The sequence below is a fragment of the Zhongshania aquatica genome (genome assembly GCF_027257955.1).
In the GTDB taxonomy this organism is placed as follows: Bacteria; Pseudomonadota; Gammaproteobacteria; order Pseudomonadales; family Spongiibacteraceae; genus Spongiibacter; species Spongiibacter aquatica.
The window spans coordinates 173,014-215,422 of record NZ_JANZNQ010000008.1 but is presented as its reverse complement, the minus strand read 5'-3'; the positions used below and the strand labels follow the sequence as shown (position 1 = coordinate 215,422).

35 protein-coding genes and 1 pseudogene (1 of these 36 cut by a window edge) are annotated in these 42,409 nt (G+C 46.7%); 13 read left to right on the top strand and 23 right to left on the bottom strand.

Annotated elements, in window-relative coordinates:
- The coding region (locus tag O9X78_RS10570; RefSeq protein WP_269619644.1) for an IS481 family transposase at positions 1–662 on the top strand (662 nt) is incomplete at its 5' end.
- Between the two features lie 63 nt (positions 663–725).
- Here the strand turns inward: O9X78_RS10570 and O9X78_RS10565 are convergent.
- Together O9X78_RS10565 and O9X78_RS10560 are read right to left on the bottom strand one after the other, a co-directional pair.
- Entirely contained in the window at positions 726–6,158 is a 5,433-nt protein-coding gene (locus tag O9X78_RS10565; protein WP_269619643.1) for a site-specific integrase, read from the bottom strand.
- Between the two features lie 463 nt (positions 6,159–6,621).
- Positions 6,622–6,807: a hypothetical protein gene (locus O9X78_RS10560; protein WP_269619642.1), complete on the bottom strand. Its 186-nt coding sequence runs from the start codon at positions 6,805–6,807 to the stop codon at positions 6,622–6,624.
- A gap of 155 nt (positions 6,808–6,962) precedes the next feature.
- Here O9X78_RS10560 and O9X78_RS10555 point away from each other — a divergent pair.
- Positions 6,963–7,121 (top strand): annotated as a pseudogene (locus O9X78_RS10555) (transposase); the annotation flags it as partial.
- Between the two features lie 560 nt (positions 7,122–7,681).
- Here the strand turns inward: O9X78_RS10555 and O9X78_RS10550 are convergent.
- The 14 genes from O9X78_RS10550 to O9X78_RS10490 all read right to left on the bottom strand — a co-directional run bounded on the left by O9X78_RS10550 (position 7,682) and on the right by O9X78_RS10490 (position 23,638).
- Complete coding sequence (locus O9X78_RS10550) at positions 7,682–9,895, bottom strand: TonB-dependent receptor (RefSeq protein WP_269619641.1); 2,214 nt, start codon at positions 9,893–9,895, stop codon at positions 7,682–7,684.
- A gap of 56 nt (positions 9,896–9,951) precedes the next feature.
- Positions 9,952–11,340 (bottom strand): sulfatase family protein, encoded by a 1,389-nt coding sequence (locus O9X78_RS10545; RefSeq protein ID WP_269619640.1) that lies wholly within the window; start codon positions 11,338–11,340, stop codon positions 9,952–9,954.
- Positions 11,341–11,546: 206 nt separating this feature from the next.
- Entirely contained in the window at positions 11,547–12,482 is a 936-nt protein-coding gene (locus O9X78_RS10540) for a helix-turn-helix domain-containing protein (protein ID WP_269619639.1), read from the bottom strand.
- A gap of 452 nt (positions 12,483–12,934) precedes the next feature.
- Positions 12,935–13,357 carry a tautomerase family protein gene (locus O9X78_RS10535; RefSeq protein WP_269619638.1) on the bottom strand — a complete coding sequence of 141 codons (423 nt, stop codon included), beginning with the start codon at positions 13,355–13,357 and terminating at the stop codon, positions 12,935–12,937.
- Between the two features lie 29 nt (positions 13,358–13,386).
- Entirely contained in the window at positions 13,387–14,139 is a 753-nt protein-coding gene (locus O9X78_RS10530) for an SDR family oxidoreductase (RefSeq protein ID WP_269619637.1), read from the bottom strand.
- 40 nt (positions 14,140–14,179) lie between these two features.
- Complete coding sequence (locus O9X78_RS20925; RefSeq protein ID WP_350339234.1) at positions 14,180–14,512, bottom strand: 2Fe-2S iron-sulfur cluster-binding protein; 333 nt, start codon at positions 14,510–14,512, stop codon at positions 14,180–14,182.
- A gap of 35 nt (positions 14,513–14,547) precedes the next feature.
- On the bottom strand, positions 14,548–15,474 hold the full coding sequence (locus O9X78_RS10525; protein WP_269619636.1) for a catechol 2,3-dioxygenase: 927 nt from the start codon (positions 15,472–15,474) through the stop codon (positions 14,548–14,550).
- Between the two features lie 42 nt (positions 15,475–15,516).
- Positions 15,517–16,563: a 4-hydroxy-2-oxovalerate aldolase gene (gene dmpG / locus O9X78_RS10520; protein ID WP_435056055.1), complete on the bottom strand. Its 1,047-nt coding sequence runs from the start codon at positions 16,561–16,563 to the stop codon at positions 15,517–15,519.
- Positions 16,560–17,474, bottom strand: a complete 915-nt coding sequence (locus O9X78_RS10515; RefSeq protein ID WP_269619635.1) for an acetaldehyde dehydrogenase (acetylating) — start codon at positions 17,472–17,474, stop codon at positions 16,560–16,562. The genes dmpG and O9X78_RS10515 overlap by 4 nt, the downstream gene beginning before the upstream one ends.
- A complete protein-coding gene (locus O9X78_RS10510) occupies positions 17,461–17,706 on the bottom strand; it encodes a tautomerase family protein (protein ID WP_435056056.1) in 246 nt (81 codons plus the stop codon). The genes O9X78_RS10515 and O9X78_RS10510 overlap by 14 nt, the downstream gene beginning before the upstream one ends.
- 151 nt (positions 17,707–17,857) lie before the next feature.
- Positions 17,858–18,643, bottom strand: a complete 786-nt coding sequence (gene dmpH, locus O9X78_RS10505) for a 2-oxo-3-hexenedioate decarboxylase (RefSeq protein ID WP_269619633.1) — start codon at positions 18,641–18,643, stop codon at positions 17,858–17,860.
- A 3-nt stretch (positions 18,644–18,646) separates the two neighbouring features.
- On the bottom strand, positions 18,647–19,432 hold the full coding sequence (locus tag O9X78_RS10500) for a fumarylacetoacetate hydrolase family protein (RefSeq protein ID WP_269619632.1): 786 nt from the start codon (positions 19,430–19,432) through the stop codon (positions 18,647–18,649).
- A gap of 9 nt (positions 19,433–19,441) precedes the next feature.
- A complete protein-coding gene (locus tag O9X78_RS10495; RefSeq protein WP_269619631.1) occupies positions 19,442–20,896 on the bottom strand; it encodes a 2-hydroxymuconic semialdehyde dehydrogenase in 1,455 nt (484 codons plus the stop codon).
- Between the two features lie 240 nt (positions 20,897–21,136).
- On the bottom strand, positions 21,137–23,638 hold the full coding sequence (locus O9X78_RS10490) for a TonB-dependent receptor (RefSeq protein WP_269619630.1): 2,502 nt from the start codon (positions 23,636–23,638) through the stop codon (positions 21,137–21,139).
- 201 nt (positions 23,639–23,839) lie between these two features.
- Between O9X78_RS10490 and O9X78_RS10485 the strand changes: the two genes are divergently transcribed.
- Positions 23,840–24,760, top strand: a complete 921-nt coding sequence (locus O9X78_RS10485) for a LysR family transcriptional regulator (RefSeq protein WP_269619629.1) — start codon at positions 23,840–23,842, stop codon at positions 24,758–24,760.
- 1 nt (position 24,761) lies between these two features.
- On the opposite strand, the gene O9X78_RS10480 is transcribed toward O9X78_RS10485, so the two are convergent.
- Positions 24,762–25,817 (bottom strand): Rieske 2Fe-2S domain-containing protein, encoded by a 1,056-nt coding sequence (locus O9X78_RS10480; RefSeq protein ID WP_269619628.1) that lies wholly within the window; start codon positions 25,815–25,817, stop codon positions 24,762–24,764.
- 55 nt (positions 25,818–25,872) lie between these two features.
- Positions 25,873–26,940 carry a Rieske 2Fe-2S domain-containing protein gene (locus O9X78_RS10475; RefSeq protein WP_269619627.1) on the bottom strand — a complete coding sequence of 356 codons (1,068 nt, stop codon included), beginning with the start codon at positions 26,938–26,940 and terminating at the stop codon, positions 25,873–25,875.
- A gap of 281 nt (positions 26,941–27,221) precedes the next feature.
- Between O9X78_RS10475 and O9X78_RS10470 the strand changes: the two genes are divergently transcribed.
- Positions 27,222–28,922, top strand: coding sequence for a sigma 54-interacting transcriptional regulator (locus tag O9X78_RS10470; RefSeq protein WP_269619626.1), 1,701 nt, complete (start codon positions 27,222–27,224; stop codon positions 28,920–28,922).
- A 20-nt stretch (positions 28,923–28,942) separates the two neighbouring features.
- Here the strand turns inward: O9X78_RS10470 and O9X78_RS10465 are convergent, their stop codons facing one another.
- The gene (locus O9X78_RS10465) at positions 28,943–30,628 is read right to left on the bottom strand and encodes a sigma-54-dependent Fis family transcriptional regulator (RefSeq protein ID WP_269619648.1); all 1,686 of its coding nucleotides are present in this window, start codon (positions 30,626–30,628) and stop codon (positions 28,943–28,945) included.
- A 369-nt stretch (positions 30,629–30,997) separates the two neighbouring features.
- On the opposite strand from O9X78_RS10465, the gene O9X78_RS10460 reads away from it, so the two are divergent.
- From O9X78_RS10460 to O9X78_RS10435, 6 genes are read left to right on the top strand one after another with little or no spacing between them, the layout of a single operon-like run.
- A complete protein-coding gene (locus O9X78_RS10460; RefSeq protein WP_269619625.1) occupies positions 30,998–31,279 on the top strand; it encodes a phenol hydroxylase subunit in 282 nt (93 codons plus the stop codon).
- Positions 31,280–31,326: 47 nt separating this feature from the next.
- Entirely contained in the window at positions 31,327–32,325 is a 999-nt protein-coding gene (locus O9X78_RS10455; RefSeq protein ID WP_269619624.1) for an aromatic/alkene monooxygenase hydroxylase subunit beta, read from the top strand.
- A gap of 39 nt (positions 32,326–32,364) precedes the next feature.
- Entirely contained in the window at positions 32,365–32,646 is a 282-nt protein-coding gene (locus O9X78_RS10450; protein ID WP_269619623.1) for an MmoB/DmpM family protein, read from the top strand.
- A gap of 45 nt (positions 32,647–32,691) precedes the next feature.
- Positions 32,692–34,287, top strand: a complete 1,596-nt coding sequence (locus O9X78_RS10445) for a YHS domain-containing protein (RefSeq protein WP_269619622.1) — start codon at positions 32,692–32,694, stop codon at positions 34,285–34,287.
- An 11-nt stretch (positions 34,288–34,298) separates the two neighbouring features.
- Entirely contained in the window at positions 34,299–34,658 is a 360-nt protein-coding gene (locus tag O9X78_RS10440) for a phenol hydroxylase subunit P4 (protein WP_269619621.1), read from the top strand.
- Positions 34,659–34,663: 5 nt separating this feature from the next.
- Positions 34,664–35,719 (top strand): NADH:ubiquinone reductase (Na(+)-transporting) subunit F, encoded by a 1,056-nt coding sequence (locus O9X78_RS10435; protein ID WP_269619619.1) that lies wholly within the window; start codon positions 34,664–34,666, stop codon positions 35,717–35,719.
- Between the two features lie 106 nt (positions 35,720–35,825).
- On the opposite strand, the gene O9X78_RS10430 is transcribed toward O9X78_RS10435, so the two are convergent.
- The 3 genes from O9X78_RS10430 to O9X78_RS10420 all read right to left on the bottom strand — a co-directional run bounded on the left by O9X78_RS10430 (position 35,826) and on the right by O9X78_RS10420 (position 38,405).
- Complete coding sequence (locus tag O9X78_RS10430) at positions 35,826–36,233, bottom strand: GFA family protein (protein WP_269619618.1); 408 nt, start codon at positions 36,231–36,233, stop codon at positions 35,826–35,828.
- A 451-nt stretch (positions 36,234–36,684) separates the two neighbouring features.
- Positions 36,685–37,263 (bottom strand): GMC family oxidoreductase, encoded by a 579-nt coding sequence (locus O9X78_RS10425; RefSeq protein WP_269619617.1) that lies wholly within the window; start codon positions 37,261–37,263, stop codon positions 36,685–36,687.
- A 209-nt stretch (positions 37,264–37,472) separates the two neighbouring features.
- Positions 37,473–38,405, bottom strand: a complete 933-nt coding sequence (locus tag O9X78_RS10420) for an alpha/beta hydrolase (RefSeq protein WP_269619616.1) — start codon at positions 38,403–38,405, stop codon at positions 37,473–37,475.
- Between the two features lie 526 nt (positions 38,406–38,931).
- Here O9X78_RS10420 and O9X78_RS10415 point away from each other — a divergent pair.
- Entirely contained in the window at positions 38,932–39,507 is a 576-nt protein-coding gene (locus O9X78_RS10415) for a hypothetical protein (RefSeq protein ID WP_269619615.1), read from the top strand.
- A 65-nt stretch (positions 39,508–39,572) separates the two neighbouring features.
- On the top strand, positions 39,573–40,340 hold the full coding sequence (locus O9X78_RS10410; RefSeq protein ID WP_269619614.1) for an MBL fold metallo-hydrolase: 768 nt from the start codon (positions 39,573–39,575) through the stop codon (positions 40,338–40,340).
- Between the two features lie 34 nt (positions 40,341–40,374).
- Here the strand turns inward: O9X78_RS10410 and O9X78_RS10405 are convergent, their stop codons facing one another.
- Positions 40,375–41,649, bottom strand: a complete 1,275-nt coding sequence (locus tag O9X78_RS10405) for an NADH:flavin oxidoreductase/NADH oxidase family protein (RefSeq protein ID WP_269619613.1) — start codon at positions 41,647–41,649, stop codon at positions 40,375–40,377.
- A gap of 159 nt (positions 41,650–41,808) precedes the next feature.
- Between O9X78_RS10405 and O9X78_RS10400 the strand changes: the two genes are divergently transcribed.
- Positions 41,809–42,409, top strand: the 5' portion of a protein-coding gene (locus O9X78_RS10400) for a glutathione S-transferase N-terminal domain-containing protein (protein WP_269619612.1). 167 nt of this gene lie beyond the right edge of the window; 601 of the gene's 768 nt are visible here — the first part of the coding sequence; the start codon lies at positions 41,809–41,811; the stop codon falls past the right edge of the window.

The following is a 42,409-nucleotide window of genomic DNA, read 5'->3' as shown; positions in this document are numbered from 1 at the left end:
AAGAGCGAGTCGCTACTGACGGGATAATTCTGAGTGATGCCCAGGTTGCAGCCCTTGAAAAGAAGAAACATGATGACGAAGCATGCGGGGAAATTGAAACCCATCATCCCGGCTATCTTGGCTCTCAGGACACCTTCTACGTGGGCAATCTCAAGGGTGTTGGTCGGATTTACCAGCAGACATTTGTCGACACCTACAGCAAAGTCGCCTTCTGTAAATTGTACACGACGAAGACACCAATAACGGCAGCCGACGCACTCAACGACCGGGTATTACCGTTCTTCGAACAACATGAATTACCGATGTTGCGGATATTGACGGATCGTGGAACGGAGTATTGTGGTCGTGTTGAGCAGCATGATTATCAGCTGTATTTGGCGATCAATGACATTGATCATACGAAGACGAAAGCAATGCATCCGCAAACCAACGGGATCTGCGAGCGCTTCCACAAGACCATTCTACAAGAGTTCTATCAGATCACCTTCCGCAAGAAACTGTATGCCGACATTAACGAGCTACAAAAAGATCTGGACGAATGGATTAAATATTACAACAATGAGCGAACTCATCAGGGCAAGATGTGCTGCGGCAGAACGCCAATGGCAACTTTACTTGATGGTAAAACGATCTGGGCTGAGAAGAATTTAGCTCAGATCTAAACTGGCAGACACCGGCAAAAAAACGGGTAACTGTCAGATCAAGTCTGAGCTACTACACATAATTCAGGCATCACCAGTCGAGCTGAACACAATTACTGCAATCGCAATAAAGGCGACTGCAAGCTCGTGGTTGTTGCGTATAATCCCTTCTTTCCGTCTACCTACCACTACCCCTCCATACTTCTTAAGATACACTCCGCCACGGTAAGGATCTGGGAATGGGTCAATTCGAATTGCCCCTACAGCGCCTGCTGGCTCGAATTCCCTATCAATAAGAAACCCGTGAACACGCAAAATATCCTTAATATCAGGATCATCTCCTTTTGCCACACCAAGACACGCCTCACTTGATAGCTGAAGCTGATTGAGGACATACTTCACGAAAGCACAACTTTCGCTTGTCACGAAGAGTAAATGGCGACGCTCACCAACAAACTCATGTATTCTTTCGATTTCATATTGCGGAAACTGCTCATTATCGATAACGAAATTGCGGCCCTTAGAAAAATTGATAAGCCTGTTCCATGCAGATTCTTGAATATAGTGCAAAAGGGCATTAGGCATTTCCCTACCGATAAACCAATCCTTTTCATCATGATCATCACCCGCGCTCCAATCACTCTGGCGGCGCTTAAATCTCATTTTATTAGTTGTTTTACTAATAACGTCTTCTAAATTGGCGCGGAGCGCTGGCTCCAACCCAGCTAATTCACCTGCTTTTGCATAACTCCGTCCTTGCGAAACTAATCTCAGCGTCTTAAGCACACGTTCCAACGAGGGCACCGGATAATCCAATGGGGATTGATCAAGCATGGCGATCATCGGCCTAGACTCTTCTAGGTCACCCGTATTAAGGGCGCCACTAACCTCCAAGCAACGCTCACTTACCACCGGTGTCAACGCATCACACCACTCCGTCATTAAGTGGTTATAGTTCTTAAGCCCACTACTTGGCCCTGAATGCCCCATTAGACGCGGCACCGCCATACCTATTCGCCGAGTTAGATCACTTCGAGGTCCCAATATATTCTCTCGGATTTGCGGTGCATTGAGGTTCTTACTTAATCGAGAATGCAACAAAGACTCGGCAGGGCAAAGCACCGCAAATAACGTATTGTAAAACGCATGCCGGCAATGATGGAGGACTAAATGAGAGGTTCCAGTGACCTGGCGCAGCAGCTTGATCAACGCCTTCGGAATATTACTGTGCTTACTTGTTAATTGCGGCCTGCCATCAATAGTTTCATTAAGTAGATACTCGTTTTTCCCCTCACCAGCTGTGGCGTCATAATGAGCAAGCATCATTTCAATCAATTGTATTTCAATATCATCCAATTGAAATAAGAGTGGTACCGCGCGACGGCTCATATAGCTTTTTAGGCGACGCTTTCTATTGTTCTCGACAAGCACCCATATTTGACCGCCGGACTCACACCAATTTTTTCTTCGCAGAAACCGGGCCTCCTTACTTCGAAGACCAAAACGAAAACTTAAGAGTAGAACAAAGCCAAGGAACAAGTGATCAGTTTGTTGCCAATTACTACTCCCTTGAAGGTGCCGCAAGACGGCCAAGTAGTCCGTTTCTGAAACTAGGCCAGCCCTAACGTGGCGCGAAGAACCCCCTAGATCGAGTTCTGACCAGTCAGGCTCCTCTAGGCCATATTGAGCAACCCAACCATGAAAGACTTGAAGTAAATCCCCGAAATATTTTAAATCTTTCTTATTTTCTTTCGCATCTTCAAGCAATTCTTCATAGCAATCCGTTAGCTCTTCACTCTCCAGCGCCGTCAGGTCAGTGTTATACAAAATACCTGCAAATGGCCCGCGTAAAGTACTGAAGTAAGTTGTGATGGTGTCAATCGCGTAGGGCGAAAAGTTCTTACCTCGCCCTTTTCCCGATCGTAGTTTTCCGCCAATCCAATAGCCCAGTTGCAGGACCGCATTAGACACATCATTTTTGCGCTTCTCTGATATTGCGGTGATAGCGATAACTGTCGCTTTTGCCGACCTTAGATTTGGCTCATATTTTTTGAGTTCATTGTAAATTTCTTGCAAGTAGGAGTTAGCGTTATTCTGGAGTTGTACTTTATCTAGGTCTGCGGCATTTCCCTCAATTTCTGGGATCTCTGCCGCGAACACATCATCTTCCTCGCTTTTTGTTTTGGGGAGCTTTACATATCGCCCCTCAACAATACGCAATATGTCTTGTATTGGGGCTGAGGTCGGTGGATGACGCTCACTGAGCGCACCAGCAACTGCGCTGGGCATTGCAATTAAGTTATATTGACCGATAGTGGCGCAGAGACTTCCCGTCAATGCCTTCAGATCACGAGCATGGACATCAGCTCCAATGAAATTGCCAACGGGGAGTGATTTCAGCGCATCGTGCGGAGAATCCTCCAATATCTTTTCTTTGCCACTATGCCCAATTCCTTTCTGGAGCAGACTAGCAAGCTTATAGTTCACCTCATGACGCTGAACGGGCGCTTTAAGATCATCAAGTTCTAACGTCTCGTTGTACTCAACAAAATATCGATCCCCATGCTGCACCACCCTATAATGCCTGCCAGACGCGACATCCTGAACGAGCTGACGGTAGCTAATGCGCTTTACGATACTCAAAACAACCGCACCAAGAGATGCGGCCCCGATCTTCGACATCCGGTTTTGGCTGCTCGCACTCAGCACCTCACTCGCCCACGTGTCTAGTCCGGGTACTGTTTTTAGCGCAGGAATTACCCCTTCACTTATGTAGGATTTCTCGGGCTGCATTTCTGCAATAGTCTTTGTGATAACTCGCTTGTTTGGATCGCCTTCTTTACGGATTTTGCGATTTAGGATCTCAAGCCGTATTGCAGCATACGGTGCTGGCACACTACGGTCATTGAACAGCATCTTCTTTGCAAGCCGTTCAATTTCAGTTTTATCCAGATCCGCTATTTTCCTATTCCTTAGGAAAAGATTGATATCGCGGTGAGCCTCACTAATCGCCTTTTTCCGATTTTTCGCACGCTCTTCTTTACGGAACCTTATGCCGAATTTTTGCGTTCGTAGCGGGTTAAACTGGTTTTTCACACCGAGGCTCGGTAATACTGGGAGCGGGAATGACGTCGGTAAATCTAACTCGTTATACACATTGTTAATCGCTTCGCTATATTCACTGACATCATCGATCCAGCACCGAGGCGAGGAATCGGAGTATGTCGAGGCACCGCGCTCGGAGTGCCCAGTCCACGCATCCACCACCTCAGGATGCACGCCAGCTCGCGGCAGTACCTGTTCATAGCGGTGACGAAGCTGATTAACCCGCAACTCCCACTCAACAAATGGTAACCCAGGAAGCTGGTTGTTTGTGACCGATAACGAATGCCAGTTCAATTCTGCATCAAGCAAGAAGAAAAGAGGCATGCTTGCAGGCTTTCCTTCTATCAAGCATACCAACTCCTTTGAAAGCGCTGGTGCAATAGTGCTCAGCTGCTCCGCTAGCCACTTAAGATAATCAATGTATTGAGCGACTAGTCGGCACACTCCTTCGGGTAAGGGTGTAAGGCGACCGTTATGCAACACACCGTCAGACTTGTCGTCGATATAGACGTACCGCCCCTCCAGATCAAAGTACGAAAGTGACTCAAATGGATCTTGGGTATGGCGGCATCCAGTTGCAGCATAGAGCGCCACCACACAGAATGTCGCAATGCGATTATGACCCGCAACAAAATCTAGCCCCGGGGTTTCAAAAAGTTTGGATTTGATTTGATCTATCCAGCTATCGAGATAAGCGGCCTCCATGACTAGACGACTGCCCATTACATTGATTTGATCTGCCAATGGCCCTGAAGAGAGAACAGGTCGCGCTATCGCTTTTTTAACATCGCCAGCGCTCCAATACCCATAGGCGCATGATGCGGGCAGACCACTATTAGGCTCCGCCATTAGTAGTCGTGTTAAGTTATGATCTCCACTTCGGTCGTATGCAGCTTGAGCAGCCCACTTACCTGGCATGGTGGTCAGTACACGGGATATATCATCGCTACGCTCTCGGTGAAACCACGTCTCCATTTTTTCGTCGCTAACAGATCTCCACAGAGCATGAAGCGTTTTAGGATTGCCTTCCGCTTTTTCTCTGACTGCCCTCAAGACGCGACTAATACCTGGAGCAATCTCGATAGTCAGTACCTTTTGAAAGGGTCTTACCAGATTAACCTGCTTTGCATTCGGTTCCCATGATGAGCGGCGCCGAGGTGCAAGGCGATGCACCGCAGTGAGATCTTCGTTCAATGACCACTCAAAGCCCACGGACTCAGTAACCTGAAACGCGAGCGTGAAATAAAAGGATCTTGAGCACATTGCTGAGAGACCAACAATAGCCGCGCCTAAACTTCGCTCCGCGCTCACTGATTCGAGCCCTGCCTCGATCCAGCACTCCAAGGCTGCGCGCTCAGGCGGCAATACGCCCGTCAACGACCACGGCAAATAATTAGCCTCTTCCTGCGAGAGCAGATGAAAGGTCTTTACCGAAATGGCGTGCTCTGCGGCGGTATCTGTAGGATCAACATCGAGAACAAACGCCGGCTCACTATCTGTACTCGAACCCTCGTGCTCGGTGTCATCCACATCTAAGGAGATGAACCCTTGTCCATCTACATTAAACAAGGGTGGTGCAATTTCGATCTCTGCCTCTTTACTACTCGCTAGCGAAGCAATTTGATCAAGACCGGCAATTCGCGACGCCTGGTGAGAGCGAATAGGATCATATTCGCCGTCAGCTAACTTACCTAGCGCATTGAAAAACCCTGATGCACTTCGGCGAACCTCAGCCTCTAGACTCCCCCGAGCGGCAGCGATGGCAACGGCATCGGAAAATTGGCGATATGTGACCCTGAACCCTCGTGTAGATTGATGCAACTGATCCAGCAGGGCACAAATTACCGGCCATCCTCCTTCATCTCTTGGCTGCGAAAGAAATCTGGCAACAGTACTGATGAGAGCATCTCTCGCTTGTCCTTTGCCGGCTAGACGCTCAGCCGCTTGCAATATCAGCCAAACCTTCAGCCGTTGATGGTTAATCACAGCTTCTTGTGGGTAGCGACAGTGGGTAAAATTGGGGCTTGAGGTAAGTAATAGGAATAGTAAAAACGAACGATCTTTTTTATCACGCAGGACCTTGGCAATTTTTTTGTTACTACCGCTGATCGTTATTTCCGTGTGAGTTGCGTATATATCGGAAGCAATGAAGGCATGAGAAAATTCTGAGAGCCGTTGAGCTATTTGACTACCAGCCCACTCTGCGATTACCTGTTGAGATTCTTCCTTTACGATCTCCGTGGCCAAGTTGGCGATAGCTACGGTATGATGATCAAGACCTAAGATGTGGTAAGTGAGCAACAATTCCGGCTGGAAGTTTTCCGCCCTAGCCCACTCCTCAATAGCAGAAAAGCTTTCACCGAGCCCGAAGGTCGTCTCATCCATGGCGTTTGCCGTGCCACTCGCGCCCATCAAGAACAACCTCAATTGTGGTTAAGTGTTCTCAGATTAAAACGCAAAATATGGAAAATCGCTACTAATACGCCTTTTTATGCCAATTAATGCCACCTAAGTATACTGTAGGTATATTAATAGGCTAATTCTCATAACCGAATCCTGCCCCCGCTACCACATTAAAGAACGGCAAATCAGTTACTCACTGGCTTGCCGTTTTTTTTCGTCTGTTGGTTTTGATAGCTTGTGACGCTCTGTGACGCTCTGTGACGCTCTGTGACGCTCTGTGACGCTCTGTGACGGTTTTGGAAATTGAGCGACTTAAGGCGGGTTCATAAATGACCTTCAGGCAACCGCCAGTTCCATGTCGAGGGCTTAAAATCCAATGAATCACCTAGCAGTCGCAACATATACGCCGCGATGGCATCGCTATTCAATAATAGACGGTGCTTGCGCGTTGCTGTTTAAATGGTTTATTAGCTCAGCCGTTCGGGCTGGATATACTGTCAGGCTCCACCATCGTGCTGCCATGGGAGAGATTATTGCGCAGCCCGGAAACAATGCCGATATAGTTGTGAACACCTAGGTTTCGAGTTAAACCATCTTGCATGTCGTCAATAGTGATCGGACGATCTGGTTCTTCCGGTACTTGACCTACCGCCGGCAATTTATGTGCAGAGCGCTTGCGCTCTTTTCGGGTACCTGCTTTGGTAAGATCGTCCGACCGATCTCCGAAGTAGGTCCTATCCAGCAGCCCAGCGTAGTAAACGGCCAACCCAATGGGTGTCTGGACTTCCCCGAGTAAAGTAGACAACTTAGCGCTATTCTGTCGCCGAAGTAGTAGAGCGTTTAGGGTGCTCTGCCCACAGCCTTTATAAGTGGGTTAACGCTGTCAAACCGGGTCAATCAGAAGTCCACGCCAATGAGCTTCGAGAAGCCAGAGCTGAAGTCCTTAAGTTGCGCGCCCAGCTCCGCCGTACTTAAGAGAGTTTCCGCGCCGATCAATCGCGTGAATCGACTAGCATGAAGGGCGGCGTATGCCGGAGTTTAAGTCCATCTAGCAGACTCTACAATTTTTGAGGGATTATGCGGCGATTTCAAGTGTATTCAATCTTGGTCGTCATTTGATTCGAGCTGAAACGTTTCGTCATCTCGGGGGCGTTTGCAGAATAGAGAAGAGCGGTTGCTTAGCTTAGGTTGGCGCGGAGTCATGTTTTGCTATTCAGAAAGTGAACTAGTCAGTGTCTTTATTTTCTACTTCTAAGAAATACTAATCAGTTCTGTCACAGGGCTTTTGTGACCTTTCGGGATCACATTTTTATACAGTGTGATAAGTTTCGTTTGAATCTCCGATTTTCGTGATCTAAGTGTGATTATCAATTGCTATACGCATCAGTTACGCTGAGCGCTTTTCTCAATAGTGAGAATTTTCGGTGGTAATCTCCTAAATGGGACTCGCAGGTGTAAACCAATTTCAGTGCGGGGCGGGGGAAGTAAAAAAGGGCTCATAAAGAGCCCAAGTCTAGCTGAGACCGAATTCTTTAGAAGTGATAACCTAATTCAATTCCGTAGGTTATTGGTGCACCTACCGATCCACGAATACCTGCTGGGTTAGCATTTATATCGTCATAGTAATTATCTTCATCCAACAAATTCTTACCCCAAATCGTAAATTGCCATTTATCATCTGAAGTGTAGTAACTTGCCCTAGCGTTCAAAATACCGTACGCATCCTGTTCTAGGGCGCTTGTAGAAGTGTCTGCAATAAAATCGTATTTATACGAACTTTTATAGGAATAGGTAACTGAAACAGGCGCTCTACCCGAGCTAACTGGAATATCGTAACTAATAGTCATGTAGCCTGAAAAATCCGGTGCTCTAAGTAGCTCATGTCCAGATGCATCGTAAGCTACTGCAGACATTCCGGGATCAGAATTGTTGTTGAGTACGCCATTATACATCTGTGCGGAGGCGATAAAATCTTGATACTCGGAATCCATAAAATTAAACGCACCATTTAGTGTCCAGTACTCCCCCACGAGTAAAGTGAATTCCAGATCCAATCCTAACACCTCCGCATTGGCGGCATTTCGCGTAATATTTGCCTGCACGCCTGAGCTGGGGTCTGTCGTATTTGCCGTTACTTGCAAATCCTGATAATCGTAATAATAAAGGCTACCATTTAAACGAAAACGGTTATCCATAAGCTCAGTTTTCCAGCCAAACTCGTACATATCCAAAAGCTCGGGATCGACTGGGGGCTCTGGCTCACCGGTAATTGGATTAATAGTACTTGCCGTATAATTATATCCACCGCTCTTAAAGCCACGGGCAAAGGTGAAATAAACCATACCTTCATCCTCAAGTGTGTATTGTAAGGTTGCTTTGGGGGTGAATTCGGTCCAGTCCTGTTTATCGGAATATTCAGGAGTAACTGTCACTGCAACATATTTAGATTTTCGTACAATAGCCTTCTTCTCCTCATAGTTGTAGCGGCCGCCTAATGTTAATGACCAGCTATCATCTAGATGGTAGGTTGTCTGGCCAAAGGCAGCATAGGCTAGCGTTTCCGCATTCTGATAGCCTTGCGATACGTATGAAGGGCCCCCCGCAACGGCGGCTGTGTCGCTGCGGTCAACTAAGCCCTCAAATGAACTCTCTTGCTCATAATAGTAAAGCCCAGCTACCCAATCCCAGCTCTCATTCATAATGGATAGCCATTGAAGTTCTTGCGAGAAACTTTCCGTCTCCTGTGGAATGCCAAAAAACTCTAACGCCCGTGCACTCGTTCCGTCCAGCTCTAATGAACCATTCTGCTCAAAATCCCAATAGGTCGTAATCGAGGAGAAGTCTACTGTTTCACCACTAATATTAATTCGTAAGGCCGCGTCGCTAGTTTCGGTTTTTGTTTTATCACTAATTGACGTCCCCACTTTCCCTTGAGAGGTTCCGGTTACTCCACCAAGAGATAGCCCAAGACTATATTCAGGCGGCCCTAATACGATTAGATCAGAAGAGTTCGTGTCATCTTGGTCTGTCATGCCTAAACTTAACGTCGTATCTATAGTATCAGTAATCCGCCACGCTGCTTTTACTCGATACGCACTAAAATCACCGTCATCTAGTTCACTCAGGCCCTCTGTTGAAATGTTGTCAGCGTAGCCGTCACGCCCGCTAGTCAGCGCAGATAGACGAACACCAAAGGAATCAGATAATGGTACGCTAACGGTTCCGGAAAACTTGCGAGTATTATAGTTTCCTAGCGTAGCACTAAGTTTTCCATTCAGTTCGTCGTCAACTCCCTTGGTCACAATTCGAATTGCACCGCCTGATGCATTCCGACCATAAAGCGTACCCTGTGGGCCCTTCAATACTTCAATTCGCTCAACATCTGCGAACTCAAAAAGTCCAGCTTGGGCAACGCCGATATATTGATCATCCATATAAATTGCGACACTAGGATCTAGCCCCGCCAGCGCCAGTCGATTGCCTATACCGCGCAAATACATTTGGGATGCTGGTCCGGTAGTAGATACCACAAATCCGGGAGTTACTAGTTGTAGGTCAAGGGTGTCTCCTATTCCAGCCTCGTCAAGAGCCTCACCACCTAATGCCTGTACCGCAATAGGAACTTCTTGTAATGATTCTGATCTCTTTTGTGCAGTCACTATCACCTCTTCTAGAGTTGCAGCGAAAACAGATTTATGGGTAATTATGCCAATAACGCATATAAATATACTTCTCTTAAAATTCATTTTTTATTATCTCCTAAAAAATATAAAATTATTTATCTACATATTTACTAAAATATTTAGTAGTGATCAGCGTAATTGGATCCGTCAATTGATTGACTGTAATTTTTTTTTGTATAGGGGAGCATGGAATTAGCCCAGTGCTCTGCTTGCTTCTTCATGTTCTGAAATCGCGCTGGAAACCGTTTGCTCAGGTTTGCTCTTTCCCTTTCATCTTCCCCCAAGTTGAAAAGGAATTCGTTGCCACCGATAGTTAGGTACTTCCAGTCTCCATCGCGCATCGCAAGTTGATTGTTGGCATTGTGCCTCCAGAATAGCGTCCTAGGCTTAATAGGTTCTTTCCCCAAAATCACATTGAGCAAATTTTCACCATCACTAGGATAGTTACTATCCGGAGATACAGACGCAGCGTGGAGGAGAGTGGGCATCAAATCCATTAGGCTGATAACTTGATCGGATTCAGAGTGAGCTGCAATTTGACTTGGCCATCTGACTAAGAGGGGAACGCGAATACCACCTTCAAGTAGCTCGCCTTTCATTCCGATTAAAGGCCAGGTATCGGAAAACCGTTCGCCACCGTTATCGCTTGAAAAAATGACGATAGTATTATCTGATAGATTGAGTTGTTTTAGTTTTTCTAGAAGCCTACCTATAGATTGATCCATACTTTCAACCATAGCAGCGTAGGTCTTTAAATTGCCGCCGTCAAAATGCTGCGGATTACTAATGGTTTTAGCTATAGCGTGATCTTCTGGTCCCTCCCAAGGCCAATGCGGAGCAGTAAAATGCAAGCTCATCAAAAACGGACGAGAGTCTTGCACCGCCTCGTCAAGCTCATTTGATGCGTACTGCTCCAAAAGCGTTGTCAAGTAGCCGATTTCTTGCGATGGCTTATCATTACGATATAGCTGACCAAGTTCCTTACCAAGTAATGTGAGTCGGTGATTAAAGTAGTCGGTACCACCAGCATGTATTCCGTAAAAATGTTCATAGCCTGATTTCAGTGGGCTATATTCGGGTAATTCGCCTAAATGCCATTTTCCAACTAAGGTCGTACGATATCCCGCGTTGTTGAGAAGAGAGGGTAGTGTTGGATGAGACGGGCTCAGCCCGATATGATTCAGCGCGATGGGCTCATCTAAACCGGCAGCAAGCCGTCCAGGATATCGCCCTGTGATTAAAGCTAGTCGGCTTGGGGAGCAAACGCTGGAATTGGCGTAGGCTTGCGATAGCTTTAGACCTTCCTTCGACAATTTATCAATATTCGGAGTTTGGATGCTTTTTGATCCGTAACACCCTAGGTCGGCAAACCCCATATCATCCGCCAAAATATAAATAATATTAGGACGAGAATCCTTAGCTGATGCAAAGGAGTTTTTGAAATAAAATGCTCCGGTAGCCGCCGCAGCAAATTCCAGAAAAGTACGACGCTTTATACCTCGTGACATTGATAGTCCCCTTTCTTTATAGTTCTAATTACTCAGGGGATTAAACTAAAATATCGTACCGTAGTCTTGGTAATATGCGAACTCAATATGGCTATTAGCGAATGTTAGAGAAAATAGTCCAGACAGTTAACGTCCTATAATTTGATGTCTGCTTTCACTGTGGTTAGCGAAGCCATTGTTCGCTCGCGGTTAATTATTGAACAAGATCAACGTCTAAGTTGTCTTCTATATTGAGACGCAGAAACACCAAACTTCTCCTTAAATGAGCGACAAAATTGACTGTAGTCGCTATATCCAATTCCATAGATAATATCCGAAATTGATTGATTGGAGATGGCTAACGTAGAGGCAATTGCATTTAGTCTTAACGTTCGAATAAATTGTGTCGGTGTTGTGCGCATGTCAGAGAAAACTAGTTGTATGCAACGTTGACTAACACCGCAATGATTGGCAATGCTTGAAGTAGATAAATAGGGATCATTTAGATTGTTTTTTATATAACTGATAACGTCAAAGGAGAAGCGCGTTCGATTGTTAATATCTTCCTTCGAAGATTTGACCGCATCATACAGCGCCAAATCGACCATATCCAATAATAATCGTCCGCCTCTTTCGGGGGAAATATCATCCCCATGCCAAATGCGTTCTACTAAACACTTTAAAACATTACCGCTACCCACTTGGAGGTTTATTTTTCTGCCCACGGCTTGCTCTAGCAGCGAACTACAAGTGAACATATCCTCCTCACGAATACAAATCATAGATATATATTTATTGTCGGTTGGTATGTCGCAAGAAAATGGCTTTGTAAGATCCACCAATACAAAGCTATCATCATCAACAATATTTGAGTTTCTGTAGAATGTATACTTTGCTCGACATTTCTTGGTATGTACTAGTAGAAACCGAAATTTATTCGTGCTTTTAGAGTTCGCTGTAATAGATGTGCTCAACGTTGCTGCATCGCCCTCGACGATAGATAGAGAAGATGTGCCGAAACTTCGTGATGTAAATGAGGCAACAAATTCTTTCCGAGCATCAATAACACAGTTTCCTAACCGCTCGCCCACCAAATTATTCCACGCGTCTAAGCGATTAGATGGAATAATATTCCGTGTAGTAAAGTAATTAACGTCATTCATTATTAGTATACCAAGTGCACTAAACGTTTTAGTTTATGAAGAAAAAATCGTGAATAATCCTCCCTAGATATCGTTTATTGAAATTCAGAGTTAAAAAATTGATCACAGCATAACCATTTGCGTTCAACTACAGTAAGTCAATATACCAAAATGTCGTTAACATATTCGGTCTTATTATATCTTGATAGCGACACTATAATCTGCCATCCACATCAATAAACTCATTTCTGTCAAGCCTATCCATCGACCCCAAGATTGGGCGTCATGTTAATGACGCAATGAAATAACAAGAGATTTTAGGAAAATATTTTCTGTAATATCAGCAGTGTTAGGCAATTAATCGCCACGATTCTACTACCTTGGTGACTATATTCTTCAGGGTGATATAGTGACATTTTAATAAGCGTGTGCATAATCGTAAGTCTCTTTCATAAATATGAAATTTTTGATTTTCACACTTTATTAGCGGTTAACTTCCTGTCATTTATTTCCGACGTTCTCACTGCACTTGCTGCCGTTCCACCAATACCCCAATACTGAGGAGGGACTGGTCGGCATGAACCCCTTACAAGCGACTTCTCTTCACCCAAAATGTCAGCAACAAGAGATGTAAACCCATCGAGCAATGCGTGGCATTGATCTAAGGGGCGCCCTTCAAGGACAATGAAATCAAAATAGCTTGCGGATTGTCCTCCTAGGCTCCTAGGATTTCCTGCGACGGACATGCCATGCGCGGGGTACTGATTAATAAATACTCTAACTCGCTCTATCGGCGAGCTCAAAATGTCGCTGTAAAGTAAGCTCGCTTTAGAGGAAAGCTCTTCACACTGTGTTTTAGTGTATTCGTCAGATATATGAAAATGAACGACTGGCATCTTTTGAACCTCATCTAGTTTTCGTTATTTCAAGGCAAGCCACGTCTGCGACCGGCGTCTAAAAATAAAGTACTACCGGCCATCGAGTTGGCTTCAGGTGCGAGTAGCATTTTCACAGCCCACGCCACTTCCTCTAATTTCGTGAAACTATTGATCGCAGATTCTGACTTCATATTCGCCATAACCTGATCTTGGCTAATACCTTCACGCTCTGCTCGCGCACTTGCTACACGCATCAAGCGCTCGGTGTCGGCCGGGCCGGGTGCAACCAAATGAGCAGTGATGCCACGACTGCCATAGGCCCAAGAATACTGACGAATCAGATTGGCCAGCGCTGCATTTGCAACACCTGCGGTTGCGGCGTATGCGGTGGGTTCAAAGCCGTAATGACCACCGATGGCTACAATTCGCGACTCCTTCACCAAGTAAGGATCTACACTACGTACTAAGCGCATGAGTCCAGCTACTTTAATATTGACAGCATCACTTATTGAATCGGTCGGCGCCACCATCACCCCACCTGCCGTCGCGACCCCCGGCCCGTGAACTACCATTCTCACATCGTTATCGATAGTTGATGATATTGCTGCTATAGATTCATCCGAGGCGATATCGCATATACAAGGAACAATAAATTCACTTTCATTCACCAGCGCGCTTACGGCGCCCTCGCTCCGGGCGACTGCAATTACCTTAAGACCAGCCTGCACAAGGCCGCGTACGATATGTTTACCCATATCTCCTGTTGCACCAACTACAACAGCAATTTCCCGTTTACTCATAATTTTTCCATGATGGTTAGTAATGTGTCAGTGATTAAACCTATCTAGCCAAGTAGCCGAATCTGTGACCTATCTTGGGTGGTACTTTTCGTAAGGGACGAATAATTAGGTCACTTTCTGGCATTGTCTTACAGGCTAGACAGTACCCATCTTTTTTTTCCGCGTCGGTGACGTGAACTTTACTCATCACGCCGGTAGCATAGCGCCCACTTAGCACCTGAATCTTGCAGACGCCACAGCCACCGCTATAACAACCCGCTGTAATGTCATCGCCATGGGTCGGCATTAACGCTGATAGGACACTAGTGCCGCTTCGGGTAGCGAATTTTTTTTCCGAATCATGAATTCGTATAATGAAATCGCAATTTTTCATTTGCGCCACGAAGGCCGACTCCGATTTGTAAACAATTAGGTATACGTGCCTAGAAAACTCTCGGGCACCCGAAGTGACTGAGAAAAGGCCGCGTGCGCGAGATTGTCTATAGTCCATGTCAATAGCGGGCTGTCAGGGTAGTAAAGATATCCATCAACAAAAACTTCATTGCGGTTGCCCGACGGGTCAAAGTAGTAAACGGTTTTTACTTGGGTCACACCGTGGCGATCATTCATTTCCACTGGAATACTGTATTTTCCAATTAGGTCCGCAGCATGAACATGGTCTTGAGTGTTTTCTAAACGAAATGAGGCGTGATGCAATAGGCCGGGTTCTGGATTTTCGCCAAAAGCGATATCATGCGCACGAGAAGAGCAGCTAACAAACATAAGGAGTTCATTTCCGTCTGGGTCGCAAACCCTTTCGGTAAAGTTAAAATCAAAAACCTCGGTAAACAGTTTTAGATTCTGTTTTGCATTAGGCCCCACAATGAAACAATGGTCCAAGCCGTTAATCCGAAAGCCACGAACTATGCCTTCATCAGGAAGAACACCAGGATTTAGCGTTCCCATTGAGTTCCCAACCTGGACTTTCTCAGCATATAAATGCATTTCATGGCCAGTGGGCAGGGTAAATTTCAGTCGGCGGCCGCTCTTTGGATAAATGCCAGCTTCGATTTTTTCCACCGCAATCCCAAAATCGATAATTCCCTTTTCGAGCTCATCTAATGTTGCGTCGTTATACACTTTGAATGCTAAGTGATCTAAGCCTGAAGAGTCAGACTCACGTAAAACAATACTGTGATGATCCTGCTCAGCCCAAGCCTTGTAGTACACTAATCCGTCGTCATCGGTCATCATTTCATGTAGCCCCATTCGGGTGCCATAATGTTGTTTAGCAGCCGCCATATCTAAGACTCTGATCTGCATTTCGCCTAATCTTAAAACTCCACGTACAGACATTTTATTTCTCCGCTATTTTTAATTATAAAAATTTAACGTTACTTAAACCGCCACATTTAGCCCACGATCTTTGAGCATGGTGAGCGCGGTGTCCTCGATCATATCCTCTTGACCACCAATCATTTTTTTACGGCCTAACTCCACTAAAATGTCACGGGAGGGAATACCATATTTTTTACCAATTCGATTGGCATGAAGTAGGAACGTCGAGTACACGCCGGCATACCCCATCGTTAGTGAGGATCGATCTACCCGAACAATGTGTTCCATCATTGGGAAAATAATATCTTCGGCCATATCCATCAGCTTGAACAGATCGCAGCCAGTAGCCAGCCCCATGCGCTCACAAACTGCGACAAATGACTCAATCGGTGTATTGCCCGCGCCCGCACCAAGCCCGCCGACCGAGCCATCGATACGGGTAGCGCCAGCCTGAATCGCCGCGATTGAGTTTGCGATCGACATGCCCATATTATTATGGCCGTGGAATCCAATCTCTGTATCGTCATCTAGCACGTCTTTAAGCGCAGTAACCCGTGATACCACATCTTCAGGTAGCATGTATCCCGCCGAATCTGTGATATAAACTGTTTGGGCTCCGTAGGACTCCATGAGCTTACCTTGCTCAGCTAATCCTTGCGGTGAGTTCAAATGCGCCATCATAAGAAAGCCGGTGGTATCCATACCTAGTTCCCGAGCACAGGCAATATGCTGCGGTGATGTATTGGCTTCTGTGCAATGAGTCGCAACATGAACGCTGCGCACGCCGTGAGAATATGCGGTACGCAATTCGTCCATTGTGCCCAGTCCAGGAATCAATAGTGTTGACATCGTGGCCTGCGTGATGACGTCGCCCACCGCGTCCCAGTATTCCTCGTTGCTGTGCAGGGCAAAGCCATGTTGCAATGAATTACCACCAAGACCACCGCCATGGGAAACCTGAAGCAATGCAACACCCGCATCATCTAAGGCTTTTGCAACCGTCGCCATTTGTTCAACTGAGATCTGCTCGCGTTTCGCGTGCATGCCATCCCGAAGACACATATCGTGAATCAATACACTTCGGCCCTCTCTGCTAATGATACTCATACAACTGCCTCCATGGATTTCAACTCCATTCGTCCTTCTAAAATTTCTTTGGCAAACATCTCTGCGGTACGGCAGCCTGCAGCCGTCATAATGTCGAGATTACCGGCGTAGGTAGGCAGGTAGTCACCCAAACCGGCTACCTCCATGAACACCGAAACCTTATTGCCGTCGAAGACCGGACCATTTACTAATTTATAGCCAGGCACGTATTTCTGTACCTCGGAGATCATCGCAAGCACGGAGGCTTTTATCTTTTCTTGGTCGGGCGCGTCGTCTGTGACGCAGTAGATGGTGTTGCGCATAATCATCGGTGGGTCGGCTGGGTTGATAATGGCGAGCGCTTTACCGCGTCTTGCACCACCCACCTTGCAAATTGCATTAGATGTGGTGTGGGTAAATTCATCTAGATTTGCGCGGGTGCCAGGCCCAATAGAAAGCGACGCTAAACTCGCAACGATTTCCGCGTAATCAACGCTTTGAACATTCACAACGGCGTTAACAATCGGAATAGTTGCCTGTCCGGCGCAGGAAATCATATTGACATTCATTGTGGCGCCAGCGAGCGCTTTAAGATTGACCGGCGGAACGCAGAGTGGGCCAATTGCCGCAGGCGTAAGGTCTATCATCAACACACCTAAGGCGTTTAATTTGCGACTATTTTCCGCGTGTACATAGGCAGACGTTGCATCAAACGCAATTTGTATGTCGTCTTCCTTTACGTGGGGCAATAACCCGTCAACGCCATCGGCGGTTACTTTTAGCCCCATTTCCGCTGCGCGACGAAGGCCTTCAGAGTCAGGATCGATCCCGACCATCCATGTTGGCTCTAAATACTCACTACGTTGAATTTTATAGATCAGGTCAGTGCCGATATTACCCGAACCTATCAATGCACATTTAATTTTTTTCATATGGAACTCCAGGCGTGGAATTTTCCAATCTCTCTGCTACGGTCATACCCGCAACAGAGAAATCATTTAAGCCCATTTCATGAATTAAAATTCGCACTGTGGTGGGAGAAACGTCTAGCACTTCGCTAACAGTTTCGCAGACCCGTCTGGCTAGCTCTCGCTTCAGACTTTCGGGTCGACCCTCAATAAGATTAAACTGAATTATTGGCATAGATTTTCTCCTGTTCGGTATTGGTTTTACCGATAATATTTCGCCGAGTTACCAACCCATGAAGTATGTTGGTTATTGCATTAAATTTTGTGATTTCACTAAACTATTTCAACGCGGTAATGTTAACCAACTGCGGATAGTGCTAGTTCAGACTACCCTCGCAACTTAATTTTTAAACGAAGCGGAATGACACGCTGCCCATATTCTGGAAGCGCGCATTGATTACATCGCCTTTCTGCACTGCGACGGCCGCGGTAATGCCGCCAGTTAAAATTAGCTGTCCTGCGGGCAGGCGAGCACCTCGGCTATGAAGATGCGCGGCTAACATAATGATGGAATTTGCAGGATGATCGAGAACCGCTGCACTGGCGCCAAGTTCCTCAATATCACCATTGCACTCTATCACTACGCCAATGCTGCAGAGATCCAGATTGCGAGGATCCATAGGCCGTCCGCCGGTAACGTAACGTGACGACGACCCGTTATCGGCGATAACGCTGATTAAATCGAACTTGAATTTTTCATAACGGGAGTCAATGATTTCTACTGCAGGAATAACGAAATCTGTCGCAGCCATCACGTCGTCAATGCTCAAGTGATCACCGCCTATCTCGCGCTTGAGCACAAATCCAATTTCTGCCTCAACTCGTGGATGGACGAGTTCGTCAATTTGAATTTTGCCGCTCTCTGGGCATGCCATTGCACTCGTTAAGAAGCCAAAACTCGGCTCATCAACACCCATTTGCAGCATTTTTGCCCTAGAGGTTAAACCAGCTTTCATTCCGGTTATACGGTCACCGCGTGCCACCCAGCGTCGACAAAGCTCATCTTGAATATCGTAGCTGTCAGCCATGGTCATACTGGGAAATTCGTCGGTTAGCTTGGTAATGGTAGTGGCGCTGTCTTGAGCCATTAGAACCCGTGAGGTCAGCGCATTAATCGTTTCTATATTCATCATCACTTAGTCCTCGAATTGTATTTCACAGCTACCCAAACCACCGACTGTGCAACGCAAGGTCTCACCGGGAATCGCTGGAACGAGGCTTGACTGGGAGCCCGACAGGATAATCTCACCCTTTTTAAATGGTAGGCCGAGCTTACCCAAGGTATTCGCAAGCCAAACAACGGCGTTTACCGGACCACCTTGAACAGCAGCGCCGCAAGCGTATTGCTCTAGCTTGCCATTGCGTTCTAACAACATTCCAGCAAGATTCAAATCTAGATCAGTGAGTTTGGCTCTGGTTTTACCTAGAACGAAAATTCCGCAAGACGCGTTGTCTGCGATGGTATCTTGGATCGAGATTTTCCAATCTTTAATGCGTGAATCGACGATTTCAAAACATGGCACTACATAGTCCGTGGCTCGAATAACGTCAATCGCAGTGATCCCTGGGCCGGCAAGATCTTCCTTTAATACAAACGCAACTTCGGCTTCTGCTTTAGGCTGTATCAAACCAGATAGTGACACTGGCTGCCCTTCATCCATCAGCATCGCGGAGGTTAGTTGGCCAAAATCGGGCTGATTCACCTTGATTAAATCTTGCATAGCTCTACTCGTTACGCCGATTTTTTTGCCGATAATGCGCTCGCCATTTGCAAGACGAAGACGAATCATCTCCTGCTGAATGGCGTAAGCATTTTCAATCGTTATACTTGGCTCGCGCTCAGTGAGTGGTAAGACTGTTTGTTGTGAAGAAAATGCGCTGTATAACTCTGCGCCATACTTAATTATCTTTTCCGAATTCATAATCTTCTTCTATAATTTAATGCAAATATTACGAGTTTCGGTGTAAAACTCTAAGGAATGCACGCCACCTTCGCGGCCAATGCCAGATTGCTTTGAGCCACCAAACGGCGTCCTGAGGTCACGCAGAAACCAACTATTTACCCACGTTATGCCTACTTCAATCTGCGCTGCGACCCTATGTGCACATGACAAATCGCTAGTCCAAATTGTGGTGGATAAGCCGTAGTCGGACGCATTTGCTAAAGCAACAGCCTCTGCCTCGGTGTCGAACGGTGCTATGTGGCAGCATGGACCGAATATTTCTTCTTGTACCACTGATGCAGTTTCAGGAAGTCCAGTCCAGATCGTTGGCTGTACCCATGCACCATTAGCCAAAGCTTCTGGCATTTCCGGTACGCCACCGCCGGTAACTAAATTTGCACCTTCGGCAATTGCCTTTTTGTAATACGACAATACCTTTTCTCGGTGACCTTGACTTATTAAAGGACCTAGCGTGGTGGTAGGATCTTCCGGATCACCAGCTTTTAATTGCTCTGCACGGATTGCCAAGGCCGCAACAAATTTTTCAAATAGGGGGCGTTCTACATAAATTCTCTCGGTGCCCAAACATACTTGGCCACAATTAAGAAATGCCGATCGCACAAAGCTATCTACCGCCTTATCAAAATCACAGTCGGCAAAAACCAGTCCCGCGTTTTTTCCGCCTAGTTCAAATGACACGTCTCGCATGCCATTCGCCGCTGCCTTCATGATTGCGGTGCCTGTTCCGGTTTCGCCAGTAAACGTAATTGCATCGACTTTTTGATGAGCGGTAAGAAAGGCACCTGCTGAGTTTTCGCCACCGCCATGAACGACGTTATAAACGCCTGCGGGCAGTCCGACAGTTTGCATAACTTCACCAAGTAGGGCTGCAGTTGCTGGTGTTTCCTCAGAGGGTTTAACCACCACGGTATTACCGCATGCTAAGGCTGGTGCGACTTTCCATGTCATGAGTAATAAGGGCGCATTCCAGGGGCAAACAACACCAATAACGCCTTTCGGTTTGCGTATCGCGTAATTCAATGCTCCCGCGCCATCAGGGGTGTCAGTCATAAATGATTCGCTAGGAACATTCTTAACTACATCGGCAAAGATACGGAAATTTGCAGCCGCTCGGGGAATAAAAGCGTGCTCCATCGTCGACCGCGGTTGGCCTGTGTCTGCCATTTCTGCCGTAACAAAATCATCAAATCGTCGAGTAATTTCGTCCGCAATGCTATTTAGCAACGCGACACGAGAATCTAAGCTCATTTTTCCCCATGGCCCGGCTAGGGCAGCTTCAGCAGCGTTAACAGCGTGGTCTACTTCTTGTTCCAGGCCTTCATAGACTCGTCCGATAACGTTACTGTCTGTGGGGCAAAGTTTGTCGAAATAATTTTCGCTAATGCAAAACTCGCCATTAATAAAATGTTTGAACTCTTTCATTGTAACCACTCTTACTGTTGTCCCAATACTCACTTCGATCATGCAAAATGAGGCCTAAACTTTTCCGTTATTAAATTTTACTAACTGCATTTTCGTAAAAATTAATATAGTAATTTCATCAAAACGGACATCGATAGCGCACCGAATATCCCTATTTACTAATTGATTCCAAATAAGTAGCGGTTAAAAAGGCCCAATGGAACGACTCCATCGGGCAATCCCTACACTGGGGGGAAACAATTAAAAGGCTGCTCTAAATGTAACAAACCATTCTCTCGGGCGATTATATGTTGCGGCATATATTGCTTCGGCATTGGTATATCCCGATGCGATGACTCGCTTATCCGCCACATTTGTCACACCCATCTGGATTTGCCAGTCTTGATTGGGAAGAGAATAAAGTAGCGACGCATTTATCATGCTGTAGCCCGGTGTTGCTAAATCTTCTGTGTTTGCCTCGTCGTTATAAACTTCGCTTTGATACATCACATCTAATCGTGGCGCGAAGGTGCCAACGTCAGTATAGATCTGATATGAACTACCAATGTGGGCAGTGCGTTCAGGCGTGTTAACAAAATCTTCATCACCATTGAGCAAGACGCCAGATCTAACCGTGTCGTACTCTGCTTTTAAATATCCGAGACTCGCGTCAACACTCCAATTTGCGGTGATAAGTGACTCAAGTTCTATTTCAAATCCTTTTATAATTCCATCACCTCCGTTAGCGGTGACAGGGGAGGGCCCATCTTGGAATGTAAGTTGAATGTCATCGTACTGAGTGTAGAAGACCGCGCCGTTTAAGCGAACACGGCCGCCAAGCAATTCAGATTTCATCCCAACTTCAAACGTTTCCGCTTCTTCTGGCTCAAAAGTGGGCGCATCTAGAGCGGGCGTAAGTAATCGGGTTGTCCAGCCGCCACCTTTGTATCCGGTAGCGAACGAGGTATACCCCATCACGTCGTCAGAAAATCGGTATTCGGCGCCAATGCGATAGGAGATATCATCAAAGTCCAATTCATTGTTATCCAAGGGGTAGAGTTGATATATATCGCCCCCCGGATAAGATGACGCGGGTAAGCCAAATAACTTCGCCGCGAATGCATTTTCGTCGCGCTGGGCACCAGTAAAAGATTTATCTTCCTCTGTATATCGAATGCCGAACGTCACACCGAAATCATCGGTTAATTGAATATTATTGTGCGCAAAAATAGCATAGGCCTTGGTGTCATATTCATTATCTGGCGACCAAACTTGTAGGAGGCCGCTCACAAAGGGAACGCCATCGGTATGCAGCCCCTCCTCATGAAAATAATATGCGCCCACTAAGTAATTCCAGCGAGCGTCCCACGCCAAGCCTGACAGCTGAATCTCTTGACTAAACTGCTGCTCATCATCTGAAAAAGTGGGGCTAAGTGCGAGGAAGGGCGCCCCACCTATGTCAACACCAAAGGATGAATCTAGCTCACGGTATCCTGTAATCGATTTCAAGACTACATCGTCAGTCAAGGAGTAGTCCCAGTTTAGGTTTATACCCCAAACATCTAACTTATCGAAATTAGATCCCTTAGCATAACTGCGATCAGGATCGATACGGCCGCTACTATCACGAATTACATAGCGATTATCGTAAGGTAGGTGCTGCCCGGCTTCGGACCCCAATGAAGCGATTTCACCCGTTGGCGATGCAGGGTTGCCGCGACTAGCATTACAAATATTGGCTATTCCGGTGCCGAACCCTGTTAAAGCGCCAACGCCGGCATAGACTGCAGGATCTCCAGTGATGCAGGTATTGTAAACAGCGACATAGGCATTCTGATCAACCCTAAGCAATGAAAACGGCGCTGCCTGTTGATCGACTTTTTGATAGTCAGCAATTAACCGTGCAGCAAATCGGTCATTTGGCGTCCATACCAGTTTTGATCGTAACGTAATGGCATCTTGATCACCTGAGCGCGAGGCGCTTTGACCATCCGTTAGCGGAAAGCTAGTAGACTCAGGAGAGTTGGTATTCACCGGGCCACCAAATGCGCCACCGGTTGCCATTAAGTAAATGGGGTTATTTGCAGTGTCGCCATTGTAAGCAACACGTTTTTGCCAGCCATCTCGATCTTTCTTAGATAGAGCAATGCCTAATGCCAGTTCATTATCTACAAGAGGAATATCGAACATGGCACGAAAATCCGCACGGCTATAAGAACCTGTCGTAAATTCGACTTTCGATTTAAATTCGTTTCCGGGGTCACGAGTTACAATATTCAGCGCCCCACCAATTGAGTTTCTCCCAAATAGAGTGCCCTGCGGCCCTTTTAAAACCTCAATATTTTGTATATCTAAAAGATCGACGTTCGCGCCAATGTTTCTAGCTAAATACACACCGTCTACATAGATTCCTACGCCAGGCTCTAGATTAAAGGCAAAATCATTTTGGCCAATCCCTCTGATGTACGAAACCAAAATTGAGCTAGAGCCGCCAAATGAGGCGGTGTTTTTTATCGTTGCATTGGGTGTAATGCTACCAATACTTGAAACGTCGGAAAGCCCTTTTTCTTGTAGCGAATCACCCGATATCGCAGAAATGGCAATAGGAACATCTTGACGATTTTCGGATCTACGCTGGGCCGTGACCACTACTTCCTCTAATCGAAAATCATTGCTGCTTTGGTCTTGAGCAGACGCCAATGGCGCCACGAAAGAATTTGCGATTGCTACTGTAAGTAGACTCAATTTAAAGGGGTAACGCATTTCAATGACCTCTAATTTTTAATTTTATTATTTGTCTCTTCGCCTAGCGGTTGCTCAATGGCAATACACTTGGCTCCGTAGTTCCACGTTACATTATCGTCCGCGGTGCTATACGTAAAATACCTTTGACAAGGTTCAGCTATGCTCATAGGGTATACATAAAGCAAGGTCGCCAAATTCACTAGGCTAAAGGTCAACAACTTGTCACTCTCAAAAATGGAACTTCGACATCTCCGGTACTTTGTATCCATCGCGGAAGCGGGCAGTTTCAGTGCCGCCGCATCGCAGCTGCATATCTCACAACCGCCGTTAACTCGGCAAATACAGCAGCTAGAGGACATTCTTCAAGTTACCTTGTTTGAGCGTCTACCTAGAGGAATAACCCTAACCCAAGCAGGGGAGACGTTACTAACCGAGGCAAGAAATATTCTTTCACTGCTCGAGCAAGCCGTGCATAGAACGCAAGAATCCGATAAAGGCCAGCTTGGTAAACTGGAAGTCGGCATATTCGGATCAGCTATTTACGGTGTAATTCCATCCATTATCCGTGAATTTCGTAGCACCCACCCAAACGTTGAGGTGGTGTTGCACAATATGGAGCGTAACGCTCAGCTAAAAGCGTTGCGGGAACGCCGATTAACCGTCGGATTTAATCGCTTTTTTGGCGGTGAGCATGGCCTAAAATGCGAAAAAGTACACAGTGAAAATATGAATATCGCCATCTATGGTCAGCATAAACTTTCTGGCCGAGTCTCTGTAAAATTAAAAGACATTGATCAAGAAACTATGGTGCTATACCCAAGAACGGCTAGACCGTCGTTCATTGATCACTTACAGCACCTTTTTCAAAAGAGTCATATTCAAGCTAAACTTATTCACGAAGTTGATGACGTCACCACAGCAATAGCACTGGTCTCCAGTGGCATGGGTATTACCGTAGTGACAGAATCCGCCTGTAATCTCCGGCTACCCAATGTTGAATACATACCACTTGAAATTGCGGATATATCGGCCTTTGACCTAGACATAATTTATCGTGAAAACGACACGTCTCCGCTGTTGCAAGAATTTCTAGAAACCGTCAGAAAATACCGAGACCACCTAAAAAATAACCAAAATTAAATTACTCTTGGCAGTTTTTCTGCTCGTCGTCTTGCTCTTTGGCTAACAAGGTATCTAGCAAGCGGAGCATCTTAACCGGACCCAAATCGTGCGCGTAGTGCTGGGGATTAACGTCAGATTTATGCTTAATGCGCTCATACTGTCCCTCTAGCATTCTTTTATCTTCTAAAAACGCGACTTCATTCGCCTCGATAAGAAGTTCAACCAAGCCCGGCACGGTTGAATGCTTTGTTGCGCCCCACGAGTAGTAATAGTCCACTTCATCTTCATCTCGTGGAGTCACTGCTTGGCTAGAGAAGGTGTTAAGAATTAGCTCCCCCTCTGAAGCGCCTTCCGATGCAGAGCTCGACGTAAATACTTTGAAGCTTAGAATAAAATTACACGGCACGGTGACATTCACGTCGAAATGAAAGTCAAATCGTGCCTCCGGTGGGAAGAGATGTCGGGCGAATTCTGGGGCCGGTACATTACGCAGCCAAAATTCGGTATGCAGTCCTCGCTCACCTAGGGTGTGTTTTGGTCGTATATCCACATAGGCTGTCGTTCCGCCAAATGAGTTTGCATGCACCCACGCCACATGAGATAGATCAGTGAGATTGGCAATTTCCAAACGGTAATTTGTGTTAACGCGCACCTGCTTTGTTCGCAAATCCCATTCGGGATGGCTTGGTCCAACAGAATCACAAATTAAACTTTCGTCGGCTATAGCTGGGTCTCCCATCCACACCCAGATCCAGTCATTTTTAACAACGACTGGAAAGCTTCTAACGCAAGCCTTGTTGCGAACCTCCTGCTGACCAGGGATTTCAACACAGAGCCCAGTGGAATCGAACTTCCAGCCATGATACATACATCGGAGGTTATCACCTTCTTTTCGGCCTAATGAGAGCGGTGCCTGTCGATGACAACAGCGATCCTCTAACGCGACCACATTGCCATCCGCTTTTCGATAAAAGACGATAAATTCGTCCGCAATTTTGCGAGTAAGCAATGCGTCTTTAGCCAAGCTAAGATCAGTTTGCCAACCGCCGCAATACCATGCGTTTTTAAGAAACATATGTATTCACCGTTATTATTTGACCTTATTATGCTGATATCTTCGTTCAACGCTCTTATGCTGTCTCGGCGCCCTCTCTCTCACTCTCAATCATTTTCTTAAGCATTTTTCTTACCCGTACCGGCCCGGCGTCGCTACTTATGAATATCGGATTAAGGCTGAAAAAATCATCTGTTCCCATTTGTAAGTGCACAGCATCTAGCATGGGGCCGTCTTCAAAATCAAAAGCGTCATGCATTCCCTGTAACTTCACTTCGTTGAATTCAGCGTCCTCTTCATTGTGATTGCGGCGCGTTGCAAAGAAATAATGGGTGCGATCCTTGGACTCGGGTGTGCTGGTATGAAAGTCGTATTGTGCGGTAGTATTTTCATAGTTTAGCTCGTCTACGCTCTCGTCCTGAGTCGCGCCAATCACCAATAATAAATGAGCCGGAGCGCTCCACGTCACCTCGACAAAATGACGAGCGACTTCACCTGGCGTTGGCAAGAAATCGTTAAAAATCATGATTGGCGGAGTTTGCTCCCATTCCCAGCGTACTGCGACCTCGCCCTGCGACTCGACAACATTGGGCATCATGGGCGATAGGTTTCCTCTTGTCGTAATAATCTCACCATGCAAGTGGTCTACATGACTTAAATCCATAACGTTGTCACTTATCAATTCGTAGTGGCAGGGCCTCGGCATGTATGTATAACCAACGCTGTTCCGATGTCCCGACACTAACTCGCTATAGTCGGGTAAGGTGCTTTCGTCTGCAGGTCCACTGCCCATCCAAATCCAAATAAATCCATAGCGCTCTAGTAATGGAAAGCTGCGAACAATGGCTCTCGGCGAAATCGTTCCTGGCCCATGAGGGTTATGGTTGCACTTACCCGAGCAGTCAAATTTTAGACCGTGATATGGGCAGACAATATCGTCGCCATCTCTATGACCCATGCTAAGCGGCGCAAAGCGATGCGGGCATCGATCTAGCAGTGCAACAGGGCAATTGTCGGCTTTTCGATAAAAGACAACTGGGGTATCGAGTAAGGTCCGCTTAAAAAGTGCCTGACCATCAAGCTCTTTGGATAACGCAGCGACATACCATGCGTTCAGTAAATACGGGCTATTATTTTCGTTCATTCGTCTCTCCAACTTGAGATTATTATTTTTACGACGCTAGACTCAAATTTAGCGAGCTAGCATGTTAATTATTTTAGATGTACCTGATGGTATTGAGCTTCCGGTACATATAGGCCTTCTATAGCAAGCGGTAGGCCATACTTGAAAGTGCGGTTAACTCATTGTTTTTAATAAGATTGTTTTGGTGCTAAATTTTCTATAGATAATTTATTGATTGATTTCATGCAGAGAGAGGGTATTGTATTTCCTGAAACCAGTCACAAAATACATAATGAGAACAAATGGCAAACCTCCAGCAGCGGCTTGAAACGCTAATTAATCAGCACATTTTATTCTCGCCGAATACCGGGCAAATCCGGCTTTTCGATCAAAGAATGCTATTGATGCAAGGCTTAGCATTAAGCGAGTTAAGAAGTGAATTGCTCGAGCGCCTCGGTCAGGCGCAGGCCAAGGCTATGCTGACCCGACTCGGCTATAAGCGCGGCTTACATTATTTTGAGAAAGTTCGAGAAATTGCCGGAAATGACTTAGACCTAGCCGCTGCGCTAGGGATGCATTTGGCCGAGCTAGAGGGCTTTGTATTAAATAAACCTATTGAAAAAATGCAGATTGATGTTGAAAAAGGCATATTCAATGGTGACTACTATTGGAACAACTCGTGGGAGGCTGAAGCACATATAAATCAGTTTGGCATAAGCCGCTCGCCTACATGCTGGATGATGGAAGGTTTTGCCAGCGGTTACTCAACCGCCATGTTTGGGAGGCCGGTGCTCTGGCAGGAAGTTGAATGTACCGCAATGGGTCACGCTGCTTGCCGTGTCATCGGTAAACCACTGAAAGACTGGGAGGAGGCTGAAAATATAGGTGGATTTTTAAAAATTGAAGATTTTGTTGATTTACCCAAGCACCGATTCCAGCTTCCTAGTAGCAATGCATTATCCGGCAATGACTCAGCGTTGGCAGAGCTTGTAGGCGCATCAGCTGGCTTTAATACCGCTATTTATTTATTAAAACGCGTCGCACCAACTACCACTAGTGTCATTCTGCTTGGGGAGAGCGGTGTAGGTAAGGAGCGTTTCGCTCGGACGCTTCACGCCATAAGTGAGCGCGCAGATAAGCCGTGGATTTCGGTTAACTGTGCGGCGATTCCTAACGACCTCGTAGAAGCAGAGCTGTTTGGTGTTGAAAGGGGAGCATTCACTGGCGCAACTACTTCGCGACCCGGCCGCTTCGAGAGAGCAAACGGTGGCACGCTGTTTTTAGATGAAATAGGAAGTCTGCCACTTTCCGCCCAGGGCAAGTTACTTCGCGTACTGCAGGAGAACGAAGTAGAGCGAGTCGGTGATACTCAAGTTAGGCAGATTGACGTTCGCATTATCGCCGCGGCCAACAATGACCTTAGAAAAGCGGTGGAGGATGGTCACTTTAGAGCCGACTTATTTTACCGATTAAATGTGTATCCGATTGAGATTCCCTCGTTACGGGAGCGCCGTGACGATATTCCGTTGCTATTTAGCGTCTTTGTAGAGCGTTATGCCAAAAAGGCAAAGAAAGCTATTCCGGGGGTAACAAGACGAGCGCTGGACGCGCTTTGGCACTACGAATGGCCTGGTAATGTTAGGGAGCTAGAAAATCTCGTAGAGCGGGCGAGTATCTTAGTTGATCCAGATGAGGCTATCGATCTTCATCACCTATTCTCCGGGGGAGAAAAAATAAGCTTTCAAGGTATGGGGATTTCTCATACCGGGAAGTTAGCGCCGTTTACACCCCCAAAGGATAGAGCTGGAAATCCCGCCAACATGAAGATTATTAGGGAATTGCTAAAACAGGACGACATTTCTCTTGCGCAAATTGAACACAATATCATAGAGCAGGCACTTGAATCCCACGATGGAAATGTATCGGCGACCGCAAAATTTTTAAAGATGGGGCGCGGTCAATTGCAATACAAATTGTCTCAGCATACCAAGCTCGACCGATAGTATTCTGTGGGGTGGAACGCTTAGCGTTCCCCTTGTCCTAGGCGATAATAGAGCTGTGAGCGGCTGAGTCCTAGCATGCGTGCTGCCGCCGACTTATTTCCATCCGTTGCTTTAAGCGCACCATCAATCAATTGCCGCTCCAGCGATTCTAATGAAAAGCCTGCGCCGCTAGGTGCCTCACCGCCGGCGAGTTGCTGGCAGGCCAAGCCAAGGCCCTCTAAGCTACTAGACAAATTCTTTTGAGCGGGAATAAGCGCGCCGTCCGGTGAAACGGTAAGCTCTTCCAATTCAAGGAACTCCCCGCCGGTAAACATATGATGCACATCAATAACGCGGTCCTTTGATGCCATAATCACGCCTCTTTCAATAAGATTTTCTAGCTCACGAATATTGCCAGGCCATTTATAACTCAGCATCGCCGTGACCGCTCTACTCGTAAAACCCTCGACAAAGCAGCCGTGCATCTCACAGTATTTTCGTAAAAAATAGCGCATAAAAACTGGTATATCTTCCAATCGGTCTCGCAGTGCAGGCACCGTAATAGGAAAAACATTTAGGCGATAGAACAAGTCTTCACGAAACCGCCCTTGGCGCACCTCTTCACGCAGGTCGAGATTTGTCGCCGCAGCAACACGTACGTCCGTTTTTATAACCTTCCCGCCGCCTACCCGTTCTATTTCCCGTTCCTGCAGGGCGCGCAATAATTTCCCCTGTGCTGTCATATTGAGGATGCCAATTTCATCGAGAAACAGCGTCCCACCTTCTGCGCGCTCAAACCGCCCGGGGCGAGTGCTGTTAGCGCCCGTAAACGCGCCCCTCTCAACGCCAAACAATTCGGCCTCAACTAAATTATCAGGAATCGCAGCGCAGTTTACAGCGACAAACGGCTTGCTAGTCCGCTGGCTGATGGAGTGCAAGCTTCGCGCAAAGACTTCTTTACCCGCACCACTTTCTCCTAAAAAAAGAACAGTGGCCTGTGTTTTCGCAACTTGCCGCAGTTTGTGACAGGCGGCATTAAAACCCGCCGATGCACCTACCACACCCTCAATACCCAAAGGAGAGTGCACATCACTAGTATGCGGTAGGCTTTGACGTTTAGTTTTGCTTACCTCAAATGATAGGCCATCTTCCACTTGCCGCGCGTGGAAATATTGTAAATCCGGTTCGTCTTCACCCCATTCCTCGGCTGGCTTACCTATAATTCGGCAGCAGTCCGCACCTTGACCAATGCACTCAACTTCGCGAAACAATATTGGTCGCCCCATATAGCTACTTACAAATCCTGAGGCGTAGCCTATCTGCATCCAGCACACGGGATCACTTCCGATTCCGTAGGTCTTGATATGCGATTCTGCTTCTGAGGAGCCCTCCCACAAATATTCCCCTCGAAAATGCCCGGACTCAACATCCATATCAGTGTGCACTTCTTTTACCACCCCTGTGCCTTCAAGCATATGTAGTTGAGGTCCCATTCGTACAAAGTCGACATCGTCATGGCCGGCAATCTGAAGCTTATGCACTAACTGACCATCATTGGCGCCATTGTGATAACCCATACGGGTTAACAAGCCCCGCGCATTTGCCGAGCCAATGGTCTCTATTAACTCCCTACGAAGTACACCAAACCCCGAAGCGTGTATCAGGAGCATGCGATTCTCTCCTAGGAGAATGCGGCCGTCTTTGGGCAAAAAACGGATATGCGTCATTAAGGACTCATCATCTCCTAGAGGGTTTGAATTAATAGTACGACCGCGTTGCGCCATGAATAACCTTTCTTAATCTGTCGTGTTTGGGTGTTTATTATTATGCACTAAATAAATGGCGCGCCTATATATGTGTTTGTAATCAAACACTGTTGTTAGGTGCTGAAACTGAATATAGCAAGCCAGGGGCGACGCAGTGCAGAAGTTTAGTTCTTTAAAATCAGTTAGTTAAAATGTATTAAGGTCTTGCGAGTTCAGTAATAAACAGTCTGGCATACCGCTTGCTCTCTTAAACGGAAGTAGTATGCCGAGCAAGTTCGGCAGCAGCTCAAATGAGAATGATCACAATAACAAATAACGTAAGTGATTTTTATGCAAAGCCAAACGATGAAACACACAAATACAAGCTCATTGAAGATTAATCCCGATCAAAGTACCTATGTACGAATTCTACGAAGAACTGATACAGGCTTCGTTGAGTTTTTATTTGGCATAAATTCAAGCGACTTAATGGTAGAGCTAATTTTGCCTGAAGCAGCGTTTATGGAATTTTGTGAAAGTAATTCACCTACACAGCTCACCAGCGAAGAAAGCATAAAGCAAGATGCCGATATCTTGAAATGGCAATTTGGTGAAGCGGGTGTTCAAGAATAATTAAATAACTTTTATATAAAAATATAAATCTTTTTAGGGAGTGATATATGGCCGTTGAAATAAAAACAGCAGGTGTAAAACCAGTACGAACCGCCTTTGAGCATTTAATAGCGCGTTTTGGCGACAAACCCGCGACACGCTATCAAGAATTTGCGTTCGACACCCAGCCGAAAACCAATTTCCATTACAGGCCATTGTGGGATCCAGATCATGAAATTTATGATAAATCCAAAACTGCCATTGTTATGGCGGACTGGTACGCTTTGAAAGATCCCCGCCAATTTTACTACGGTAGCTACACTATCGCTCGGGCAAAGCAGCAGGACGCAATCGACCAACAAATGGCTTTCTTAGATGAACGCGGCGCTTTGTCTGAACTGCCAGATCAAGCCAAACGCCTGATTACTTTTTCATTAGTCGCCCTGCGGCATTACGAGTGGGGCAGTAATACCAATAATAATTTTATTGCCGCCTACGGCTACGGAACAACAATTACTCAAGCCGCGACAATGGCAATGTGCGACCGTCTTGCAATGGCACAGCACTTATCCCGTATAGGTCTTTTCCTTGACGACAAAACCGGAGTGTCCCTCGACGAAGCCAAAGAATTTTGGATGAGTCACAGCGCATGGCAGGGATTGCGCCGACAAGTTGAAAATATGTTTGTTGTCAGTGACTGGTTTGAACTTATGGTCGCACAAAACCTCGTCGCTGATGGCATTGTGTGCCCACTCATTTTTCAGGAATTCGATCGTCACTTTAGAAGTAAACACGGCAACGATCTTTCTTCACTTACTAATTACTCAGTGAGATGGCAAAAGGACTTCACCCGATGGGTCGATGCCGTAATTAAAACAGCCGCTGCAGAAAGTGCTGAGAATAGAGAGTTGATCGATACGTGGGTAAAGAATTGGCACCTGCACATCAACTCAGCGATTGATGGACTTGCTAGCGAATTGCTAGGTGACGAGGCAACCGCAAGCCTCACTACCATTAACAATGAATTCAATGTGCGTCTGAGCAAGCTAGGACTAAGCGCCATCTAGAAATCACCTTTCACACAAATAACAACAAGGATATTTTCAATGGCGAACTCAAAACAGCCTGTATTTATCGCATTTCAAGCCAATAACGACACGCTGCCTATTATTGACGCCATTTCTGAAGACAACCCCAATGCGGTTGTCACTGAAATGCCCGCAATGGTCAAAATCGACTGCCCAGGACGGCTAGTAATAAAGCGTGAGTCTATCGAAGAGAAAATGGGGCGTGAGTTTAATTTGCAGGAATTGCAAATTAACTTGATTTCGCTATCAGGAGAGATAGACGAAGACGACGACGAGTTCACCTTATTCTGGAATGAATAAGCGACAAAGAATAGACATCATAAATTAATAAAAGAGTTATGCATCATGACTAAAGCAAAAAAACTTAGCCTAAAACAAAATTACACCATGCTCACCAAAGGCCTAGACTGGGAGCCTTCCTATCAGAAGAAAGAGGACATATTTCCCCAGCTTAGCTTCGAGGGTATAAAGATTCATAACTGGGACAATTGGGAAGATCCATTTCGTCTGACCATTGATGCATATTGGAAATACCAAGGCGAGAAGGAGAAAAAGCTCTACGCCATTATCGACGCATTTCAGCAGAACAATGGCCAGTTTAATGTTACCGATGCGCGCTATATTCAAGCTTTAAAGATATTCATTAATGCTGTTGTTGGATTAGAGTATAGCGCGTGGAGAGGTTTCACCCGGCTTGGTCGCGAGCTTGGCGACGCAAGTCCGCGGATCGCAACGCAGATGCAAGCAATTGACGAAATGCGTCACGCGACCACCCAAACCCATGCCATTAGTCACTACAATCGCTTTTTTGAAGGTATGGGTAATGCCCCGTATCAGTATGATCACGCGTGGTATTTGTCGATACCAAAATCCTTTTTTGACGACGCTTGCTCCGCGGGTCCCTTTGAATTCATCGTCGCCATCTCGTTTGCCTTCGAGTACGTGCTAACCAATTTGGTATTTATGCCTTGGATGTCCGGTGCTGCCTACAACGGCGATATGTCTACGGTGTCCTTTGGTTTCTCGGCTCAGTCAGATGAAGCGCGCCACATGACGTTAGGTCTCGAGGTTATCAAATTTTTACTTGAGCAAGATCCAGACAACGTAGCGATAGTGCAGAAATGGATAGATAAGTGGTTCTGGCGTGCGTACCGCGTGCTATCTCTGGTGGCAACCATGATGGATTACATGCTCCCGAAGCGGGTGATGTCGTGGGACGAAGCGTGGACGATTTATTATGAAGAAAACGGCGGCGCACTGTTCGCAGATTTAGCGCGCTACGGCATTAAACCTCCTCGAAATGCAGAAGTCACTATCAAAGAAAAAGGTCGCTTATCACACGAAATGTGGAGCATTTTTTACGCGAATCGCGATGTTGTTGGCTTTCCGCTATGGCTCCCATCTCAAGAAGAAATGGCGTGGTTCTCTGAAAAATACCCAGACACATTTGATAAATATTACCGCCCACGATTTGAATACTGGCAAGAACTTGAGGATCTAGGTACGCCATATACAAATTCAACGCTGCCGCAACTGTGCCAGGTATGTCAATGGCCATGCCTGTTTACCGAGGCAGATGATCCTACGGAATTTGTTCACAGAGAAACCGAGTTTGATGGTGAGATATTCCATTTCTGTTCAGATGGTTGCCACCAAATATTTGAAGACGAACCTAAAAAGTACATACAGGCATGGCTGCCAGTTCACCAGATATACATGGGCAACTGCCTTCTACCAGACGCAGACCCAAGCTCCCCTGATTTTAATCCAATGGCGGAAGCAATTCGCTACATGGGCATAAAGCCGGGTGTAGACGGTGGATTGTTCAAAGATCATAGCGACGCAAAAAATTGGGAAAAATGGACAGAGCGCCCCGCAAATATTCATCAAGGTGCTAGTACTGATTTCGTAAGAAAAACGTCATCACAAAATAGCAAATAAGGATTATAACTATGCCTATAAAATCAATTAGACCCGACTATCGCGGTGAGTATAAGGATGGCATTGAGCACTTTAATGGACAGCAGTTGCTCAATATCTGCTGGGAAAAGCACACCATGCTCGGTTGGCCTATGTGTGTACCGGTCCCTGCAACACTCACCTTTGGCCAATTGATCGATAATGTGCTGCCCGGCATTTATGCCATCCACCCAGACTTTGAGAAGATCGATTGGGACAAGGTACAGTGGTCGACATCCAAGGGCCCACTTATTCCGAATCGGAACAAGTCATTGCGCGAACACGAGCTGCGCCACAAGGCCCAAATTCGATTCCGCACCCCAGAACTTAATGGCCATAACAACGGAGGTTAAGCTTAATGAGCTTCCAGCTAACAATAGAGCCTTTAGGTGAAACCATAGAGGTTGAAGAAAACCAGACGATACTCGATGCCACACTCCGCGCGGGTATTTATCTACCCCATGCTTGCTGCCATGGGCTTTGCGCTACGTGTAAAGTCAATATAGTTGAAGGCGATATACTACACGGGGATGCGTCTCCCTTCGCGTTGATGGATTTCGAAAGAGACGAAGGAAAAGCGCTTGCATGCTGCGCAACACTTGAATCAGATATCACCATTGAAGCAGATATCGACGAAGAACCTGACGCAGAATCAATACCGGTTAAAGATTTTTACGGCACAGTGTCGAGAATAGAGGATTTAACACCGACGATAAAAGGCCTTTGGATTAAGCTTGATGAGGCGATTCACTTTCAAGCAGGGCAGTACATAAACTTAAACATTCCAGAGCTTAATATTTCACGCCCGTTTTCACTCGCAAATAGCCCATCAAGCAGCGATGAAATCGAGCTTAATATAAGGATTGTGCCGGGTGGTGAGGGAACAAGATATCTCCATGAAAACCTTAAGCTAGGTGATTCAATAAGTTTCTCCGGCCCATATGGTCGCTTCTTTGTACGAAAATCTGCAAACAAGCCCTTAGTATTCATGGCTGGTGGCTCAGGTCTATCAAGCCCTTTGAGTATGATTCTTGATTTGTTAAATCAACATGCTGATATACCAATTACCCTTGTATATGGCCAGCGCAATCGAAAAGAACTTTATTATCACGAATTCTTCCTTGAAATGGTCGAGAAATATCCAAACTTCTCTTACGTGCCTGCATTATCTGATCCGCATGAAGACGACGATTGGACGGGCTTTCGCGGTTTTGTTCACGACGCTGCAAAGTCATATTTCAATAGTGATTTCAGAGAGCATCACGCCTACCTTTGTGGTCCGCCACTTATGATCGATGCGTGTATAACAACATTAATACAAGGAAGATTATTTGAGAAAGATATTTTTATAGAAAAATTTATTTCTGCGGCTGATACTCAAAAAGCTAATAGTCCCTTGTTTAAAAAGCTGTAGCTCATAACATAGAATAAGCTAGAGACTATTGAAAACCGATTAAAAAATCCATTTTTATGAGATGAAGTCTGCGGCAGCTACTTTCTGATGCGCTGTCGCAGTATTCCTAAATACTATTCTCATCAAATTGGCTATCTACATCAGGTAATACTACCCAGTCATGCTTCTGTTTAAGCCAAACCGCTCGGTTTGGAGCAGGGAAGTGCTTATCTGCGAAACAACCCACATGAACACCAACTAAATTAGGTCGTGCAGCAGAGCGGAAATATACCGAAACGCCACATATAGGGCAAAAGAAAAGAGACATGCTCCGCCCGGAGTCTGCTTCGCGCGTATAGTTTTTAGACTCACCAAACACACCGGCCACATTGGTTTCATAGTAGAAAGCGGCCAGCTGGAATGCGCTACCACTTCGCCGCTGGCAGATTTCGCAGTGGCACATGATCACGAGTTCAGGATCATGATTAACCGATACAGATAATTGGCCACAAACACAGCTAGCATTTTTTTTCACGTCTGATCCATCACTGTTTTTATGAATATTGCTAGGAATAAAATAATGTTAAACCAATTTTGAAATGAATACGTGGGTATATTGATTAATATTTTGGATGCAATCCTTGTCGGAAAAAGTCATTTCTCTTTGTAATGTTATTGATACACCTTATTAGGTGCGAATTTTACAGACTTGATTTTCCTTCGACGTAACATAACCTCTGTATGGGTTGTCGATCTTTCCAGTGATACAACATGTTGCTAGCCTAGCCACACCGAATGATTTAGATGCTTCAATAACTGATGGCTATTGTCTCTTATTAAAGTGTCCGGCTCATTCAACCAGAACAAACCTTAAGGACGGTCCTATGAAGGAGTTGTCCCCTTAAGTATTTATGATAACCCGCACTGTTTCGCGAATGGAGTGGTGACTATATATCGCACCACTGTGTTCCCGCGCTGTAATACGCTTATCCGAGAATGAAATCTGCCGCCCGCTCCGCAATGGCAATGACAGTTGCATTGGTATTGCCGCTGGTGATTATTGGCATTATCGAGGCATCCACGACCCGTAAACCTTGAAGTCCATGAACCCTCAACTGCTCATCGACAACTGACGACGGATCGTTGCCCATGCTACAGCTGCCACAAAAATGATAGCTAATATTGGCGCGGGCACGGATATATTGCCTCCACGCTTCATCGTCCGTAATCAACGTTTCAGGGCTACAGGGCTGAATAGTGTGTTTGGCCAAGGCGGGCTGTTGATAAATATGTTCAGCCAATTTTGCGCCCTTTACCAAGGTTTCCATATCTTCAGGCGCGGAGAATAGCTGGTGCTGAATGAGGGCATTGCCCTGCGTATCTAAACTTACCGTGCCGCGCGTTTTGGGTTTGCAGAGAGTGATAGTGATCATCATCGCATTTTGCTTGGGTTGATAAGCGGTAATGGCCGAGCGCGAGTGGGGTTGGATAATGTAGCCGAAGGGCAAAAAATGTAGTTGGATATCTGGTTGTTTGAGGTCGGGACGAGTTTTAACAAACGCCATTGCCTCTACAATAGGGGATTATTGATTTGCATTCCAAAGTGACCCACAAATTGCATCGAGATTTAATCCAGTCAATCGACAATGAGTCGTTTATCTTCAAGCAGTTGCCTGAATGTACACGGCCAACAGTTGCTGCAAATATATGGTATGCATGGCTCAGTTTTTCATGCAATTCAACATGGCGACAACTTTGCGATTTCACGAGGTGCTCATAATTTCAGTGCTCGGCAGTTTTGTAGGGCTGACTCGTAAAATGCAATTTGGTCGGCAATGCCAATATCGAAGTCTTTGCCGGTATAAATGTCAAAGTGGCCGATATCATATTGTTTAAGCGTGGCAGTGTTAGGCATGAGTTTGGCCATTTTGATCGCCGCTTTAGCGGGCGCGACGGTGTCTTTATTACAGACTTGAAGCAGCGCAGGGCAGCGAATCTTTTTCGCTTTGCTAATCGGGCGATACAAGGACAACACTAATACGGTGCGGGCGCTCATTTCATTGCGCCAGCCGGGATTGGTGATGGCCTGATAGCCGCTGAGCGCGTCGTGACTAGTCATGGCGGCGAGTGCACCGGGCTCGGCAATGAGGGGAATATAAAGAGGGTTCATGCCGAATGTTGCGCGGGCCTGATCGATTAAGCCGCAGCTGCTTAGCTTGCTTAAGTGAACTGGGCCTGCGTATTTTAAAATTTCTAAACTGGCGGCGCGGCCGTCGACCATTGGGCCCTGGGCCGAGACAGCTAACAAGCGCTGATCTTCTGCCGCAATACTGAGCACATGACCGCCTGAGAATGATGTTCCCCACAGTATTATCTGCTCGGCATTCACGCCTTCCAGCTGACGGGCAAAGTCGATGGCGGCACGCCAGTCCGTGAGCTGATCGCTGACTTTTAGCAGTTGGCGGGGTTCGCCGTCGCTATCGCCAAAGTAGCGATAATCAAAAACAAGGACATGATAACCCGCGGCGGAAAAGCGCTCTGCGTAGGGAGCGAGGCCACATTCGCGGGTGCCACCCAAGCCGTGGGCCATTACTATGCAAGCGCTGTTTTCTTGGTCTGATTGGCTAGGGTAGTGCCACGCGCTGCAACGTGTTCCCTCGCTGTCAAATTCCACATCAAAACGTGTGGTGCTGGTCTGTGTCGTCATAGCTCGCTCCTAAGTTCCTTATTATTTTGACTGGCATTGTCTTATTTCACTGCAGCGCCGCACTGTGGGCGGCGTTCGAATACAAAGGCGTGTCGGCGCTCCTGTCTATAATGCACGTATTCGCTGGAATGTACCGCACTCTGTTTGGGTTTTATATGGCGAGATGTTGTTACGCCCTGGGCGGCGCAGTTTGCCTGCCATGTTTATTGAAGCCATTCAGCATCCCTAGTGTTGAGAAAATAACCCTCGCCATCAACATAGATATTAGCGTCTGAAGCCACCTTTAAGCCATCTGCGCCACGCATTTAGCCAGCGAGTGAATAAGAGTGTAGCGCGCCAGTGGTAGTGACATAAGAGTGCTGGCTGTTAGTGATAGGTGCTAGTGTCAGTTGCTAATAAATGTGCCGTCGCGCATGGCCGTTGACTCTCTGGTCGGTAAACTGGATAGTGAGTTGCAGTCCAATAATTGGCCTGCAATGTGCAGGTTTATGCCAATGTGTCTTGTATAACATCTATGGAGTGGGTGATGAAGTCGGTATTTCTATTTGTGGTAACGGCATTTTTAATTGCCTGTGCGGGCAATGAGACGGTGGTCTATTCCAATGGCTTCAGTTTCTCGAAATATGAATACGTGGTGATTGAAGGCGATGACAATAGTGCGGCCTATGGCTTGGACGTCGCGTTTGGCAATATCATTTCCGATTACCATTTAGCCGTTGTGGGTTCTAAGGAATACGAGAATTTGCCATATGCGCAAAAGAAACGCGTATTGGGCGCGCGAGTGTCGGTCAAGGGGGATAGTGACCGTATCGTGATGGGCATCGCGTTTCAGGATTATATTACTGGCCGCACAGTCGCCAGTATGGGCTCTTCAGAAAAAGGTGATGTGTTTGATCGGGATGATAGGGAGGAGGTCTTTCAGCTAGTGATGAGATCGGTCGCCACTGCGATTAATGCTGATAGGGAACAAGCTTTAGCGACAAACTCTTCAGTCCTTGCCGCACCTGCACCGGCACCCGTCGCGGAGATGCCGCAAAACACTGTTAATGATCAAGAGCCTGAATACAAGCCCTATACCTTGACGCCGGATTTTTCTGAATAGCGGAATTGTGTCCAGAATAAAAATAATTTTTAACACATTTTGATAAGAACAATTAGGTTCTTTATATGAAGATTCATCAGGTCAAAACGCGCTTATCAAATAGCTATGTAATTGAAGAAATACATCATGGTGAGCCGGTATTATTCGTCGTTGATGTGGCGGTCGCCTGTCATCGCTACGTTCTTGGATTTATCGAATCAGACTTAAAGTATCCGGTCAATAGCGTTAAAGCAGTTGCCTTCACCCACGATGATCCAGATCACTTTGGCGGTGTACTGGCGCTGTCTGCGCTCTGTGGTGCCGCTGTTTTTTCGCCGTATGCCTCGCGTCGCAGCATGCACAAATTCTTCAATGATCCTGCTGGGGTGCTAACGCGTATCGGCACCAGCACTCGTGAACTCTTTAGAGCGCGCTCGCGGGCGATGTATTTAAATCGCTCTCGAGATAAGGCCGCTCGTGAAGCACCTAAATTTATTGGTGGCTCATCTAGCGGTATCGATAACGTTGCTGAGATACGTAGATTGAAAAATAATGACAGCGTGCCAGGCTTTGCTGAATGGACACTGTTACATACCCCCGGCCATTCTTGGGATTCCTGCTGTTTCTACCACCCTTCTAGTAAAAGCATTATCACTGGAGACACCCTGCTTGGTAGCGGGCCACAACAGCGAGTGGTTGTGCCCGCTATTTATGCTAATCGTAAACAAATGCAGGGGACGCTAGGGCGTTTGGCCGCACTCGACATTGAGCATATTTACCCCGGTCACGGCAGTGTTATTTCTAACTCGATGGCTATCGCAAATGAGGCGCGTGCTTTCTCCGCAGGGGCATAGCTCACCCCTCTCAGAAGATTTACTCAACGGCTGTTTATACGGTTCGCAATAATTTCGCGCGTTTTGTGGCCATGCGCCGCTCTGCCAGCATGTGTTTAAGCATGACCCGTAATAGACCCGTATGGGTATTAGGTTCACGACCTTCGGCTAAATCAATTATCTGACGGTAGTACCATTGGGTGGCAGCGCCAAAATTGAGGGTGCGGATTGTTTGATTGCTGCTTTTGGGGCCGAACCAGCCGGCCCCAAGTTGCAGTTCCTTCTCCCAATTTGGGAGGCTGGGGCTTTGGCCGTCGAGCAGCGGTTTGATGTCAGGCTGGCTGCACAGCGGGCGACCAATACCAACGACGTCCAAGGCGCCGCTGTCGAGTGCTTGCTGCATGGCGGCGTGGCTGCGAAAACCGCCAGTGATGGCTAGCGGTATACGGGTGACCTTGCGAATGCCTTCGGCGTACTTGAGAAAATACGCTTCGCGATGTTGGCTTGAGCTGGCAGCTGTGTCGTCAGCGTCGTCGCCCATTAGCGCTAGCTTTTCGTAGGTGCCACCTGAAATTTCTAATAAATCGATGCCCGCATCAGATAGCCACTCGGCAACTTGCAAGCTGTCTTCGTGACTAAATCCACCTTTGGAGAAGTCGGCGGAATTCAATTTTACGGAGATCGCAAAACTCGGACCGACGGCATCGCGCACAGCGGCTAAGGTGTCTAATAGAAAGCGCGCTCGATTTTCCAGTGAGCCACCCCATTGGTCGCCGCGGGTATTTGCCAGTGGCGATAAAAACTGGCTGATCAAATAGCCGTGGGCGGCGTGTATTTGCACACCGGTAAATCCGGCCGCTTTAGCGCTGGCGGCTACTTTGGCGTAACGATTTATGGTCTGCTTGATGTCGATCTCGGTCATGGGTTTGGGGCGACCGAACATGCCAATTAGATCTATGCCGACATCTGAGGGCGCAAGTGGTTGGGCAGATACTTGGCGTTGGCACTGTCGCCCCGGATGATTTATCTGCATCCACAATTGATTATTTGCCGAGGTGCCGGCTTTCGCCCAGTCCTGTAGGGCGGCTTCGCCACCGTTGCCATCAATCACCACATTGCCGGGGCGCTCAAGAAAGCGGCGGTCTACCATGACATTGCCGGTGACCAATGTTCCCGTGCCGCCTTCAGCCCAGCGCGCGTACAGTGCTGATAAGCGCGGTGTCGCTTGGTCATTGAGGTTGGCCAGGCCTTCGGTCATGGCTGATTTTAAAAGGCGATTGGGCAGCGTCACGCCACAGGGTAGTTGCAGTGGCTCGTTTAGGCTTGGCATGGGCTTGTCCTGAGAATTGTTATTGTTTTTGCCGTAATTTAAGAGGCAAGGTATTTATACACATTAATGTGTGTCGCCAACTTATTCTTGCCCCACTGCGCCATAATTTGCGTATGCTGCCGATATATACCCCGTTTTGACTCAGGAGAAATACAGGCGATGTTTGATTTACTCAGTTCAGTAATGGCGAGTTCGGCACGCGGTTGGCGCGGATCGGCGGCGTTTAATGGTGATAAAACCCGCCAACCAGAGAAAATGCTAGTGCTCTACGATATCGAGGCCTGCCCCTACTGTCGCGTGGTGAGAGAAGTACTGAGTGAGTTAGATATTGATGTGCTGATTTACCCCTGCCCGGTGGGCGGTATGCGCTTTCGGCCAGATGCCTTGGATATAAGCGGTGTAAGTCAGTTTCCGCTGTTGCTCGATCCCAATACCGGCGATGAGATTCTAGAATCGGCGGAGATCATTGATCACCTCTATAAACATTACGGCAATGCGAGACGTGTATCGCCGCGAGGGTTGCGCAGGCAATTATCGATTTCGAGCTCGATGGCGGCCACCGCGGTGCGCTCCATTGGCCGTGCTCGGGGTATGAATGCCAAGCCCTCAGTCGCGCCTGAGCAAGTGTTAGAGCTGTACAGTTTTGAATCCAGCCCCTATTCGCGGCCGGTACGCGAGCTGCTCACCGAATTAGAAATACCCTATATATTGCGCAATTTTGCTAAATCCCGCTGGCAAGAAATGGGGCCGCCGCTGGTGC

What these genes read in the sequence shown, in the direction of transcription:
- O9X78_RS10525 (WP_269619636.1), bottom strand. Translation starts at nt 15,474, where the DNA reads ATGTCTGTACGTGGAGTTTTAAGATTAGGCGAAATGCAGATCAGAGTC.
- O9X78_RS10410 (WP_269619614.1), top strand. Translation starts at nt 39,573, where the DNA reads ATGAAGATTCATCAGGTCAAAACGCGCTTATCAAATAGCTATGTAATT.
- O9X78_RS10530 (WP_269619637.1), bottom strand. Translation starts at nt 14,139, where the DNA reads ATGAGTAAACGGGAAATTGCTGTTGTAGTTGGTGCAACAGGAGATATG.
- O9X78_RS10550 (WP_269619641.1), bottom strand. Translation starts at nt 9,895, where the DNA reads ATGAATTTTAAGAGAAGTATATTTATATGCGTTATTGGCATAATTACC.
- O9X78_RS10545 (WP_269619640.1), bottom strand. Translation starts at nt 11,340, where the DNA reads ATGTCACGAGGTATAAAGCGTCGTACTTTTCTGGAATTTGCTGCGGCG.
- O9X78_RS10535 (WP_269619638.1), bottom strand. Translation starts at nt 13,357, where the DNA reads ATGCCAGTCGTTCATTTTCATATATCTGACGAATACACTAAAACACAG.
- dmpG (WP_435056055.1), bottom strand. Translation starts at nt 16,563, where the DNA reads ATGAGTATCATTAGCAGAGAGGGCCGAAGTGTATTGATTCACGATATG.
- dmpH (WP_269619633.1), bottom strand. Translation starts at nt 18,643, where the DNA reads ATGATGAATATAGAAACGATTAATGCGCTGACCTCACGGGTTCTAATG.
- O9X78_RS10470 (WP_269619626.1), top strand. Translation starts at nt 27,222, where the DNA reads ATGGCAAACCTCCAGCAGCGGCTTGAAACGCTAATTAATCAGCACATT.
- O9X78_RS10440 (WP_269619621.1), top strand. Translation starts at nt 34,299, where the DNA reads ATGCCTATAAAATCAATTAGACCCGACTATCGCGGTGAGTATAAGGAT.
- O9X78_RS10405 (WP_269619613.1), bottom strand. Translation starts at nt 41,649, where the DNA reads ATGCCAAGCCTAAACGAGCCACTGCAACTACCCTGTGGCGTGACGCTG.
- O9X78_RS10420 (WP_269619616.1), bottom strand. Translation starts at nt 38,405, where the DNA reads ATGACGACACAGACCAGCACCACACGTTTTGATGTGGAATTTGACAGC.
- O9X78_RS10425 (WP_269619617.1), bottom strand. Translation starts at nt 37,263, where the DNA reads ATGGCGTTTGTTAAAACTCGTCCCGACCTCAAACAACCAGATATCCAA.
- O9X78_RS10500 (WP_269619632.1), bottom strand. Translation starts at nt 19,432, where the DNA reads ATGAATTCGGAAAAGATAATTAAGTATGGCGCAGAGTTATACAGCGCA.
- O9X78_RS10490 (WP_269619630.1), bottom strand. Translation starts at nt 23,638, where the DNA reads ATGCGTTACCCCTTTAAATTGAGTCTACTTACAGTAGCAATCGCAAAT.
- O9X78_RS10475 (WP_269619627.1), bottom strand. Translation starts at nt 26,940, where the DNA reads ATGAACGAAAATAATAGCCCGTATTTACTGAACGCATGGTATGTCGCT.
- O9X78_RS10565 (WP_269619643.1), bottom strand. Translation starts at nt 6,158, where the DNA reads ATGGGCGCGAGTGGCACGGCAAACGCCATGGATGAGACGACCTTCGGG.
- O9X78_RS10435 (WP_269619619.1), top strand. Translation starts at nt 34,664, where the DNA reads ATGAGCTTCCAGCTAACAATAGAGCCTTTAGGTGAAACCATAGAGGTT.
- O9X78_RS10515 (WP_269619635.1), bottom strand. Translation starts at nt 17,474, where the DNA reads ATGAAAAAAATTAAATGTGCATTGATAGGTTCGGGTAATATCGGCACT.
- O9X78_RS10445 (WP_269619622.1), top strand. Translation starts at nt 32,692, where the DNA reads ATGACTAAAGCAAAAAAACTTAGCCTAAAACAAAATTACACCATGCTC.
- O9X78_RS10460 (WP_269619625.1), top strand. Translation starts at nt 30,998, where the DNA reads ATGCAAAGCCAAACGATGAAACACACAAATACAAGCTCATTGAAGATT.
- O9X78_RS10455 (WP_269619624.1), top strand. Translation starts at nt 31,327, where the DNA reads ATGGCCGTTGAAATAAAAACAGCAGGTGTAAAACCAGTACGAACCGCC.
- O9X78_RS10540 (WP_269619639.1), bottom strand. Translation starts at nt 12,482, where the DNA reads ATGAATGACGTTAATTACTTTACTACACGGAATATTATTCCATCTAAT.
- O9X78_RS10495 (WP_269619631.1), bottom strand. Translation starts at nt 20,896, where the DNA reads ATGAAAGAGTTCAAACATTTTATTAATGGCGAGTTTTGCATTAGCGAA.
- O9X78_RS10480 (WP_269619628.1), bottom strand. Translation starts at nt 25,817, where the DNA reads ATGTTTCTTAAAAACGCATGGTATTGCGGCGGTTGGCAAACTGATCTT.
- O9X78_RS20925 (WP_350339234.1), bottom strand. Translation starts at nt 14,512, where the DNA reads ATGAAAAATTGCGATTTCATTATACGAATTCATGATTCGGAAAAAAAA.
- O9X78_RS10450 (WP_269619623.1), top strand. Translation starts at nt 32,365, where the DNA reads ATGGCGAACTCAAAACAGCCTGTATTTATCGCATTTCAAGCCAATAAC.
- O9X78_RS10465 (WP_269619648.1), bottom strand. Translation starts at nt 30,628, where the DNA reads ATGACGCATATCCGTTTTTTGCCCAAAGACGGCCGCATTCTCCTAGGA.
- O9X78_RS10415 (WP_269619615.1), top strand. Translation starts at nt 38,932, where the DNA reads ATGAAGTCGGTATTTCTATTTGTGGTAACGGCATTTTTAATTGCCTGT.